At 56.7% G+C, this 57,671-nt stretch carries 49 protein-coding genes, 1 tRNA gene and 1 pseudogene (1 of these 51 running past the window's edge); 27 read left to right on the forward strand and 24 right to left on the reverse strand.

Going from position 1 to position 57,671, the window contains the following annotated elements; all coding sequences use genetic code 11:
• Positions 1-892, reverse strand: a pseudogene (locus GOW48_RS06140) (YfcC family protein); the annotation flags it as partial.
• A 187-nt stretch (positions 893-1,079) separates the two neighbouring features.
• On the opposite strand from GOW48_RS06140, the gene GOW48_RS06145 reads away from it, so the two are divergent.
• From GOW48_RS06145 to GOW48_RS06160, 4 genes are all read left to right on the forward strand, one after another.
• The gene (locus GOW48_RS06145) at positions 1,080-3,818 is read left to right on the forward strand and encodes a cation-translocating P-type ATPase (protein ID WP_170752263.1); all 2,739 of its coding nucleotides are present in this window, start codon (positions 1,080-1,082) and stop codon (positions 3,816-3,818) included.
• 432 nt (positions 3,819-4,250) lie between these two features.
• Positions 4,251-4,724 (forward strand): phosphate-starvation-inducible PsiE family protein, encoded by a 474-nt coding sequence (locus GOW48_RS06150; RefSeq protein WP_068340474.1) that lies wholly within the window; start codon positions 4,251-4,253, stop codon positions 4,722-4,724.
• Between the two features lie 103 nt (positions 4,725-4,827).
• Positions 4,828-6,960, forward strand: coding sequence for an adenylate/guanylate cyclase domain-containing protein (locus GOW48_RS06155; RefSeq protein ID WP_170752265.1), 2,133 nt, complete (start codon positions 4,828-4,830; stop codon positions 6,958-6,960).
• Between the two features lie 272 nt (positions 6,961-7,232).
• Positions 7,233-7,592, forward strand: coding sequence for a group I truncated hemoglobin (locus GOW48_RS06160; RefSeq protein ID WP_170752267.1), 360 nt, complete (start codon positions 7,233-7,235; stop codon positions 7,590-7,592).
• 114 nt (positions 7,593-7,706) lie between these two features.
• Here the strand turns inward: GOW48_RS06160 and GOW48_RS06165 are convergent, their stop codons facing one another.
• Complete coding sequence (locus GOW48_RS06165) at positions 7,707-8,633, reverse strand: DMT family transporter (protein ID WP_170752268.1); 927 nt, start codon at positions 8,631-8,633, stop codon at positions 7,707-7,709.
• A gap of 1,127 nt (positions 8,634-9,760) precedes the next feature.
• Here GOW48_RS06165 and GOW48_RS06170 point away from each other — a divergent pair.
• Positions 9,761-9,846, forward strand: a tRNA-Leu gene (locus tag GOW48_RS06170).
• A gap of 336 nt (positions 9,847-10,182) precedes the next feature.
• Here GOW48_RS06170 and GOW48_RS06175 read toward each other — a convergent pair.
• Both GOW48_RS06175 and GOW48_RS06180 read right to left on the reverse strand, forming a co-directional pair.
• Positions 10,183-10,680 (reverse strand): hypothetical protein, encoded by a 498-nt coding sequence (locus tag GOW48_RS06175; RefSeq protein ID WP_170752270.1) that lies wholly within the window; start codon positions 10,678-10,680, stop codon positions 10,183-10,185.
• Positions 10,673-11,413, reverse strand: coding sequence for a helix-turn-helix transcriptional regulator (locus GOW48_RS06180; RefSeq protein ID WP_170354736.1), 741 nt, complete (start codon positions 11,411-11,413; stop codon positions 10,673-10,675). Before GOW48_RS06180 ends, GOW48_RS06175 begins: the two co-directional genes overlap by 8 nt.
• Positions 11,414-12,012: 599 nt before the next feature.
• Here GOW48_RS06180 and GOW48_RS06185 point away from each other — a divergent pair.
• The 5 genes from GOW48_RS06185 (at position 12,013) to GOW48_RS06205 (ending at position 20,623) form a co-directional block, all read left to right on the forward strand.
• Positions 12,013-14,472 (forward strand): beta strand repeat-containing protein, encoded by a 2,460-nt coding sequence (locus tag GOW48_RS06185; RefSeq protein ID WP_170752272.1) that lies wholly within the window; start codon positions 12,013-12,015, stop codon positions 14,470-14,472.
• Positions 14,473-14,611: 139 nt separating this feature from the next.
• Positions 14,612-16,549 carry a type I secretion protein gene (locus tag GOW48_RS06190; RefSeq protein ID WP_170752274.1) on the forward strand — a complete coding sequence of 646 codons (1,938 nt, stop codon included), beginning with the start codon at positions 14,612-14,614 and terminating at the stop codon, positions 16,547-16,549.
• A gap of 179 nt (positions 16,550-16,728) precedes the next feature.
• The gene (locus GOW48_RS06195) at positions 16,729-18,813 is read left to right on the forward strand and encodes a type I secretion system permease/ATPase (protein WP_414478907.1); all 2,085 of its coding nucleotides are present in this window, start codon (positions 16,729-16,731) and stop codon (positions 18,811-18,813) included.
• On the forward strand, positions 18,813-20,165 hold the full coding sequence (locus GOW48_RS06200; RefSeq protein ID WP_170354729.1) for an HlyD family type I secretion periplasmic adaptor subunit: 1,353 nt from the start codon (positions 18,813-18,815) through the stop codon (positions 20,163-20,165). The genes GOW48_RS06195 and GOW48_RS06200 overlap by 1 nt, the downstream gene beginning before the upstream one ends.
• 80 nt (positions 20,166-20,245) lie before the next feature.
• Complete coding sequence (locus GOW48_RS06205; protein WP_170752278.1) at positions 20,246-20,623, forward strand: rhodanese-like domain-containing protein; 378 nt, start codon at positions 20,246-20,248, stop codon at positions 20,621-20,623.
• Between the two features lie 75 nt (positions 20,624-20,698).
• Here GOW48_RS06205 and GOW48_RS06210 read toward each other — a convergent pair whose 3' ends face one another.
• Positions 20,699-21,499, reverse strand: a complete 801-nt coding sequence (locus tag GOW48_RS06210; protein WP_234900846.1) for an alpha/beta fold hydrolase — start codon at positions 21,497-21,499, stop codon at positions 20,699-20,701.
• A gap of 49 nt (positions 21,500-21,548) precedes the next feature.
• Here GOW48_RS06210 and GOW48_RS06215 point away from each other — a divergent pair, with 49 nt between their 5' ends.
• The gene (locus GOW48_RS06215) at positions 21,549-21,923 is read left to right on the forward strand and encodes a hypothetical protein (RefSeq protein WP_170752281.1); all 375 of its coding nucleotides are present in this window, start codon (positions 21,549-21,551) and stop codon (positions 21,921-21,923) included.
• Between the two features lie 48 nt (positions 21,924-21,971).
• On the opposite strand, the gene glyA is transcribed toward GOW48_RS06215, so the two are convergent.
• Complete coding sequence (gene glyA, locus GOW48_RS06220; RefSeq protein WP_170752283.1) at positions 21,972-23,267, reverse strand: serine hydroxymethyltransferase; 1,296 nt, start codon at positions 23,265-23,267, stop codon at positions 21,972-21,974.
• 166 nt (positions 23,268-23,433) lie between these two features.
• Here glyA and GOW48_RS06225 point away from each other — a divergent pair, with 166 nt between their 5' ends.
• Entirely contained in the window at positions 23,434-24,195 is a 762-nt protein-coding gene (locus GOW48_RS06225) for an NAD kinase (protein ID WP_234899338.1), read from the forward strand.
• Between the two features lie 259 nt (positions 24,196-24,454).
• Here GOW48_RS06225 and GOW48_RS06230 read toward each other — a convergent pair whose 3' ends face one another.
• From GOW48_RS06230 to GOW48_RS06240, 3 genes are all read right to left on the reverse strand, one after another.
• Positions 24,455-25,894 carry an amidase family protein gene (locus tag GOW48_RS06230; RefSeq protein ID WP_170752285.1) on the reverse strand — a complete coding sequence of 480 codons (1,440 nt, stop codon included), beginning with the start codon at positions 25,892-25,894 and terminating at the stop codon, positions 24,455-24,457.
• A gap of 81 nt (positions 25,895-25,975) precedes the next feature.
• On the reverse strand, positions 25,976-27,868 hold the full coding sequence (gene prpE, locus GOW48_RS06235) for a propionate-CoA ligase PrpE (RefSeq protein ID WP_170752286.1): 1,893 nt from the start codon (positions 27,866-27,868) through the stop codon (positions 25,976-25,978).
• 280 nt (positions 27,869-28,148) lie between these two features.
• Positions 28,149-30,422, reverse strand: a complete 2,274-nt coding sequence (locus tag GOW48_RS06240) for an NADP-dependent malic enzyme (protein WP_170752288.1) — start codon at positions 30,420-30,422, stop codon at positions 28,149-28,151.
• A 185-nt stretch (positions 30,423-30,607) separates the two neighbouring features.
• On the opposite strand from GOW48_RS06240, the gene GOW48_RS06245 reads away from it, so the two are divergent.
• The 7 genes from GOW48_RS06245 (at position 30,608) to upp (ending at position 36,949) form a co-directional block, all read left to right on the forward strand.
• Positions 30,608-31,276 (forward strand): hypothetical protein, encoded by a 669-nt coding sequence (locus tag GOW48_RS06245; protein ID WP_170756356.1) that lies wholly within the window; start codon positions 30,608-30,610, stop codon positions 31,274-31,276.
• On the forward strand, positions 31,251-32,342 hold the full coding sequence (locus GOW48_RS06250) for a cupin domain-containing protein (protein ID WP_170752292.1): 1,092 nt from the start codon (positions 31,251-31,253) through the stop codon (positions 32,340-32,342). The genes GOW48_RS06245 and GOW48_RS06250 overlap by 26 nt, the downstream gene beginning before the upstream one ends.
• A gap of 89 nt (positions 32,343-32,431) precedes the next feature.
• The gene (locus tag GOW48_RS06255; protein ID WP_170752978.1) at positions 32,432-32,818 is read left to right on the forward strand and encodes a cytidine deaminase; all 387 of its coding nucleotides are present in this window, start codon (positions 32,432-32,434) and stop codon (positions 32,816-32,818) included.
• A 3-nt stretch (positions 32,819-32,821) separates the two neighbouring features.
• Positions 32,822-34,129, forward strand: coding sequence for a thymidine phosphorylase (locus GOW48_RS06260; protein WP_170752294.1), 1,308 nt, complete (start codon positions 32,822-32,824; stop codon positions 34,127-34,129).
• Complete coding sequence (locus tag GOW48_RS06265; RefSeq protein WP_170752296.1) at positions 34,126-35,337, forward strand: phosphopentomutase; 1,212 nt, start codon at positions 34,126-34,128, stop codon at positions 35,335-35,337. Before GOW48_RS06260 ends, GOW48_RS06265 begins: the two co-directional genes overlap by 4 nt.
• Positions 35,334-36,320, forward strand: a complete 987-nt coding sequence (locus tag GOW48_RS06270) for an adenosine deaminase (RefSeq protein ID WP_170752298.1) — start codon at positions 35,334-35,336, stop codon at positions 36,318-36,320. Before GOW48_RS06265 ends, GOW48_RS06270 begins: the two co-directional genes overlap by 4 nt.
• Positions 36,317-36,949, forward strand: coding sequence for a uracil phosphoribosyltransferase (gene upp, locus GOW48_RS06275; RefSeq protein WP_170354714.1), 633 nt, complete (start codon positions 36,317-36,319; stop codon positions 36,947-36,949). Before GOW48_RS06270 ends, upp begins: the two co-directional genes overlap by 4 nt.
• A gap of 6 nt (positions 36,950-36,955) precedes the next feature.
• Here the strand turns inward: upp and GOW48_RS06280 are convergent, their stop codons facing one another.
• Positions 36,956-37,969 (reverse strand): hypothetical protein, encoded by a 1,014-nt coding sequence (locus GOW48_RS06280; RefSeq protein WP_170752300.1) that lies wholly within the window; start codon positions 37,967-37,969, stop codon positions 36,956-36,958.
• A gap of 148 nt (positions 37,970-38,117) precedes the next feature.
• On the opposite strand from GOW48_RS06280, the gene GOW48_RS06285 reads away from it, so the two are divergent.
• On the forward strand, positions 38,118-39,053 hold the full coding sequence (locus GOW48_RS06285; RefSeq protein ID WP_170752302.1) for a DMT family transporter: 936 nt from the start codon (positions 38,118-38,120) through the stop codon (positions 39,051-39,053).
• Between the two features lie 23 nt (positions 39,054-39,076).
• Positions 39,077-39,709 carry a sulfotransferase family 2 domain-containing protein gene (locus GOW48_RS06290; RefSeq protein WP_331251868.1) on the forward strand — a complete coding sequence of 211 codons (633 nt, stop codon included), beginning with the start codon at positions 39,077-39,079 and terminating at the stop codon, positions 39,707-39,709.
• An 83-nt stretch (positions 39,710-39,792) separates the two neighbouring features.
• Here GOW48_RS06290 and GOW48_RS06295 read toward each other — a convergent pair whose 3' ends face one another.
• The 8 genes from GOW48_RS06295 to GOW48_RS06330 form a co-directional block, all read right to left on the reverse strand.
• The gene (locus tag GOW48_RS06295) at positions 39,793-41,994 is read right to left on the reverse strand and encodes a 3-hydroxyacyl-CoA dehydrogenase NAD-binding domain-containing protein (RefSeq protein WP_170752306.1); all 2,202 of its coding nucleotides are present in this window, start codon (positions 41,992-41,994) and stop codon (positions 39,793-39,795) included.
• Positions 41,991-42,476 carry a cupin domain-containing protein gene (locus GOW48_RS06300; RefSeq protein ID WP_170354709.1) on the reverse strand — a complete coding sequence of 162 codons (486 nt, stop codon included), beginning with the start codon at positions 42,474-42,476 and terminating at the stop codon, positions 41,991-41,993. Before GOW48_RS06300 ends, GOW48_RS06295 begins: the two co-directional genes overlap by 4 nt.
• Entirely contained in the window at positions 42,476-43,687 is a 1,212-nt protein-coding gene (locus tag GOW48_RS06305; RefSeq protein WP_170354708.1) for an acetyl-CoA C-acetyltransferase, read from the reverse strand. The genes GOW48_RS06300 and GOW48_RS06305 overlap by 1 nt, the downstream gene beginning before the upstream one ends.
• A 10-nt stretch (positions 43,688-43,697) precedes the next feature.
• On the reverse strand, positions 43,698-44,336 hold the full coding sequence (locus GOW48_RS06310; protein WP_170354707.1) for a glutathione S-transferase family protein: 639 nt from the start codon (positions 44,334-44,336) through the stop codon (positions 43,698-43,700).
• 79 nt (positions 44,337-44,415) lie between these two features.
• The gene (locus tag GOW48_RS06315; RefSeq protein ID WP_170354706.1) at positions 44,416-44,628 is read right to left on the reverse strand and encodes a hypothetical protein; all 213 of its coding nucleotides are present in this window, start codon (positions 44,626-44,628) and stop codon (positions 44,416-44,418) included.
• A gap of 53 nt (positions 44,629-44,681) precedes the next feature.
• Positions 44,682-46,463: an acyl-CoA dehydrogenase C-terminal domain-containing protein gene (locus GOW48_RS06320; RefSeq protein WP_170752307.1), complete on the reverse strand. Its 1,782-nt coding sequence runs from the start codon at positions 46,461-46,463 to the stop codon at positions 44,682-44,684.
• A 50-nt stretch (positions 46,464-46,513) separates the two neighbouring features.
• Positions 46,514-46,915: a MerR family transcriptional regulator gene (locus GOW48_RS06325; RefSeq protein ID WP_170354704.1), complete on the reverse strand. Its 402-nt coding sequence runs from the start codon at positions 46,913-46,915 to the stop codon at positions 46,514-46,516.
• Between the two features lie 296 nt (positions 46,916-47,211).
• Positions 47,212-47,580: a MerR family transcriptional regulator gene (locus GOW48_RS06330; protein ID WP_170354703.1), complete on the reverse strand. Its 369-nt coding sequence runs from the start codon at positions 47,578-47,580 to the stop codon at positions 47,212-47,214.
• Between the two features lie 113 nt (positions 47,581-47,693).
• Here GOW48_RS06330 and GOW48_RS06335 point away from each other — a divergent pair, with 113 nt between their 5' ends.
• Genes GOW48_RS06335 through GOW48_RS06345 form a run of 3 tightly spaced genes read left to right on the forward strand, consistent with a single transcriptional unit; the run spans position 47,694 to position 49,954 of the window.
• Entirely contained in the window at positions 47,694-48,113 is a 420-nt protein-coding gene (locus GOW48_RS06335; protein ID WP_170752309.1) for a PaaI family thioesterase, read from the forward strand.
• Positions 48,113-48,631, forward strand: a complete 519-nt coding sequence (locus GOW48_RS06340) for a PaaI family thioesterase (protein ID WP_170752311.1) — start codon at positions 48,113-48,115, stop codon at positions 48,629-48,631. Before GOW48_RS06335 ends, GOW48_RS06340 begins: the two co-directional genes overlap by 1 nt.
• 6 nt (positions 48,632-48,637) lie before the next feature.
• Positions 48,638-49,954, forward strand: a complete 1,317-nt coding sequence (locus GOW48_RS06345; RefSeq protein WP_170752313.1) for an MATE family efflux transporter — start codon at positions 48,638-48,640, stop codon at positions 49,952-49,954.
• Here the strand turns inward: GOW48_RS06345 and arsC are convergent.
• Genes arsC through GOW48_RS06365 form a run of 4 tightly spaced genes read right to left on the reverse strand, consistent with a single transcriptional unit; the run spans position 49,951 to position 52,110 of the window.
• Positions 49,951-50,292, reverse strand: a complete 342-nt coding sequence (gene arsC / locus GOW48_RS06350) for an arsenate reductase (glutaredoxin) (protein WP_170752315.1) — start codon at positions 50,290-50,292, stop codon at positions 49,951-49,953. The two genes, GOW48_RS06345 and arsC, sit on opposite strands and share 4 nt — an antisense overlap.
• Entirely contained in the window at positions 50,289-51,347 is a 1,059-nt protein-coding gene (locus GOW48_RS06355; RefSeq protein ID WP_170752318.1) for a quinone-dependent dihydroorotate dehydrogenase, read from the reverse strand. Before GOW48_RS06355 ends, arsC begins: the two co-directional genes overlap by 4 nt.
• Positions 51,344-51,775 carry a DUF1330 domain-containing protein gene (locus GOW48_RS06360; RefSeq protein WP_170752319.1) on the reverse strand — a complete coding sequence of 144 codons (432 nt, stop codon included), beginning with the start codon at positions 51,773-51,775 and terminating at the stop codon, positions 51,344-51,346. The genes GOW48_RS06355 and GOW48_RS06360 overlap by 4 nt, the downstream gene beginning before the upstream one ends.
• Positions 51,772-52,110: a DUF952 domain-containing protein gene (locus GOW48_RS06365; protein ID WP_170752321.1), complete on the reverse strand. Its 339-nt coding sequence runs from the start codon at positions 52,108-52,110 to the stop codon at positions 51,772-51,774. The genes GOW48_RS06360 and GOW48_RS06365 overlap by 4 nt, the downstream gene beginning before the upstream one ends.
• A 108-nt stretch (positions 52,111-52,218) precedes the next feature.
• On the opposite strand from GOW48_RS06365, the gene GOW48_RS06370 reads away from it, so the two are divergent.
• Positions 52,219-53,802: a bifunctional metallophosphatase/5'-nucleotidase gene (locus GOW48_RS06370; RefSeq protein WP_170752323.1), complete on the forward strand. Its 1,584-nt coding sequence runs from the start codon at positions 52,219-52,221 to the stop codon at positions 53,800-53,802.
• Positions 53,803-53,852: 50 nt separating this feature from the next.
• Here GOW48_RS06370 and GOW48_RS06375 read toward each other — a convergent pair whose 3' ends face one another.
• On the reverse strand, positions 53,853-55,505 hold the full coding sequence (locus GOW48_RS06375) for a tetratricopeptide repeat-containing sulfotransferase family protein (protein ID WP_170752325.1): 1,653 nt from the start codon (positions 55,503-55,505) through the stop codon (positions 53,853-53,855).
• A 55-nt stretch (positions 55,506-55,560) separates the two neighbouring features.
• Between GOW48_RS06375 and GOW48_RS06380 the strand changes: the two genes are divergently transcribed.
• Positions 55,561-56,226, forward strand: coding sequence for an SOS response-associated peptidase (locus tag GOW48_RS06380; RefSeq protein ID WP_170752980.1), 666 nt, complete (start codon positions 55,561-55,563; stop codon positions 56,224-56,226).
• Between the two features lie 44 nt (positions 56,227-56,270).
• Entirely contained in the window at positions 56,271-57,323 is a 1,053-nt protein-coding gene (mnmH, locus tag GOW48_RS06385) for a tRNA 2-selenouridine(34) synthase MnmH (protein ID WP_170752327.1), read from the forward strand.
• Here mnmH and selD read toward each other — a convergent pair.
• On the reverse strand, positions 57,318-57,671 hold the final stretch of the coding sequence (selD, locus tag GOW48_RS06390; protein ID WP_170752329.1) for a selenide, water dikinase SelD. 1,803 nt of this gene lie beyond the right edge of the window; 354 of the gene's 2,157 nt are visible here — the last part of the coding sequence; the start codon falls outside the window, past its right edge; its stop codon occupies positions 57,318-57,320. The two genes, mnmH and selD, sit on opposite strands and share 6 nt — an antisense overlap.

The raw sequence follows: 57,671 nt of genomic DNA on the forward strand, positions 1-57,671 counted from the left end.
AGAGACCGGACATTTCGGCCATCCACCACCCCAGTACCACAACACCATAGATCATGATGGCAAACGTAATCCCGAACAGGAGCAAGATGGTGGAACGGGTTCGAGTCAACTCTGGCAAAGCGTCATCGCCGGCCGACCCTTTGAGAAAATGTCTTCTGTTTTCCTCGGCTTGATCGGCAACCACAGATGCAGAAGGATCGGCCTTTACTCGCTTTGCGTATCTCATGACAAAAGCGATACCAGCTGCCAGACAGAGAATGAGGATAATGAACCTCAAAACGATGCCAGTCGTAAATGGAATACCAGCGCCTTGCGAAGCTACGACTGTTGCAAACGCGTTGAAGGTCGAGCCAAGAGTGCCGATTCCAGCACCTAGCATGATCACGGCAACACCGGTCAGTGAATCATATCCCGCGCGTATGAAAACCGGAATTATAAGAGCATAAAACGCCAGTGTTTCCTCAGCCATGCCGTAGCTTGTGCCGCCAAAGGCAAAGGCGATCATCAGAATCGGGATCATTAAAATCTCGCGGCCTTCAAGCCTATGCAGCAACCAACCAATGCCAGCATCGATAGCCCCTGTTTTGGTAACGACCATCAGGAAGCCACCGATAACCAAAACGAAGAGCGCAACGTCTATTGCTGCACTTGAAGAGCTTCCGAGAAGCCCAGGGTCATACATCCCAGCAATTGGTGCGAGAATTACCGAAGTTAGTCCCTGAGGGTTAGACTCGACTTCGTGATAGGTGCCCGGAACAGGAGCTTCGCTGCCCAGAGCTTCGTTCATCTGACGGTCATACTCACCGGCTGGAATAACCCAAGTTAGCACCGCGACAATAGCGATCAGAGCAAACAAGATTGTGAATGCAGTAGGAAACTTGAATTTGGACATAACTAACTCTCGCGTTGAAGGTACAGCGACGCAAAAAAACGAGCATGTATCTAGATTCGTTTCAATTTTTGGCGAGCCAAAATGGCTCAATGGAAAGTGAAAAATCGAGGGCAGGAAGTAGACTAGCAGTGATTCGCGCTGTGTTTGCGCGAAAATTTGCACCCACGTTGTAACGAAAGGGGCTTCTATGCAGCATGCTTTCCATGCCACGGATGACCGAAAAACACTTCCGACAGCTCCTTGGGTGATCGAGAAAACTGCGTTAACCGAAACACTAGCTGTAGATCCTAAACACGGTTTAAGCTCGGAAACCGCAAAGGAACGCCTCTCCCGGTACGGTCTGAACCGTCTATCCGAAACCGAGGCTGAACCGGCGTGGAAAATGCTGCTCGTTCAATTTAAGAGCCCACTCCTAATAATCCTTATGGTGGGTGCGGTTATTTCAGCTTTCACCGGACATTGGATCGACGCCGTGGCGATCTTCGTGATCGCGATCTTCAATGCCTTCATCTCGTTTTGGCAAGAGTTCAAGGCAGAACAATCACTCGCCGCACTTCGCGAGATGTCAGCACCTCAGGCTTTGGTAAGAAGGGATGGTGACCAGGTACAAATAGCCGCTTCTGATCTGGTCCCCGGCGACATATTGATAGTTAAAACAGGCGATATCCTTGCCGCTGACATTCGCTTTCTCCAAGCCAACAGAATGCAGGTTGATGAAGCTGCACTAACCGGAGAGTCCGAACCTGTGGACAAACATGATCGCAAGATCAACGACCAGGAGGTCGTTCTTGCCGACCGTCTCAACATGGGTTTCATGAGTACCCTTGTCACTGGTGGAACCGGCGAAGGCGTCGTGGTTGGAACTGGCATGAGAACCGAGGTTGGCCATATCGCGGATCTGATGTCAGCAGCTAAGGAACCAAAGACGCCGCTGCAGCTCAAAATCGAAGCACTTTCGAAGGTACTTATTATCGCGGCCCTTATCGTCGTGGCTATCGTCATTGGTATCGGCGTTATAAACGGCATGGACCTCGCTGAAATGCTAAATACCGCGATTTCTCTGTCAGTAGCAGCCATTCCAGAAGGCCTACCAACTGTCGTCACAATACTTTTGACGCTTGGGTCTCAGAACATGGCTTCGAATAACGCTCTAGCCCGAAAACTGTCTTCGGTGGAAACGTTGGGCGCCACTTCTGTTATCTGCTCGGACAAAACTGGAACTCTTACACAAAACCAAATGCAGGTGATGCGCATTTGGGCGGGGGGTGAAACCTGGGAGGTAAGTGGCGCTGGCTTTGATACGTCAGGAGAATTTCTAGACTCGAAAAACGAAGCCACAAAGGTCGAAGAGGGGACACCGCTATGGCCTGTGCTGATGATCTCAGCTTTTTGCAATGATGCCCGGCTGATTGGTGAAGGTGCTGAGACCTCAGTGCAAGGTAACCCGACTGAAGGTGCGCTTCTGGTCGCTGCGGCAAAGGCTGGAATTGATGTCGAAGAACTGAGGGCTCGTCGGAGCGAGGCTCTTCAATCCTTTCCATTTGATTCAACAAGAAAAATGATGTCCGTCTTCGCACAGCTTCCCGACGGGCGGACTGTTTTGGTCGCAAAAGGGGCGCCTGACGTGATTTTGTCGCGAGCGGTTAAGGTCCGTATCGGCGAGGAGGAGCGGCAAATAACGCCTGAACTACGAGCTGATATAGAAGATGTCATTGACAGCTTTGGTGAGCGGGCTCTCAGAACTTTGGCGGTGGCGTATCGCGAAGTTTCCCCAGACGAACTGGATCACGACAACCCCGAACAGGAAATCGTGCTCGCCGGTATCCATGGTATTATGGATCCCCCCCGGCAAGAAGTGCCGCATGCCGTAGCAGAAGCCACTGGTGCCGGAATCCGTACGGTTATGATTACTGGTGATCACGCCGTCACCGCCAAGGCTATAGCCGAGCAAATCGGTGTACTGTCGGGTTCACAGCAAGCCGTATTCACGGGTGCTGAGCTCGATCAAATGAAAGATGAAGATTTAAATAACGCTGTGAAGAACGCAGCTGTGTTTGCGCGCGTGACGCCTGAGCACAAACTTCGCATCGTCAAAGCACTTCAGACCAATGGTGAAGTGGCCGCGATGACTGGAGATGGCGTGAACGATGCGCCAGCGCTTCGCGCGGCTGACATCGGTGTCGCCATGGGGATTACCGGGACACAGGTTGCCAAGGACAGCGCCGCGTTGATTCTTCTGGATGATAACTTCACGACTATTGTCACGGCCGTTCGTGAGGGCCGTAGAATCTTTGACAACCTACTGAAATTCGTCCGGCAAGCTCTGACTGCCAACGTTGCGGAAGTTACCACTATACTTTTCGCTTTCCTGCTAATGGGCGCAGACCCCCTCCTTCCGATCACACCGCTTATGATCCTCTGGGTGAACTTGGTTTCAGATGGCTTACCCGCACTGGCGCTGGGATTTGAAAAAAGCGAGCCGGATCTAATGAGACGCCCGCCACGCCCGCGCGACGAGGACATGTTTGGCGGCGGAATGAAAGAGCGGATTCTGATTAGGGGCAGCGCATTGGGACTTCTGACCTACTACGTATTTCAAGAGTTTCTCGAACGCGGCGCCTCTCTGGAGCACGCGCAAACAGCAGCCTTCATGACCCTCATATTTGCCCAAATTTGGCATGTCTTTGACGCGCGAACTACAACGACGCTTTACCGTAAGTCGCCCCTTGGCAACACCATACTGCTGGGCGCAGTTGGCATTTCAATCGGTTTATCGTTGTTGGCAATTTATTCCGCTCCGGGCCATTTCGTTCTGGGCACGGTTCCGCTGCCTCTTTCACATCTGCTGGGAACGTTCTTTGTCGCGGCGCTTCCGACACTCGTGCTTTCTGGCTTAAAGGAAATGTTCAACCTTAAATTCGTTTAAGCGGAATGAGTGTGGTTAAAATGGCTAATCCAAAAATAGTGGTCACGTGTTTTACTTGGAAAGGAGGATCTTACTAAACTTGTAGACGGAGGGATTTAATCTTTTTGGCTTCTCGGATTAGTTTGCGGCGCGTTTTGAAGCGAACTCAGGAATAGTCATCGGCTTCTGCGGATTGCAAGTCGCGCCATAAACAGATCGAGGTTTCTTTTGTGGTTGGCCGTGTGGATTTCGGATTTTTTTCAACGGGGCTAGCGAGCCAGTCCTACGGGAAAAAAAGACATTTGGCGCTAGAGTGACGCTGAAAATCGTCGAGGTAAGCTCGGCTGAAATGAAACACTGATAGCATAGGATATTTCCGTTGGGGAGCAAGCGATGGTGGCGCAGAGAACGCCCGCTTGGCGTCCTGAAGTAGCAAAGAGGGGGAGGTGATAAATGGAACACAAGGATCCATTTGTAGAAAAACTTCAGGTCGTAATTCGGTTCGCCGTCCGTATTCTGGCCGTAATGATGGTTCTGGTTATACTACTTGGCGTCTTGGATGTGGCCTGGACCCTTTATCAGAAACTAATCAATCAGCCTGTCTTCATCCTGACAATCTCTGAAATATTAGCGACTTTTGGCGCCTTCATGGCGGTGCTAATCGCTATCGAAATATTCGTAAACATCACAATTTATCTTCGTGACGATGTAATCCATGTGAAGATAGTGGTTGCGACGGCGCTCATGGCCGTCGCGCGGAAGGTCATTATACTCGATACAGAAAAAACTAGCGGACTGGATTTGGTCGGCTTGGCTCTTCTAGTGATTGCTTGTTCACTCGCCTATTGGCTGGTTCACGATATGCCGTCCTTTAGCGTTCGGTTTGGGCGAACCAAAAGCGCTGAAGAAGCCAAGGAAGAACAATAGTGCCAGTACTTTTCTGTCCTCAGGGGGAAATTCACTCAAGATACTCATTTGTGTGGCGACGAGTGGGTGGACATCTATTACTACATTTTGACTAATTGAGGGTATGAAAGTACGTCTTCATATCGGCGTTGCGACGTTATTCACGTTCCTCACCTTAGCCGTAACAACATTGCTTGTTGCCATTCTCTATTTTGGCAACAAAGAACTCGCCATTCGTACCGCGAATGAGCGGATGACCGAGGCCAGAAATCAGTCAGTCGAAAAGATGCTAACCGTAATACGAGGAGCGGGAAATGTCGTATCTTCTGCGTCCGTCTTTCTTTCTAAGTTTACGGAGTATGCTGGCTCAAGTGCAGGTTTGGAAGTGCTCTATTCGCAGATGCAGGGTAATGAGCACTACTATGGTTTATATTTTGGAGAGGAAAAATCCGGCGACTTTTTCCAAAACATAAACTTGCCAAAATATTGGAAAACCTTTGGACCGAGCGCTTTGCCAGTGCCGAAAGGAGTAGACCGCGTCCAACGTATAATCGCCGATCAATCTGGCGAGCGTGTCGAAACTTACTTTTGGTCCAATGCCAGTTCGCTGCCCACACCATTTCTTAGTGGAACCACTGTCTACGATCCTCGAACGCGCCCTTGGTATCGCGGGGCGTTGGAGCAAAGCGATATTTATGTTTCACCGCTTTATCAGTTTGAGAGCACAGGACGTCTGGGTGCAACGTTCTCAAAAACCGTGGTCGACAACGAAGGTAAATTGCTTGGCGTCGTCGCGCTCGACATAACAATATCGGCACTTTCGCAAATCCTAGACGATATCAGGATTGGCGATCATGGTTTGGTTTTCATGCTAGATCGCGAAGGTCGCCTACTTTCGTACACCAGCACGCGATCCAAAGGTGGAGAGCCGCGCTTCGTGAGTTCCAATACGAATGGGTCAATTGAAGGCAGTAGCAAAATTATTGACAGTGTCATTGATGAATGGCGAGCAAACCAGCAGGATTTTTTTCGCATAGCTCCAGCATCCGATGGAAGAAGCTATATCGCATCTGTGATGCCAATCCCTGAAGTCTTCGGTGCCCAACCTACGCTCGGGCTTATAGTGCCGGAAGATGAGTTTATCGGAGACATAAAAAGAAATACGACCCGTGCTATGCAATTCGGCGTACTTGCTTTGACCCTGGCCGTCGCATTTACCTTTGTTGTCGCTCGTCTGTTGAGCAAAAATCTTGTGCGCGTGGCAGCTGAAGCAAGAAAAGTCAGTAACTTTGAACTAAGTGAGGACTTGAACCTGAAATCAAATATTCAGGAAGTTGCCGAACTCGAAACAGCGATTGCAAGTATGAAAGCTGGATTGTCGAGTTTCGGTGCGTTCGTACCAAAGGAGCTGGTGCGCTCTATCCTTTCAAAAGCAGAGAGAATTAGCGTTGGGGGAGAGTCGCGCGACGTTACCCTGATGTTCGCCGACCTTAAAGGGTTTACGCGCCAGACCGAGGGACTTGAACCAGAAGTTCTGATGCCTGCTTTGTCCGAGTATTTCGAAGCAATGGAAAAAGAGATATCTGGTAATCAGGGTACAGTGGATAAGTACATTGGAGATGCCATTATGGCTCTATGGAACGCTCCGCTCGATGATACTGATCACCCTGTTCACGCTTGCCGAGCAGCTTTGGCGTGTTTGCAGGCTGAGGCGAGTCTCAATTCTGATAATGGAGCGTTACCGTTGCGTCCGTTGCAAACACGTTTCGGCCTACACACAGGTCGCGTAGTTGTCGGCAACGTTGGGTCTCTTTCGAGATTGCAATACACAGCACTGGGTGCTGCCGTAAATTTTGCTTCCAGACTGGAGGGGTTGAACAAAGTTTACGGTACAAGGATTCTCGTGTCGTCAGATGTGGCCGTTCATGTCGAGAGCATGTTTTTGCTGCGCGAAGTTGACCATGTTGTGCCTGCCGGAACTAGTTTTCCTAGTCGTATCTTTGAACTAATCGCGGAAAAAGATGATGAGAGTGGCTTTCTGGCAAGCGTAGCCAAGAAACGCGAACTCGAAGAATGGCGTGTATGCTATGACTTGTATCAGTCTGGAAAATGGGCCGATGCATTAGAAGCCCTCCAGACGCATCGAGAAATTGCAACTAACAAGCTTGTTGTAGATGTCTTTATCGAACGTTGCAGCCGTTTCGCGTTTAAACCACCGGCCGCTTGGGATGGCGTTTACCGTTTCGAGAAGAAATGAATTTGCAGCGCATGAAACAACCATCCTGATGGGTCTCAGGCCAATGATGCGCTTACAATCAAAATGGGCCGGTCAAATCCGACTAACCAAAAAACGGACATTGCTTCAGGTAACGGCGTTCGTCGGTTGTGAGCTCAAAAAAGACATCGCATTTGGTGATGGATTCCGATGAAAAAAATCGCCTAAATGCTATAGATTTGGCGCCAATCAGTGCGGCATGCTAGCATTCGCAAGAGATCGAGGTTTGAGGTGAGCCAGACACGGGGGGCACCATGTCAAAGACGCTATATGAACGTCTGGGAGGAACGGATGGTATTCGGCGAATAGTCGACGTTCTGGTGGACAATCACTCTAAAAACCCAGTTGTCGCTGCACGATTTGCGGGAACTGATATGGAACACCTCAAACAAATGGCAGGAGACTTCTTCATAACTGGTTCTGGCGGGCCTGAGATATATACAGGCAAGGATATGGTTGCAGCGCATCAGCACATGAACATCAGCGGAGATGAATTTGTCGCTGTTCTGGACGACGCCATGAACGCCCTAAAGGCCAACAACGTCGGCCAACGGGAACAAGAAGAGGTCTTATACATTCTATATAGCTTCAAGGACCAAGTTGTAGGTATCTGAATTTCGCCACAACCGGGTAGAGTCGGCAATCTTCAAAATCTTCAATCAAAGCTTGTTTTCCCCGCATGGTGGTCGTTCGCGAAATTTAGACCAAAGTCTTCCTTGAGCCCAGTACTACCGCTTCGGTGATTTTGCGAGCACGGTAGATACGGTGCGCGTCTTTCTACTTCTTGTGATCGCGATCGCGCCCAGCACTAAGGCGCATGCCAAAGCTTGAGGTAAAGAGATGGCTTCGCCAAAAGCAAGATATCCCACGGCAAACATCGTGGGTAATTCGATGCTTCCGACGACCGCAGTTTGGGAAGCCCCAATAACAGGTGAGCATATTGTGTAGATAAGCTGGGGCACGAAAGCGGTAACCAGACCAATACCAACAATGAAAAGCCAATCGGACTGTTCCATTGGGAGAAGCTCTCCAACCTCAGCACCAAGGATGAGCGGTGCGAGGCCCAGTACAGACCCCAGAGAAACTGACGCGATACGTGCCAAGGGCGCGATACGTGACAACCTGTGTACCAGGATGCAAATTCCGAAACCAAACCCAAATGGGGCGGCAAGGGATAGCAGCAGCGTTGGTAGGTGTTCCGCAGCCACTGACGCAGGTGAGCCAGCAATGACAGCTGCTACCACAATCAGACCAGCGGCCAACATGGCGCGTCGCGTGGGTGCGTCGCCAAACACAGCCCAAGCAATAACTAAGGTGAACACCGGATAGGTCATGTAAAGCACACCCACTGTCGATGCGGGTAGCTTCTCCAGCGCCGTTACATATCCGATCCAACCAAGCCCCATTACGGCTCCGGCGGAGAGACCCCAAGTGATCTCTCGCCATTCTTTTCGGTGCACGATGAGAACGGGAAGCAGAAGAAGAGCCGCAACAATGTAGCGGTAGAATGCGACCGCATAGGGTGCTACACCCTGTTCGGTCAAGCTTCGGCTGAAGTAGGGAACCAGCCCGAAACAGATTGAAGCAAAAAGAACACCAACAACCGCAAAAGCGTAAGGGATGGGCGTTCGATTTCGCGCAGATGCTGTGGCCATAATCTGGAGCTATCACGCATTTGCATCTTCGTCTTTAGAGATTCTAAGAATGACTGCTTTGTTCGCACAGCGGTCACTAAAGCATGCATCTGCGATTGATCAGATTATATACTTCAATGTTCAAACCTATAAAGCTGGCTCGTTGCCTGATTGATCCCAAAGCTCGTGTCATACTAACGACTATTTTTTTTGAGGGCGTAGCTTTGTTCGAGGTCAAAATTGACTTCTAAATGGTGAATCGTCGTCGCAAGTACACTGCAAGTGCAGGCGAGGCAATTTTGCCACTGGGGGTACTATTCGGGGTATCGTATGGTATGTGTTTATGTTTTATACTTTAAAAATATATATTTACTTTGGTTTGTGTATTCCGTGTGGGGCACCACTTCCCTTGTCAACTCATTGATGCACATTGGCTTCTTAAGAAAGCTGTGCAGGCAACGGACATTTCAGTGCCCTTCTGTTTCAATAAGAACGGCACATACTATTCCGATCGAGGAGTGCCACAGGACCTCTCACACCACTGTGACTCACCGAAAACCACCTACTCTGTGGGAATCCGGTCGGCTTCAGTGGCAACCCAACGTGAAAGACGGGCTGCGGAACAACTGGACGAGTACGGGTCCCACTTGCGGGTTCAGAGTGAGGATCGGCCCAGGAAGCACCGTTTGAGGGTTGCCTTGGGCGGTTAAGCTGGGGAAAACCCACCGCCCGTGAGAGAGACTGTGAAGCTCTCGGGCACAGTGGGCATCTAAGGCTTGTTTTCAGTGCGTCGCCGACTGCGCCCTGATCAATGCCTCGTCTATGTTGCCATCCATGCATTGTGGGCGTGCTTAGTCCGTCGACCGAAGATCAGGTTTGTGGTCTTCGTAAGTCGAGTTTCATCTCTAAACCGAGATTCATTTGCCGAGATGGACAGCACAAAGGGCGTTAGCAAACGAAGAGAGCGGTCTATTCGAGTGCGCAACTTGAAATTCTTTGCCTAGTCAAATCGATTCAGATTGCGAGATGTTTGAAGCAATATTCTTGAGGTTGCGCCTTTTAACACTTCAGGTCGCCGAAAGCGCATTGTACTCATAGCCTTGTGGCCGTATTGAGATTTTCAGGACCGAGTTAGGCCCGACACGCTCGCCCGCGTGGTGGAATGGTAGACACAAGAGACTTAAAATCTCTGGGCCGGAAGGCCGTGCCGGTTCGAGTCCGGCCGCGGGTACCAACTTCTTAGGCGACAGTAAGATTTGCGCATGCCTCAGAATAGCCTGAGGCCTTTCGCCTCGCTGTCGTAAATCTGGGTGCCCGATGGATGGTCCTCGGCCAGCCGGTGCACTGTCGCCTGAGTGAGTTTCGTGGTCATCTTTGATCGCCGCTATAGGCCATGTTTCGATTGGATCCTGAGAGACCTCAGGACGTGCTATGAGGCGACCAGTTTTGTTTTCTTGACTGCGCAGACCATCAGCAGGTTCTATTAAGTCATAAAAGGTTCTAAAAACAGTGACTTAAAATACATTCCCCTAAGGCTTTCGGGCTCGATCCTAGCCATCCGCACCATTTGTCATACCGGAAAGCCAAGCTGCCCAATAAGTCGCCAGATATCGCGGTTGGCTTCGGATAATTGGGTGACAACTTTTTCAATTTCCCGCATAGCCTCGTCATCGACTGTGTCTTCACGTCCCAGTCTGATGTCGGTTTTTCGGTCAGCGATGCGCATAAGAATCGTTTTTGGATTCCCGCTGTCTGGATCGAAGGAATAGATGCAGTGATTATACCGATTCCGGATGCCAGACAGTTTAGACAGGCGGTGTGTGTGCTCGAGTATCGGGTCCCGTATTTCGGCAGGCCGCCCTTCCATTTTGGCCAGACGTTCTACAAGGTCGATGCGCGCCCTTGTTGTGTTCAAGGTTAAAAAAATGATGACGGCTGTGTCTTTGGGCGTGCCAGACAGGCCAGCGATCAAATGGATCAAAAGGCTTTCGGTGTTGGTCCACATATAATTCAGCCTGCCGACAAGCAGGATGAGACGATCGAAACGGGCTTCAAAATCTTCAGTCAATTGTCGTGTGCTGCGCCTCTTGCGGGGCGACCTCAAAAAAGAACTGTGCCGCCGCGGTTCGATTGCTTACACCGATTTTTCCCGCGACATTGTGTATATGCAACTTCACCGTATGTTCAGTGATCCCTAGATTTGATGCAATAATCTTGTTGCTTTGACCTTTTGAGACCAATCGCAACACCTGCTTTTCCCTTCGCGTCAGTTTGGAATAAAGCGGGTGCGGGTCTGTCGACTCAACCGAATGTTTCTGCGTTGGAGAGGTTGTGTTGCACACTGAGTTGGCGAGAAAACTGGGAAGATAAAGCTCTTCATGTAAGAGAAGGCGAAGGATCGACCGCCACGCGTCGGGTGCAATATTCATCGGAAGGTAACCTATGTCCCCATGTGCACCGGGATCCCAACGGTCAAATACAAACCGAGCCGCATCTTCCTTGCGATACGCAAATACGAGGCTACCTAGCCCTGCACTGTCCTTATAGTGTCGCGGGCGGGCTAGAAAATCTTCCGTCAACATCTGGTCAACAATCAGAATTCTTCCGGGACCATTGTTTTCCGCGCCGTAAATTGGCAGGGACGCAATCGATTCGAAGCGATGCGTAGAGACACCAAATTCAGATTGAACACTTTCGATGGTCTGCTCTGAATAAAACAGCTCCTTGCCGATGAAATTGATTGAGAACTCTTCCAATAAATATTGACTATTCAGGGTATTATCCTGAAGCGGAATGTTCATAACCTCCCCCTTATCACTACCACGCCACACAAGCGGCGAAATCATTAACTGAACATTAGATTAATATTAACTGAATATTAACGCACTTGAGTAGATGGCCATAGAAGAAAGTAGAATTTTTTTCCGTGTCCGGTCGTTCAATTGTGAAGAGTTCTAGAACTTTCGGATAGGCGTCATCGGTGCGATTTTCCAAATAAAATCTGGATAGTTGCGGGAAGTAACTTGCAGGTTTTAAACCAATTTTTTGTTTCGTCTCGACCACTCGCTAATGGCCGATCGAAATTTTTGCAATATAAAATATAGAGTTAACCGTTCTAGCGCTTACGGCTAGCTATCCAGATCACCTTACTGCTGCAACCATGATTGCACTCCAATTTGCGGAGTTGAAGTTCCTATTGCGTCTGCTCATCGCGCATTTTCGCGACGTTTTTCTTCAGACGTAGTTTCGGCTTGGCCGAGAAAGGAGGGTGGGAGAGGAATCACTGAAAAGACACGCACCCATGCGCGGTTTGCGCTTGCGTGCCTCATTGTTTCAACGCGCCAGTCACCGTTTTGGAGATGAATGACGGTCCGTGCGCTCAGTAAGTGGAATTATTGATATGAGTAAACGTCAACAACCGCATAACAGCATCACAGACATTGATGAAGTTAACATCGGTACGGCATATGTTCCCGTGGACGCAGATGTTCACGTTGATGACGCCTATATTGAAGCTGATCTGACTGATCAGGACACCAATGTCGAAAATGAACAGGGTCAAGGCCAGGATCAAATCCAGGGTCAGGCGACCGTGGTCGAGAATGGACAGGGTCAGGATCAGGGACAGGGCCAGGATCAGGGCCAAGGCCAAGACCAGGGTCAAGGTCAGGATCAGGGCCAGGGTCAAAGCCAGACCAATGGCAACAATGACAATTCGAACTGGGTCAACATCGACTTTGGCGATGCCGAGCCTTTGGGCCGTGACGACGACCTGGTCGACGTCGACGTATCCGGCGGGTCGTCGATTGATGATGTGATCACTGTTGGAAACGATTTCGACTACGATCCGGGCGACGATTTGAACCTGGATATTGACCTGAGTGGTGAGGGCAACGACATGTCCGCCATCAACCACCAGTACGCCAACCTCAGCGACGATGATCATCTGGGATCGGCTGCGGTAACCAATACCGGTAGCTTTGACCAGAACGGTAACGCGCGCGGCGGCTCAGCGACAGCCGATGAGGGCATCAGCACGCATTCCGACGGCGGCAATTCGGGCCAAGGTGGCAGCACCCATGCGGGGAATGCCTCGGGCAATACGACTGGCGGCGATGCATACGCACTGGGCGGTCACACCGGTGATGCCGATGGTACCGGTGTCGGTGGTGACGGTGGTAACGCGGGTGATGCGTCTAATGTCGGTTTGGGCGTGGGCTTGTCTGGTGCGGAGTCCAACGGCAGCAGCAGTGCAGGCGCAGGTGGTCAAGCTATCAGTGACTCGGCCGCGCATAACAGCGGCGCTTCGGTTTCCGATGGCACCAGCGTAGCCGGAGAAGGCGGTAATGCGGGATCCGTCGGCTTGGGCCTGGGCCTGGGTCTCTCGGGTGCCGAGAACGGCGGTCTGTCCAGCGGCGGAGATAACGTATCGCATGCTGGTGCGCTGGGTGCTGGTCAGGGGACCAATGACTCTGACGCAAACGGTGCAAATGGTGGCGACGGTTATGCCGACACCGATGGTGTCGCGATCAACGCCGGAAGCAGCGAGACCGAGGCCAATGACGCAGACGCCGGCAATCTGGGCCTTGGGCTTGCAGGAAGCCTGGCTGGCAGTGCGGCCGATGCGGATACCGGGAATGGCACAGGTGCAAGTGGCACCGGTGGCAACGGTAACGGCAGTGGCGGTACCGGCGGCAACGGCAACGGTGCAACCGGAACGGGCGGCAGCGGTAATGGTGCAGCTGGAACTGGCGGTGCCGGAACTGGCGGCGCGGGTACCGGTGGTGACTCGGGTCAGGTTGACGCAGCTCTGGCAGCTTTGAATCAGCAGAATGGTCTGATTGGACTGAATGCTGGTCATGCTGATGCCAGCAATGGTGGCGGAGACACAAATCACGGTAATCCGGGCACCGGTGGCGTTGGTTCGGGCGCAGTTGGCTCTGGCGGCGATGGCACAGGTGCCTTCGGTTCGGGTGGCGACGGAACTGGCGGTGGCGCTGGTGGCGGTGACGGGACCGGTGGCGTTGGTTCGGGCGGCGATGGCTCGGGCGGAATGGCAACCGGAGGTACCGCGGGTGCGACTTCTGGCGCGCAAGGCGTTGGCGATCAAACCACGACTGGCCCGAACGTCACCCAATCGCCCGGCGATGTGAACGGAACCGCGAGCCTGCCGCAGAACAACAGCGGTGATGGTGGCGCGGCCGGTAGCAACACCACCGACGGGTCGGCAACAGGTACCGGTACCGGAACCGCGACTGCCGATGGTTTCGGTGGCGGCGGCGGCGCGATCCAGCAGGATGCGATGTCCAGCGGCACAGGTGCGGGGTCTGCTGATGCAACCAACACCGCAGGCGAGGGCGGCGACTCTGGTCTGTTCTCGGTCGCGGATACGGACGGGTCTGCAGACAGTCTGGCAAGTGCCATTGCAGGGTATGGCGGTGACGCGATGTCCGACAATGACGCAACCTCGACGGGCGCGGGCAGCGCGACCGGGTCGGCCATGTCCGGCTTTGGTGGTGGCGGCGGCGCTGGTGCCGGTAACGGCGGAACCAGTGGCGACGCGATCGGCACTGCGACCTCGGGTGCGACGACCGGCGCAATGGTCAACGGCGGTGACGCTGCGGGTGCCTATTCGGGTGCTGGCGGGACCGGTGGCCATGCAGGCGAGTGGGGCTCTGGCAACGGCGGAGACGGCATTGTGAACGGCGAGTCCTATGCCTCGGCGGCTGCGGTGGTCGACACTTCGGCGTTCAACCAGTCGATTGTCATGGGCGCCAACGTTCTTGGCAACTCGGTCGACACAACCATGGTCGGTGGCTCGATGACCTCCAGCTTCGCCAGCGACGACGCCGACGCGTAACTTGCGTGGTGGCCGGGTCAGAGCTTGGGTTTCCAGGCTCTGACCACTTCTGAAAAACTGTCGGGGCCAAGGACAGATGGCCCCGACTCAACTTAACCCAAGGCAGTTGATTTTGAACGCCGCGGGAAAGGAAATTGAAATGTCGTTTGATAGTATCAGTGAGACGATTGCCCATTTCATCGGAACTTTTGATCTGACGACCGAGCAAGCTCGGTTGCGAGATCAATATCAGGAATTTACTGCTCTCAGGCGCAAGGCTGAGATGGAAGAGCTGGAAGAAGGTGCTGCCGTGAAAGTACGGGCAGACCTTAACCTTGACCCCGGAAAATACGACGCTTTGCCCTATGCGCCATCGGTTAGTCACACTGACATTCCGTTGGCTCCAAACCCTCAACCGTTGGGGCCGGTTCCCGATGGTCCATTGCAGACTGGCCCGGGTCCCGATCAAGTGCTTCCCGATGCGGCGATCGCGTCGACCTCGATACCGATCTTAGTCGCAAAACCGGTTTTGATCCCCGAACTGATCGGCTCGGCTGTCACCTATGCGATTCAGACATTGGACCTGAACGACAACGACACCATCGGTCAGGGGGATTTCCGCGATGTGGACTCATTGGTGCAGCAAGGTCAGGAACTGGCTGATGTTGCGCTTTCTCTACACGCGGTATCGTCCCCATCCTTTAGTATTTCCGATTATCAGTCGATCGAGCATCTCGAATCGATTGTTGCCGAGATGGAGGCCCCGTTCGAAGCCCCGTCTGAGGATGTGACTGTCCACCAGTTTCAAGGCGATGAAGCCATAGGAACGATTGTGAACGGTGAACATGTCGAGGAACTTCCGGATTTTCTGGAATTGGTGCCAAGTCACCATCTTCCTGATGAAGAAGATGACAGTGACCACCCTGATTTGTTGCCAACTGAGTGGGATCAGTCAGACGATGCAGATTTTGGCGATGGTCACACCGTTATCGCGGGGGGCAACCTAGCGATAAACGAGGTGGCCATTACCGTCGGTTGGGTCGATGCTCCGGTAATTGCGGTCGGTGGGCAGTCGGTCAACCTAACCGTTGTAAGCCAGGTGGCGATTGTCTCGGATGTCGACGAAGGGCCCGAGGATAGTCAAAGCGAAACCACGGTGGTTCAGTCGTCAAGTATTGCAGTGGAATCCGATGAGGCGTCCTGGCTTGATGATAATGTCTCGGAAGAGGGACAAGATCCTCTTGTCGCGATCACCTGGATTTCGGGTGATCTGTTCGTCACAAATTTCGTGAAACAAGAAATCAACGCCACTGATATCGACCATATTGAAACCCAGATCGACGCCACAACCAGCCTGTTTGTGTTGGGTGACAACGATCTGGTGAATGAGGTCAGCGTCGTTCAGCTCGGCAGCTATTACGATCTGGTTTTAATCGGCGGAGACATGGTTTCGGTGGATTTTGTCCATCAGACGATTGCGTTGGTCGATGACGATGTGGTCTCGGGGGTGGTCGCCGAGGAAGACAATGACAACCTTGTCATGAACCACGTGGAACTGACGACCATTGGGGAAGACACTCATGAAGAGTTGTCGGAAACGCTGGCCGAAGTTTTACCTCTGCAGGAGATGGATACTGACGCTTTGGAAGATGCACTGCTGAACGATCCTCAATTTGCGGGGATGGAGCAGGTGCGAGTTCTGAAAATCGAAGGTGATCTGGTGCAGGTCAACGCCATCGAACAGGTGACTACCCTGCAGGACCAGGATGATATTCACGTACAAGGAGGGAATGGTGCCATCGCTTCAGCGCTGGGTGCTGGAAATGCGGTGCTGAATGCGGCGAGTATCTCGACCATCGGAGTGGACTCGGTCGTTATGGCATCGGAAGGCGAATATTCGGACGTCGTTCTGCATCAGGCGAGCCTGATTGACACCCAAGACGAAGATCTGGGTACAGAGCTGGCCAATGAAGCCATAGCGATCCTGATGCAGGAAACATCTGGACCGGGGAAGTCAGACCTTGCCCCGGGGCACAACAAACTGACGCCCTCTGAAATGGCCAGCGTGGATGATGCGCTGTCCTCAATGTTAGCTTAATTTCCCAGTTTTTTTACGAGTGAACCGAAAGTCTGAGTATGTCGAGAACGTTTTCGTCGCGTCGCTCTCTCTTTGCCAGTCCTATGGACGGCGGGGGTGGGGCCAATCCAGTCAAATCAGTTGCCGCACGAACGGCGACGGCGTCCGGCATATTGCCCGAATTACGATTAAGCGAAGACATGCGTGTGCGGCCTTTGAAAAAAGGGCCCGAAAAACCGGAAGCAAACAAAATCAGATTGGACCCCGATCAAAGGTCCGAAACTGACGAAATTCAGAAACGCGCTGAATATTCCCTTCGGCGCGCTACGTCGCAGCCTGATCAAGGTCACGGTACTAAGGGCTGCGATGCTGGGGTGGCCGATGCTGAAGGGCTCGGTCCTGAAACCGCCAGAAAGGAGACCGCGCGGGTCCCCCCCCTGTCGCGCTCCAAAGGCGGTGCGAGTATTGGCACCACTATCGAGGCCAAGGCGAACCAACCTTTGCCGTTGAAGAAAAGCGGCGGCGGAGATGGTAATGGGCCACCCCAGACCTTTCACAAACGCACCCCGCCCGAGGATTTTCAGCGTACCCTGCAAGTCTCGCTGCGTGCTATTCTGCGCAACCTTGCCTTTGTGCTGGTCCTGACCTGTGCGACGAATATCCTTATTCTGGCGATCCCGATTTACCTGTTTCAGATCAGTGACCGCGTGCTTACCAGTCGATCGTTGGATACGTTGATCATGCTGACCGCGATCGTGGCTGGCGCTGTCATCTTTCAGTCGGCCTTCGATGCGGTGCGTCGCTTCATGCTGATGCGAACCGCGGTCGAGGTTAATGCACGGCTGGGTGCTCCGATCCTCAGCGCGGCCGCTCATGCTTCGTTGCATGGCACAGGGCGCGAATATCAGACATTGGGTGATCTTCAGCAGGTACGAGGTTTTCTAGTATCGGGGACTTTGATCTCGTTTCTGGACGTGCCATTTGCACCGTTGTTCATCCTTATGATCTTTCTGGTTCATCCCCAGCTGGGTATGATCGTGATCGTCACAGCGCTGTTGTTGATGGTCATTGCCCTTATCAACCAACGTATGACTGCCGGACCTTTTGCCGAGGCCAACCGGGCGCAATCCATGGCCAACCAGCATCTGGATTCGATGTCGCGCAACAGCCAGATTATAAATGCTCTGGCCATGATCCCCGAGGCCGTGCGTATTTGGGGCCGAGACACTGCGCAGTCACTGACGTGGCAAGTGCGGGCACAGGACCGGAACGTTATTTTCGCCGCTATTTCGCGAGCGGTGCGTTTGCTGACACAGATAGCCATTCTGGGGTGGGGGGCATTCCTGGCCCTGCAGGGCGAAATCACGGGCGGGATGGTGATCGCGGCGTCGATCATTGCCGGGCGGGCTTTTGCACCCATCGAAGGCTCCATCGAAGGGTGGAACGGTTTCCTGCTGACACGTGGGGCTTACGGGCGGATCAAGAACTTGCTGTCCAACTCGGCGCTTCAGTTCGAGAAACTGCGCTTGCCGCGGCCAGAAGGGCGGTTGGATGTGGAACGGCTGCTTTTTGTTCCCGGCGGCACCAAGCGCGTTGTATTGAATGGGATCAGCTTTGCGCTGAATCCGGGCGAGACTCTGGCGATCATTGGCAACTCCGGCGCGGGTAAGACCACGTTGGGCAAAACACTGGTCGGATCGATTTTGCCTACATCCGGCAGCGTGCGCCTGGACCTTATGGATATCCGCAACTGGGATCCGCGCCAATTCGGCGAAAGCATCGGCTATCTGCCGCAGGATGTGCAGCTGTTTCCGGGCACCATCAAGGACAACATTGGCCGTATGCGCGAAGATGCAACGGACGAACAGATCCACGATGCTGCCGTTCTAGCTGATGTCCACAACATGATCGCCACGTTGCCCCAAGGGTATGAGACTGTTGTGGCCGCCGATGGCTCGCCATTGTCCGGCGGGCAAAAGCAGCGGATTGCCCTTGCGCGTGCCTTCTTTGGAAATCCGCGGCTTGTGGTTCTGGATGAGCCGAACTCGAACCTTGATGTGGCCGGAGATCAGGCGCTGGCACGGGCCATCGCGCAGGCCAAGGAAAACAAGATTACGGTCGTGGTGATTACGCAGAAGCCAACGCTGTTGAACGTGGTCGACAAGATCATGCTGCTGACGGACGGACGTGTTGCTTTGTTCGGGCAGCGCGAACAGGTGTTGCAACAATTGAACGGCCCGCGCAAACAGGCTGGGATTGAAGGCCAGCAGAAAGGGGATGCGTAATGAATGATCTCGTGCCGGTCAATAATGACCCCAAAGACCCAACTGTCTGGTACGCTGAAGTACCGCGCTCGATCAACCGGTTGGTCGTAGTTGGTTTAGTTATGCTGGTCGTCTGCTTTGGCGGCTTTGGCGTCTGGTCTTTCAGCGCACCGCTAGCTGCTGCGGTGATTGCGCAGGGAAGTTTCGTGGCCACTGGTCGTAACAAGATCGTACAGCATCTTGAGGGCGGGATCATTGAAAACATCAAAGTGATTGAAGGTCAGTCGGTTCAGGCGGGGGAAGTGTTGATGACGCTGGACCAAACTTCGGCCGAGGCCAATGAACGAGAACTGTTCATTCGCAAAATCCGCTTGCAAGCCATGTCTGAACGTCTTGAGGCCGAACACAATGAGATGGATCAGTTGGAGTTTTCCGCCGAGTTGCTTTCGGCCACTGACGATGTCGAAGTCATGACCATTCTTGATGGCCAGAAGATCAGCTTCGAAGTATCCCGCAAAACCCTGCTGAATGATATCGCATTGTTGGAACGCAACATGGAGGCCCTCAGGATCCGGTCCAGCGGGTTCGAGGCGCAACTGGACAGTATGAAACGTCGCGCGGAAATCCTGCAGGAAGAATTTGAAACCAAAAAGGCATTGTTTGACAAAGGTTTGGTTCGAAAGGGAGATCTGAACACGATCCGTCGCGTGCAGGCTGAGGCGGAGGGACAGCAGGCGAGGCTGGCGGCTGAGACGGCGGAAATCAACCAGATGTTGCTGAAGTATGACGAACAGATCACGCGGACACGTTCGGCCTATCGCGAAGCCGCGTTGGATGAGTTGGGTGTGATTGCAGCCGATCTGGAAAGTGTCCGCGAAAAGGCGCGTCAGGCGCGCAGTGTTCTGGATCGTGCCGTTGTTCGCGCACCAGTCACGGGGACTGTAGTAAGGCTTCACTACCACACACCCGGGGGCGTGATCGAAACTGGCGAGCCTATTGCTGAAATCCTACCTGCCGATGCGCCCCTTATCATCGAGGCGCAAATTCCTCGAACCGAAATTGACAGTGTGGGCAAGGGCCAGAACGCTACAGTGCGTTTGGTGGCGCTGAACCAACGCACGACGCCAGTACTAAGCGGTGAGGTGTTCTATGTCTCGGCGGACGCTCTGGTCGAAGACTCGTCAGGAACGCCTCAAGAAGTATACTTGGCCCGGATTTCACTGGCCCCGGACGAGATTGACCGGGTACGGGGCTTTATCCCCACACCGGGTATGCCTGCCGAGATCATGATTCAAACCGAAGAACGCACTTTTGCGGCTTATATCGCCAAACCGGTGACGGACAGTATGTCGCGTGCCTTCCGCGAACATTGATCACGGGTGTAGGGTCTTCAACCTACACCTTCCAGTTTTCGCATGTTATCTTGTTGGGAACACCAACAGGAGAAACGCCTATGTCCTTAACCGTGAAAGAGATGATGGAAGCCGCGAACGCCGCTGTTGAACGGATAGATATGGCCCGCGCGGTCGAGGTTCTGGGGCAGGGTGGTTTACTACTGGACGTTCGTGATGGGGCTGAATTGCAGAAAACGGGTCGGGCTGCAGGCGCGCATCACATCTCAAGGGGGATGTTGGAGTTTCATGCCGACGATGAGTTGCAATCTCATGACCCCGAGCTGCGTAAGGATCGTCCCATTATTCTGTATTGCGCGGCCGGAGGGCGCGCGGCGCTGGCGGGCAAGTTGTTAAAGGATATGGGATACGCGCAGGTTTATAACCTGGGTGGATTCAAAGACTGGGTTGAAGGTGGCGGCGACGTCGCGGGCTCCTGAAGCGAATGACTTGAAGCTGAATGTCAAAGGATCGACGCGGTAACAGCCGCGCCGGTCGCTTTTGCGGACTTTCTCCTAGGCGTTCAGGAAGGCCCGAACCGAAGCCTCGAATTCACGCGGTTTTTCGGCGTGCAACCAATGTCCCGCACCGGGTATTTTGGCGAAGCGCGCAGTTGGAAACAGCGCCCGGATCGCGGGGCGGTATTCGGGCAGCACATAGTCAGATTCAGCCCCGGACAGAAACAGGGTCGGTTTGTCCCATGTGCCTGTCAACTCGGGAAAGCCCATGATTTTCGGCATCTCGGCAGACAGAGTATCCAGATTCAGCAACCACCGCTGACCCTTAATGTCCAGCGATTGGGTGAAAAAGCTCTGTAAGGCTTTCTCGACACCTTGTTCGGCCAGTTGCTGTTCGGCATCTGACCGACGCGTGACAGATGACAGGTCAACGGCGCGCATTGCCTCGATGAACTGGATCTGGCTATGCGTATAAGTAACGGGCGCGATGTCAGCGACCACCAGCTTGCGCAGCTTCTCGCCATGCAGCAAGGCCAGCGTCATGGCCGCCTTGCCGCCCATCGAATGACCGAGTACATCCGCCTGTCCACCAAAATGATCAATCACCTCTGCCAGGTCATCGGCCATGCTCGGGTAGTCATGTTGTGTCGTCCACTCACTGTCGGAGTGGTTTCTCATGTCGACGGCCACGACCTGTCGCTCATCAGACAGTCTGCGTGCAATTACACCCCAGTTTCGACCCGAGCCATATAGCCCATGGGCAATCAGCAAAGGCGGATTTGAAGTCGGTTCACCATGGATGATCGTGTTCAGCATGTCCGTGTGATACCTGTCGTGCCGACAAACAGCCAGCCCCATTGTGGCGCATGTCCGGCCCGGATACAGTGCCGCGGCAGGAGGCCCCGATATGGCGCAAAACCCCGACATCCAAACTCAAATCGCGCAGACCGTGCAGTTGTTGCGCGACAAGTTGGGTGTGCAGGACAAGACTCTGACGGCCTCGGTCAGAAAAGCCAAACGTCAATTGCCCCGGCGCATTTACAAACAGGCGCTGCTTTTGGCCGATGCCGAGCAGATGGCGGCCCATCCCAAGCTGAGGCTGGTGCTGGACACGCGCAAACTGGCCCGCGCGTCAGAAGAGGTGCAGGATCATCTGACCGGCATAAATCTGGCCGACCGCAGGCTGGGCTGGTTTCTGGGAATGCTGGGTGGGTTGGCTTTCAACTTGTTGGCCCTGTCGGTTCTGCTTCTTGTGTTTCTGCGGTGGCAGGGCTTCATATGAAAAACGGCGCCGCTGGGGCGCCGTTCAACTTTTTGATATCCTGACATTCTACAGGTTCGGATAGATCGGGAAGCGCGCGCACAGTTCGGCCACTTCGGCCTTGACCTTGGCTTCGACCGCGCCGTTACCTTCTTCGCCATTAGCGGCCAGACCGTCGACCACTTCGATGATCCAATCCGCGATCTGGCGGAACTCGACCTCACCAAACCCACGAGTGGTTCCTGCGGGCGAGCCCAGGCGAATGCCCGACGTGATGGTTGGCTTTTCGGGGTCGAACGGAACGCCGTTCTTGTTGCAGGTGATGTGCGCACGACCCAAGGCTTTCTCGGTCGCGTTGCCCTTAACGCCTTTGGGGCGCAGGTCGACCAGAACCACATGGGTGTCGGTGCCATGTGTAACCGTGTCCAGACCGCCTTTGATCAGCTGGTCCGACAGCGCCTGCGCGTTGGTCACGACCTGTTGGATGTAGGTTTTGAACTCGGGGCGCAGCGCCTCACCAAAGGCGACAGCTTTACCAGCGATGACGTGCATCAGCGGGCCGCCCTGAATGCCGGGGAAGATGGCCGAGTTCACTTTCTTGGCGATCGCCTCGTCATTGGTCAGGATCAGGCCACCGCGGGGACCGCGCAGGGTCTTGTGGGTGGTGGTGGTGGCCACATGCGCATGCGGGAAGGGACTCGGATGCTCGCCTGCTGCAACCAGACCGGCAAAGTGCGCCATATCCACGTGCAGGTAAGCGCCGACCATATCGGCAATCTCGCGCATGCGGGCAAAGTCGATCTGGCGCGGGATGGCCGAGCCACCTGCGATGATCAGCTTGGGCTGGTGCTCTTTCGCCAGCGCCTCGACCTGATCATAGTCCAGCATGTTGTCCTGCTGGCGCACGCCGTATTGAACAGCCTTGAACCACTTGCCGGACTGGTTGGGGGCTGCGCCATGGGTCAGGTGGCCACCTGCGTCCAGGCTCATGCCCAGAATGGTGTCGCCGGGCTGGATCAGCGCCTGGAACACACCCTGGTTGGCTTGGCTGCCCGAGTTCGGCTGAACGTTGGCAAATCCGCAGCCAAACAGTTCTTTGGCGCGATCGATGGCCAGATTTTCGGCGACATCAACGAACTGGCAACCGCCATAATAACGACGACCCGGATAGCCTTCGGCATATTTGTTGGTCATCACCGAACCCTGCGCTTCCATCACCGCGGCAGACACGATGTTCTCGGATGCGATCAGTTCGATCTCGTCGCGCTGACGTCCCAGCTCGGATGTAATCGAGCCGAACAGCTCGGGATCACGGTCAGCGAGGGATTGGGTGAAAAATCCGGTATCACGAAGATTGGCGTTCATGGGGGCTCCACATACTGGGGGGTAATTTGCGGATTTCCTATCGGAAACTGGCCAGCGGCAAAAGGCTTAAAGCGACGATTTGGCCAACTGCGGCGTCAAGACTGGCCTATCGGGGAAAGGTATGGTTGTTTCGGAACCAAATGTGCAGCACCGGAAACCGCAACAGATGATTCAGAGAATCGCTTTTCTTGCCAGCGACGCGAAAGTGGCGCAAACCGCGCGCGACACGCTGGTCAGGCGTTATGGTAACGCAGCGCCGCGTGATGCCGATGTGGTCGTTGCGCTGGGCGGCGATGGCTTCATGCTGCACACGCTGCACAACATGCAGCATCTGGATACACCTGTTTACGGCATGAACCGTGGCACCATCGGATTTCTGATGAACGAGTTCCATGAGACTGACCTGATGGAACGCCTTGATGTAGCGATAGAAGAGGTCATCAATCCACTGGCTATGCGCGCGATGGACCAGTCCGGCAAGATGCATGAGGCGCTTGCGATCAACGAGGTATCGCTGCTGCGGGCCGGTCCGCAGGCCGCACGCCTCAAGATCAGTGTGGACGGACGGGTTCGCATGGACGAGTTGGTCTGTGACGGGGCGCTGTTGTCCACGCCTGCGGGGTCCACGGCCTATAATTACTCGGCCCATGGTCCGATTCTGCCGATTGGGTCCGATGTTCTGGCCCTGACCGCGATCGCCGCGTTTCGCCCGCGCAGGTGGCGGGGCGCTTTGTTGCCCAAGATCGCCAAGGTTCGGTTTGATGTGCTGGACGCGGATAAACGCCCGGTCATGGCGGACGCCGATTCTATCTCGTTCCCGGATATCGACTGGGTCGAGATCAGGTCCGAGCCTTCGATCCAGCATCGCATCCTTTTCGACCCCGGTCATGGGCTGGAAGAGCGGCTGATCTCGGAGCAATTCACCTGATTTTGCGTGCTGTTGGCAATTTTCTCACTCTTGTGTGAACCAGTTCACAGGAGATTGATTAACCATGGATTAATGTGAACTTGCCCGGAGACACATCAACGGCGGGAGTGAGTGGCCGCCAACGGTGTTTTCGAAATGAACGCGCAGTTTTCGCGCTGGCAAGGGTAGGTGGTGCTACGCTTGTTATCGGATCTCCGGGCATATTTTAGAAAGTGGGCCCCGGGTACAAAACCCCGGGGTCAATTTCTTTTGGCAGGGGTCAGTTGACCTGATCCATCCTTTCCCACAGCGGTAGGCACATCTGTCCCACACGTGCCTCTATCGCGGCGGCGGCATCTACGGCCATATCCTCGCGCCAGCGCGCTGCAGCAATCTGGACGTTTATCGGTTGTGGCCCGTTTGGTAGATCGGCCAGACGCGCTGGAACACTGGCGGCGGGAAGGCCAAGGAAATTCATCGCGTAGGAATAGACCGCGCAGCCCAGAACTTCGTGGACGCCTTCGGGGCCTTCGGTGTCACGGTCGGGGCCGAAAAAGGGTTGCGGCAGGAACGGCGACAGAATCAGCGGATAATCCAGCATGAATAGTGCCCATTCACGCGCGTACTGTGTTCGCTTGGCCAACATACCGATCAACTCGGTTCCGGTGATGGGCGGAAATTCCTGGAAGTATACTTCAAAGATATCGCGGATGGTTTGCGATCCGGCGGCCTCGATATCTGTTTTCAACAAGGTCAGAACTTCACCCATCAACGCGCGATACCCACCGCGCCCGCATTCGAACACGTCGGGTGTGTTCACCTCTTGCACGTCATACCCCGCGTCCATCAGCGCGTCACGGGCGGTGTCCAGCGCTTTGTCGACCTCGGGGTGTAAATCATAGCCGTAGGTGTTCTTGGTAAAGGCAACCTTGATGGGCCCGTCGGTCTTATCCCCGCGCCACGACACGGCAACATGAAACGGATCGCGGGGATCAGCCGCGATCAGGCTGGGCATCGACAGGTGCAAATCCGCAGCCGAACGGGTGATCAGCCCTTGCACTGACATGGATTGCGCCAGCAAGCCACGCTCAACCTTTTGACTTGGGTTAAACGCGGGTACGCGGCCCAGACCTGGCTTCACGGTCACCGCGCCGTTGGCGGCCGCTGGAAACCGCAGGCTGCCGCCGATATCATTGCCATGCGCCAAGGCCCCGATCCCCGCCATCACCGCCGCACCGGCACCACCCGAAGATCCACCCGGCGAGATATGCCGCCCCCACGGGTTATACGTGCGGCCGTGCAGGTCGTTATCCGTGTCGGCACGAAACGAGAATTCGGGTGTATTGGTACGGCCGATCACAATAGCACCTGCGTTTTGCAGATTTCTGACGACCGGGGCATCATCGGGTGCAATCACATCCTTTAAAGCAACGACGCCGTTCGTGGTTGCATGCCCTCTTTGATCGACGTTGATCTTTATGGTGACAGGCACGCCGTGCAGTGGGCCGGGTTCCGCGCCCCCGGCGACTGCATTGTCCAGTTCACGCGCATGGCTGACGGCCTCGGTACTAAGGTCTTCGACGACGGCATTGAGGTCGGGATTGACCTGATGCAACCTGTCGATCGAGGATTTTATAGCGTCTTCCGCGCTGATCTCGCCCTTGCGGGTCAGGTTCGTCAGGTCGGTGGCGTTCAGACGCCAAAAGTCACGTATTGTCATGGGGCCTCACTGTCTTAGTCAGACTGTAGAGGCCCCAAGGCGGGTTGCAAGGGCAGGGGTGCAGCAGCGCTGCACTGTGCTCTATTTCTGGGCGTAGCCGAGTGTTTTCAGGGCGTCTGTGATCTCGTCCAGAATGGCCGGATCGTCGATGGTTGCGGGCGTTTTGTAGTCCTTGCTGTCGGCAATCGACACCATCGTCCCGCGCAAGATCTTGCCCGACCGCGTCTTGGGCAGGCGATCCACCACAACAGCCTGTTTGAAGGCTGCGACTGGGCCGATCTTGTCGCGTACCAGCTTAACCACATCCTGCACGACCTCACCGTGGTCACGATCACAACCTGCATTCAGGCAAAGGAAGCCAACCGGCATCTGGCCCTTCAACTGATCGGTTACGCCGATCACGGCGCATTCCGCTACGTCGGGGTGAGAGGCCAGAACCTCTTCCATACCGCCAGTAGACAGGCGGTGACCCGCGACGTTGATCACGTCATCGGTGCGGGCCATGATGTATAGGTACCCGTCCTCATCGATCATGCCCGCGTCGCCGGTTTCATAGTAGCCGGGGAAATGCTCAAGATATGCGCTTTTGAACCGTTCTTCAGCATTCCACAGTGTTGGCAAAGTGCCGGGGGGAAGGGGAAGCTTTACTGCGATGGCGCCCAACTCTCCGGCTTTCATGGGGTGGCCGCCTTCGTCCAGGATCTGCACGTCATAACCAGGCATCGGCTTGGCGGGTGACCCAAGTTTGATCGGCAGTTCCTCGATCCCAAGCGGGTTTCCTGCGATGGGCCAGCCGGTTTCAGTTTGCCACCAATGATCGATCACCGGTACTTTCAGTGCATCCTGCGCCCAGACGATCGTGTCCGGGTCAGCCCGCTCACCGGCAAGGTAAAGCGCGCCCAAATGGGACATGTCGTAGTTGTTGATCAGTTCACCTTGCGGGTCCTCGCGTTTGACCGCACGGATCGCTGTTGGCGCGGTGAAAAAGCTTTTGACCTTGTGTTCGGAAATAACGCGCCAGAACGTACCGGCGTCGGGTGTGCCCACCGGCTTGCCTTCGAACACGATCGTGGTGTTTCCGTGGATCAACGGCGCGTAACAAATGTAAGAGTGACCCACGACCCACCCCACGTCGGATGCTGCCCAGAACACGTCACCGGGGTCCACATTGTAGATATTCTTCATCGTCCAGTTCAGCGCCACCAAATGGCCTGCGGTGGGGCGAACGACACCTTTGGGCGCACCTGTCGTACCCGAGGTGTAGAGGATATAGGCCGGGTCGTTGCCGGCGACCGGAACACACTCGGCCGGTTCGACACCGTATTGGAAGCCATGCCAGTTGAAGTCGCGACCTTCAATCAGTTGTGCAACCTCTTGCTCGCGTTGGAAAATAACGCAGAAATCGGGTTTGTGCTCGGCCAAATCGATGGCCCCGTCCAATAGGGGTTTGTAGTGGACAACGCGCCCGGGCTCCATCCCGCACGAGGCGGCGATGATTGCTTTGGGTTTCGCATCGTCGATCCGAACAGCCAACTCGTTGCTGGCAAAGCCTCCAAAGACCACCGAATGTACGGCCCCAAGACGGGCGCAGGCTAGCATGGCCTCCAACGCTTCGGGGATCATGGGCATGTAGATAATGACCCGGTCGCCTTTTTCCACGCCCTTGGCCCGCAATGCACCGGCCAGCATCGCGACGCGATTGCGCAGCTCGACATACGAGATCTCGCGCTTGGTGTGAGTGATAGGACTGTCGTAGATAATCGCGGTCTGCTCGGCGCGTCCGTTTTCCACGTGGCGATCCACTGCGTTCCAGCATGTGTTGACTTGGGCGTCCGAGAACCATTCGTAGAGCGGAGCATTGTCGTCGAACAGGGCTTTGGTCGGTGGACGCACCCAGTCGATGCTTTTGGCGGCCTCCATCCAAAATTCCTCTGGGTTGGATTTCCAGCTGTCGAAAACGTCCTGGTAAGCCACGATAATCTCCTCCGATAGTTCAGTGCGCTTTGTGTAAAGTGGCCGAAGGGTAACGGACAAGCGACGCTTAAGTCGGAGCGTCACTTTATCGCAAAATATTTGCATATCTTTGGAAGTAGAGGTGCAAATTTTTGCAAATGCACTTTTTGGGCGCAGTAAGGTGGGTATCGTGGGGAATTTTTGCAAAGTTGCAAAGAGGGCTGAGCAAACAAGTCTCAGAATCATACCGGGCGCCTTAGCTGGCGCCCGGTTCGAATTATTGACAGATCAGGTTACACGACTACCCGTAGTGGGTAACGGGCGTACCCGCTATTGCGGCCATGTTCAGCAACCCACGCGCGGTGATTGATGGCGTCACGATATGGGCCTTGTTGCCCATCCCCATCAGGATCGGCCCAACCTCCAGCCCGTCCGCTTTCATTTTCAGAATGTTTCGCACGCCGCTGGCCGCGTCGGAATGCGCGAAGATCAACACATTCGCGGCACCATCCATGCGGGAATTCGGGAAGATGCGCGAGCGCAGCTCGGGGTCTAGCGCAAGGTCAAGATTCATCTCGCCCTCATAGGTAAAGTCACGCGGTTCCGAGTCCAGAATATCCAGCGCTGCCCGCAGACGTTTGCCTGACCCTTCCGCCTGATTGCCAAACTGGGATTGCGAGCAAAAGGCGATTTTGGGTTCAAGCCCAAAGCGGCGCACGTGACGCGCTGCCCCGATTGTGCTTTCGGCCAGTTCCTCGGGTGAGGGCAGTTGCCGAACATGAGTGTCAGCAATAAACAACGGCCCGTCTTCCAGGATCATCAGCGACAGCGCGCCGTGGGGACGTAAGTCTCCGTCGCTCAAGATTTGTTGCACATAATTCAAGTGCCAGCGGTACTCCCCAAAGGTTCCGCAGATCATACTGTCTGCATCGCCCCGATGCACGGCAATCGAGGCAATCGCAGTGTTGTTGGTCCGCATGATCGCCTTGGCCAGATCAGGCGTAACGCCACGGCGCTGCATCAGTCCGTGATATGTATTCCAATAATCATAATAGCGCGGGTCGTCTTGCGGGTTTACGATCTGGAAATCCTCACCCGGCCGGACGGTCAGACCCAGCCTTTCGCATCGGGCATCGATTACATCGGGACGACCGATCAGAATCGGGGTCTCGGTAGTTTCTTCCAAAATAGCTTGGGCTGCGCGCAGGACGCGCTCGTCTTCGCCCTCGGCAAAGACGATCTTGCGGGACGCGGCCGAGGCGGCCTCGAACACCGGTCGCATGATCAGCGCCGATTTGAAAACGGTTTGGTTGAGCTGTTCTTTATACGCTTCGATATCGGCAATCGGGCGTTTGCCCACACCGCTCGCCATAGCGGCCTTGGCCACCGAGGATGACACCACGCCCACAAGGCGCGGGTCAAAGGGTTTGGGGATCAGATAGTCGGGACCGAAGGTCAGTTGTTCGCCCTTATAGGCGGCCGCGGCCTCGGCGCTGGTGGTGGCGCGGGCCATTTCGGCGATACCGTCGACACAGGCGATCTGCATCTCATCATTGATCTCGGTTGCGCCAACATCCAGCGCGCCGCGGAAGATGAAGGGAAAGCACAGGACGTTGTTCACCTGATTGGGAAAGTCGCTGCGGCCCGTGGCGATGATTGCATCCGGCGCAACTTCGCGCGCGGCATCGGGCAGAATTTCCGGGTTCGGGTTGGCCAGCGCAAAGATGATCGGGCGGCTGGCCATTTTCGCGACCATCTCGGGCTTGAGCACATTCGGCCCGCTTAGGCCAAGGAACAGGTCCGCATCCCCGATCACGTCATCCAGCGTGCGCAGATCGGATTTCTGTGCGAACTGGTCCTTGTGCGGATTCATATCCTCGGCGCGGCCTTCGTAGACCAGACCGTGAATATCGCACAGCCAGATATTCTCGCGCTTGACGCCTAGCTTGACCAACATGGACAGGCAGGCAATCCCCGCCGCCCCGCCGCCGGTCGAGACGACTTTGATGTCTTCGAACGATTTGCCGGCAACGTGCAGCGCGTTCTTGGCGGCCGCCCCCACAACGATGGCAGTGCCGTGCTGGTCGTCGTGAAAAACGGGGATATTCATCCGCTCGCGGCAGATTTTCTCGACGACGAAGCAGTCGGGGGCTTTGATGTCTTCTAGGTTGATCGCACCAAAAGTGGGCTCTAACGCGCAGACGATATCAGCCAGCTTTTCGGGATCGGGCTGATCGACCTCGATATCGAAACAGTCGATACCCGCGAATTTCTTGAACAGAACGGCCTTGCCTTCCATCACTGGTTTTGAGGCCAGCGCACCGATGTTGCCCAGTCCCAAAACCGCCGTCCCGTTTGAGACCACCGCCACAAGGTTGCCGCGCGCCGTATAAAGCTCGGCATTTTGGGGGTCGGCCTTAATTTCAAGGCTCGCTTCGGCCACGCCGGGTGAGTAGGCGCGCGCCAAGTCGCGACCGTTGGCCATCGGCTTAGTGGCTTTGATCTCTAGCTTTCCGGGCTTTGGGTGGGCGTGGTAGTCAAGCGCGGCCTGCCGCAGGCTGGGGGTGTCAGACATTGGCGATTTATCTCCGTTCCGAAATTTGATTGACCGTTAAACCATTTTTTCCGGCTTGGCTACGTTACGTCATTTTGCAGCATGTTTTCGGCGACATGAGCGCGTGAGTTGCATTTCAATTCAAAGTAACTAGTTTCGAGCATCTTCGAAAACCTGTCTTTCAGACGCAAGAACAAAGGCCAGACATGAGCTTTAATGAGGATCTCCGGACTGGTTCCAAAGGGCATATTTACTTTGGGCTTCCTGCTGCTCTGGCCGCAATGGCGCTTGTGTTGGTCGTTATCTCTATCTGGCCGGAACAGGCATCGCGTTTCAACCAAGAGGGCGGCTTGATCGAGACTGGCTCGGCTTTTGCTTTGCTGGCGGCGGGCTTTGCAGCGTTTTACCGCTTTCCCGGCGTCAAGCGCCTGTACATCGGCGTCGTGTGTCTTCTGTTGGCCGAGCGCGAGCTTGAAGCGGATGTCTACTCGGTTGGAACCTTTCCTCATACGATCCTCAGTGGTTTGGACGTGATGCTGGACATGACTGCCGTGCGCATAGTGCTGGCGGTGATCGTGTTGGGTGGGTTGATCTGGCACGGTGTCCCGACGGGTTGGCGTGCTTTGAAGACACGCGCGCCGTTTTTGCTGGTGTTTTTCCTTGCGGGCATGTCGGCAGTGGTCGCCCAACTGCTGGAAGAGGTGTCCGGGATGTTGGGCGCGGATATTTCGCAAACCATGATACTGCGCCTGTTTGTGCTGGAAGAAACGCTTGAGATGTTCTTTTCGGTTGGCATTCTGGCCGCTGTTCTGATCGGATGGCCGAAAGCCAAGACCGAAGAGACAGTGAATGACCAACAACCAGACCAAAGCTGAGATTCGTCTGCCCACGCAGGAGCTGCGCGACGATATCCCCTTTTTTACCAAGGTGCTGGGGATGCGGATGGATATGATCTATCCCGCCGATGACCCTCGGGTGGCGGTGTTTTCCGGCCATGGGCTGCGGTTGCGTGTCGAAAAGGACGCGCCGGAAAGTCCCGGAACTCTGCGCATACTGACCGATGACCCCGACAGCTTTGCCGACGGTCAGCGCAGCCTAGTGGCCCCGAACGGAACAAAGGTCGAGATTGATGAGCTGAATCCGCCCATGGTCATGCCCGAGACCGTTCATTCCTTCGTTGTGCGCAGGCTCAAGGATCAGGCCCCGTGGATCATTGGTCGCGCCGGCATGCACTATCGTGATCTGGTGCCTGACCGGCTGGGCGGATCGATCATCGCCAGCCATATCCGCATTCCTGATGGCGGGCCTGTGCCGGACATGGTGCATTTCCACAAGGTCGGGTTCCAACTGATCTTCTGCATCCACGGCTGGGTGGATGTGGTCTATGAAGATCAGGGCGACAAGATGCGCCTGACTGCTGGCGATTGCTTTATCCAACCGCCCGAAATCCGTCACCGCGTGCTTGAGGCCTCGGACAATGTGCAGGTGATCGAGATCGGCGTGCCTGCCGAGCACGTCACCGAGATTGATCACGATATGGACCTACCCACCCCGCACTACCGCCCGGATCGGGAATGGCAGGGGCAGAAGTTCGTCTTCAATCAGGCCGAGGGCTCGGATTGGGTGCCGTTCCGCCTGCCGGGCTATATCTGCCGCGACACCACGATTGCGGAAAACACCAAGGGCGTGGCCGGGGTGCAGGTGGTGCGCAAAGGGCAGGGTGATCCGCAATGGGCTGCCCATGACACAGATATCCATTTCACCTTTGTAATGAACGGCGCGGTCACGTTAGAGGGTGGAGGGCGCGAGCCATACCCGCTGGAACAGGGCGACGCGTTTGTGATCCCTCCGGGGATGCGGACGCGCCTGTCGGACCCGTCGGATGATGTGGAACTGCTTGAAGTAACGCTGCCCGGCACGTTCAACACACGGCTGGAGTAAGAATTGCGGCGCGCGGGGCTTCACCTTGGTGCCTCGTTTCACTAGAACAGTATTTTTCTGACCAGATGATCAAAAATTGGGGAATCGCCATGAGCCTGAAAGACGCAGCCCTCTTAGTCCGCGAAAACGCCTATGCACCCTATTCCAATTTCAAGGTCGGAGCGGCGATCCGATCTGCCTCGGGCGAGATTTATTCCGGATGCAATGTCGAAAACGTGGCCTATCCCGAAGGCACCTGCGCTGAAGCAGGGGCGATTGCCGCCATGGTTGCCGCAGGTGAGCAGGAACTGACCGAGGTTTATGTGGTTGCCTCATCGCCTCAGCCCGTACCGCCCTGTGGGGGGTGCCGTCAGAAACTGGTTGAGTTTGGCAAGCGCGAGGTCAAGGTGACGCTGGCCTCGGTCGAAGGGTCTGAGACGGAAACCACCATCGGCGATCTGCTGCCGGGGGCCTTTGGCGCCTCGCATATGGAGTGAGCTATGGACGCCCGTTCGATCAACGCCAAGCTGCGCCGCGGTCAGGTGCCCACGGCCGAGGAACTGCGCTGGTTCGCGCAAGGTCTGGCTGATGGTGGCGTCAGTGATGCGCAGGCTGGGGCTTTTGCGATGGCCGTCTGTATGGGCGGTCTGGGCGCGCAGGGCCGCGCTGACCTGACGGTTGCAATGCGCGACAGCGGCGACGTTCTGACATGGGACGTGGATGGCCCGGTGATCGACAAACACTCGACCGGAGGGGTGGGAGATAGTGTCAGTCTGGTGCTTGCGCCTGCACTGGCTGAGATGGGGGCCTATGTCCCGATGATCTCGGGTCGTGGGTTGGGCCATACCGGTGGGACGCTGGACAAGCTTGAGTCGATTCCGGGCGTGACCACTCAGATCAGCGAAGATCGTCTTGCGCAGATTTTGCGCGAAACCGGCGCGGCCATAGTTGGTGCAACGGGGCAGATCGCCCCTGCGGACAAGCGGCTCTATGCGATCCGCGATGTGACGGCGACCGTGGAAAGCCTGGACCTGATCACCGCTTCGATCCTGTCCAAGAAGCTGGCCGCCAGCCCTGATGCTCTGGTGCTGGATGTCAAGGTGGGCAGCGGCGCGTTTATGAAAACCCACGAAGATGCGCGCAATCTGGCACAGGCCCTGACCCAGACGGCGAATGCTGCAGGCTGCCGGACCTCGGCGGTGATCACGGATATGAACCAACCTCTGGCCCCGGCGCTGGGCAACGCGTTAGAGATCTGCGAGGTCATGAAAGCCATGACCGGCGGGCGCAATACGCCCTTGGCCGAAATCTCGGCCGAGTTGGGCGGCGTGCTGCTGGTGGATGCCGGGATGTGCGCAACCTTGGATGAGGGGCGCGAGAAACTGGCCGAAATTATCCGCTCTGGCCGCGCGGCCGAAAGGTTCGGGCGCATGATGGCCGCCGTCGGCGCGCCACTGCATTTCGTCGACAACTGGTCGCGGTACTTGCCCGAAGCCAGCGTGATTCTTGAAGTTCCTGCGCCAAGCACGGGCTATGTCACTGCGATGGATGGCGAAGCGTTGGGACTGGCCGTCGTTGCGCTGGGCGGCGGGCGGCAAGTTGAAAGCGACGTGATCGACCCCGCCGTGGGGATTTCCAATATCGTCCGACTGGGCGACAAGCTGGACAAAGGTACGCCGTTGGCCGTGATCCACGCCGCGCGCGAGGACGCGGCGCAACAGGCGGCGCAAGCCGTCTTGCAAGCAATCAGTCTCGGGCCGGACAGCCCCTCGCTGCCGGGGATCGTGCATGAAAGGATCACCGCATGACCCGCGCGTTTCTGGTCGTGATGGACTCGGTCGGTATCGGTGGCGCGCCGGATGCGGATCACTTTTTCAACGGCGATCGGCCCGATACCGGGGCCAACACGCTGGCACACATCGCGCAGGCCTGCGCCGAGGGGCGGGCCGAGGATGGGCGCTCGGGCCCGCTGCATTTGCCTCATCTGGATGCGTTGGGGCTGGGGGCGGCGACCCGTTTGGCCTCGGGCGCAGACACGCCGGGGCTGCGGGCGGAACCGACCGGCCTGTGGGGCTGCGCGCGGGAACATTCGCCGGGTAAGGACACGCCCTCGGGCCATTGGGAACTGGCCGGGCTGCCGGTGCCTTGGGACTGGCACTATTTCCCGGATACGCAGCCAGCCTTTCCCGCCGACCTCAGCCGGGCCGCCGCCGAGGCTGCAGGAACCGACGGCATATTGGGCAATTGCCACGCCTCGGGTACGGCTATCATTGCAGACCTGGGCGCCGAACATCTGCGCACCGGCTGGCCGATCTGCTATACCTCGGCTGACAGCGTGTTCCAGATCGCCGCGCATGAGGAGCATTTCGGCCTAGACCGATTGCTGGAAATGTGCCGAACTCTGGCCCCGCGCTTGCACGAGATGAAAGTGGGCCGGGTCATCGCGCGACCATTCGTGGGAACGCCGGAACAGGGCTTCACCCGCACCACCAACCGCAAGGATTTCGCCATCCTGCCGCCTGCGCCGGTTCTGACCAACTGGGCGCAGGATTCCGGGCGGCGCGTGCATGCGGTCGGCAAGATCGGTGATATCTTCTCGATGCAGGGGATCGACACGCTGCGCAAAGGCTCGGACGCCGAGCTAATGCGTCACCTCTCCGATCTGGTCGATGAGGCGGAAGAGGGCAGCCTGATCTTCGCCAATTTCGTGGAGTTCGACAGCCTGTACGGCCACCGCCGCGACATCAGCGGCTATGCCCGCGCGTTGGAATGGTTTGACCGTGAAATCGGCGCAATCATCGCCCGTCTGCGGCCTGGAGACTTGATGCTGCTGACCGCCGACCACGGCAATGACCCCAGCTGGATCGGCACCGACCATACGCGCGAACAGGTGCCCGTTCTGATCGCCGGGCGAGGCGCGGGCCAGGTCGGCGCAGTGAATTTCACCGATATTGCGGCTAGCATCGCACACCACCTGAACATCCCGGCGCAGGGGCCGGGGCGGAGTTTTCTATGAGCGTCGCAGACCTTCCCAAAATCGAATTGCACCTGCACCACGAAGGCGCGGCCCCGCCCGCCTTTATCCGGCAGTTGGCCCATGAAAAGCGCATCGACCTGAGCGGGATTTTCAAACCCGACGGCAGCTATGATTTCCGCGATTTCGCCCATTTCCTCAGCGTGTATGAGGCCGCCTGCGAAGTGCTGAAATCGCCCGAGGATTTCCGCCGCCTGACACTGGCCATCCTCGAAGAAAGCGCGGCGAACGGAGTGGTTTATTCGGAAACCTTCCTCAGCCCCGATTTCTGCGGCGGCGGAGACCTGCACGCCTGGCGCGACTACCTGACCGCCATTCAGGACGCGGCGGATGAGGCCGAGCGCAAATACGACATCACCCTGCGTGGGGTCGTGACCTGTGTGCGCCATTTCGGTCCTGAAAAAGCAAAGCTCAGCGCCCATTGTGCAGCGGAAACCGCTGGTGATTGGATCACCGGCTTTGGCATGGGCGGGAACGAGGCTATGGGAGCTCAGGGGGACTATAAGTGGTCCTTTGACTGCGCCCGCGAGGCTGGTCTGCGCCTGACCACGCATGCCGGAGAGTTTGGTGGCCCCGAAAGCGTGCGTGATGCTATTCGAGACTTGCGTGTGGAACGTGTGGGCCACGGCGTGCGCGCCGCCGAAGACCCAGACCTGATCCGCGAGATTGTGGACCGCGACATCACGCTTGAGGTCTGCCCCGGCTCGAACGTGGTGCTGGGGCTATACCCGGATTTCGCGGCGCATCCGATTGCCAAATTGCGCGATGCGGGTGTGAAGGTCACAATTTCCACGGACGATCCGCCGTTTTTCCACACCACAATGCGGCGTGAATATGAGATGTTGAGCAAGGCGTTCGGCTGGGATGTTGAAGTTTTTGCCGCGCTGAACGAAACCGCACTGAACGCGGCTTTTTGCGATGAAGAGACCCGCGCGCGGGTCAAGACAAGACTGGAGAGAACATGAGCGAACACCTGACCGTCGTTGACCACCCGCTGGTGCAGCACAAACTAACGCTCATGCGGGACAAGGGCACCTCGACCGCCAGCTTCAGGCAGTTGCTGCGCGAGATCACTCAGCTGCTTGCCTATGAGGTCACGCGTGAGATGCCGCTGACCACCCGCCATATCGAAACTCCGATGGAGGAGATGGACGCCCCCATCCTGGCTGGTAAGAAGCTGGCGCTGGTGTCGATCCTGCGGGCCGGAAACGGGATGCTGGATGGGGTGCTGGAGCTGGTGCCCTCGGCCCGCGTGGGTTTTGTCGGCCTCTACCGCGATGAGGAAACGCTGAAACCCGTTCAGTACTATTTCAAAGCGCCCGAGGGGCTGAAAGACCGTCTGGTCATCGCGGTTGATCCGATGCTGGCCACCGGTAACAGTTCGGCCGCGGCGATTGATCTGCTGAAAGAGGCGGGTGCCACCGATATCCGATTCCTGTGCCTGCTGGCTGCCCCCGAAGGCGTTGCGCGGATGAAAGAGGCGCATCCGGACGTGCACATCGTAACGGCGTCACTGGACCGAGAGCTGAATTCAAAAGGCTATATCATGCCCGGCCTCGGCGACGCGGGCGACCGTATGTTCGGCACCAAGTAAGTCGGATCATCCGCCGCAGATATTCTGCAGCCGGACCCAATCGCGGTCCGGCAGGACCTGCTGTTGGGGACGGCCTGCCATTGGGTCAGCCTCGATCAGGCCCAACACCGTCTCACCGGTTACATCCTTGGCATAGGCAAAAGGTGTCGAGGGCAGAGCGGCTTGGGCAAAGACCTCCAGCAGGTCATCATCCGGCAGGGAAGGGCGGGGCTCTGACAGGACCTCTTCGGTATAGGCATCCACGATGTCGGGCGTCAGTTCGCCGGTTGTCAGCAGTCTAAAGGCAGTGCCCGCTCCGGTGCGGTTCAGCAGATCCTCAAGCGGATCCTGTGCCTGCATTCGTGCGCGTTCTGCAATGATGTACCCGGCGGCAACCGAGGGGTCCTCGTGATCTTCGACTAGCGCCCGGTTTAACAACACGATCCCGCCCGGCAGGCTGAGACTGCTTTGCACGCCCGCCGGAAGGATGACGACTTCGCGTACACCTGTGCGTGCGGCCAGTTGATCTAACGCCTCTTGCGCATCTTCGGACGCGCAGGCCCGCCCGGATACGCGCTCGATCCGGTCAAGGATTGCACCACCGATATCTTGCCGTTTGATCTCGGGAACAACCGAGACCACGTGGTTCTGAAGCGCAAACGGAACCCAAAGCAAAAGCAAGGCCAGAACAGCGACAATGACACCCGCAACGCTGAGCCACCGCAAACGCCCGGGATGCGGGCGCGCGCGGTCGATGGCGCGTTGCAAACGGTCTATCGCCTCGATCATTGTGGTTTCGGTTTCTTCCAGCTCCAGCGTCTCGTCCGGGTCGCCATCGGGGTTGAAGACCGCCGGATAACCACCCGGATTCTGCCGTTCCAGCGCCGCCAGGGACCAATGTGTCAGCGCCTTGTCATTGAAATCCGAGATCGTCAGTGTGGCTTCGCCGATGGAAACCACGACCTCGCGCCGTTGAACGTCGGGCGAAGGACGCCACAGACCGGTGGCCTCGATCCGTTGGTACTGTTTCAGGGCCGTCATCACGGTGAGAACTGCTCATTATTGATTGAGGTCAGTTTAGCACGCAAAAATCCAGTGGCGCAAACCTGTTGCGCCTGGTTCTGTAAATGTGCTGGATGGTGCAGGGCCTTGGGGGCAAGGCTTTATTGGTTTAACAACAAGGCATACCATGTCGCCCGACACGCAGACCTCACCGATCTTGGCCTCGATCCTGATGATAAGCTCGATGGCGATCATTGGGGTGGTGGATAATGTTGTGATCTTGTTGGCCGAGACGATCGGCCTTTGGCAGTTCCACCTAAGCCGCGCCGCGTTGATGCTGCCGTTGATCGTAGGATTGTCGCTATTGGGTTTCGGGAAGTTGCGCCCAAATCGTCTGGGGCCTGTGATGTTGCGCAGTGTGCTGATCACGTTGGCGATGTTGTTCTATTTTGGCGCGTTGGCCCTGATGCCCATTGCACAGGCCTTGGCGGGGCTGTTTACCTCGCCGATCTTTGTGCTTCTGATATCGACGCTGGCGCTGGGGCAAAAGATCGGGCCCTGGCGTATTTTCGCTGTTTTTCTGGGGTTCACCGGCATTCTATGCGTGCTGCAACCGAACCCGTATGAGTTCGATGTAAAGACGCTGCTACCTGTCGCCGGGGGGCTGTTCTATGCGCTGAGCGCTGTCATCACGCGCAGTCACTGCGCAGGGGAAAGCACGGTCGCTCTTTTAGCGGCCATGGTCGTCACTTTGGGGTTGGCGGGGGCAACGGGTGTGATCGCCTTGACGGTGTTTCCGCTGGCATCGCCCGAGGGGCCGGATGGGTTCGTCACACGCGGATGGGTTTGGCAGATTCAACCGGCAATCCCCTGGATCGTCGTTCAGGCCGTTGGATCGACAATCGCCGTTTTCATGCTGATCAAAGCCTATCAGATCGGAGAGCCGTCCTATGTCGCGGTATTCGAATACTCGGTCATGATTTTTGGCCCCCTGTTCGCCTGGCTTGCCTTCGGCCAGTCGGTCGGCGTCATGCAGATCGCAGGGATTGTCCTGATCGCGACGGCGGGCGCCGTATTGGGCTGGAGAGCCGGGCGCACATCCCCCGAGAACGCCATCGCATGATCATTTCCAGGGGTCGGCGATACGTGTTTGTTCATATCCCCAAAAGCGGAGGGACATCGCTGTCTTTGGCTTTGGAAGACCGGGCTATGAAAGATGACATCCTTGTGGGCGATACACCCAAGGCGCTGCGACGCCGCAAGCGGTTAAAGGCGATGACGGGCGCAGAACGTCTCAGGAAACACGGCGTTTTGTCTGATATCGACGGGATAGTATCTGCGGACGAACTTCGGTCGATGTTCACCTTCACTCTGGTTCGGAATCCTTGGGACCGGATGGTCAGCTACTATCACTGGTTAAGGGATCAAACCTTCGAACACCCGGCAGTCGGCCTGGCCCGCAAACTGCCGTTCACAGAGTTCGTTCTGCACGCTGATACAGCGCAGTCTTGCGCAGCCAACCCGGCACGACGCTATATGACTCTGGCGAACGGCGTCGAGCACTGCAGCGCGTATATCCGTTTGGAACAGTTCGAGAAAGACGCCGAGCCTTTGTTCGAACATCTCGGGTTTAGGCTGTCGCTGCCACAATCGAACCGTTCAGACCGTGTGGCAGATTACCGAGGTTATTTCACGCCAAAGACGCGCGCCGCTGTTGCTGCGACGTGTGCCGAAGATATCGAAAGGTTCGGCTACGGCTTTGATGATTTCGGGATATGATCACGGGTTGATTTGACGTCAACATTGCGCCAACCCGCAGACAGGAAAACTGGCGCATGCAGAACATGCGCCAGTTTTTTAGTTCAGGCTGCTTTCGCTTCGGGGTCGAAGCGGCCGTAGAAGGTCTGGCCTTTCTCGGCCATCTCGCGCAGCAGCGGCGGGCAGGCGAACCGATCGCCATATTTCGCCGTCAGTTGGTCGCAACGCTCGGCCGCATAAGGTGCGCCGATGATGTCGACCCAGCTGAGCGGACCACCGGACCAGGGCGCAAAGCCCCAAGCCAGGATCGCGCCAACATCGGCCTCGCGGATGTCTTCCACTACGCCTTCTTCCAGCGCACGGACGGCTTCCAGAACCTGAGCGAACATCAGGCGTTCCTGAACTTCGATCAGATCGGGCTGGTCCTCGGCCAGCGGGAATTTGTCCTGCAGACCTTTCCAGTATCCCTGACGCTTGCCCTTTTCGTCATAGTCAAAGAAACCGGCCTTGGACTTGCGGCCCAGACGCCCCTGTTCTTCCATCCAGAAGATCAGATCGTCGGCGCTGCTTGCCGGATAGGCATTGCCCATCGCGGCCTTGGTGGCGCGGGCGATCTTGGCGCCCAGATCGATCGAGGTTTCATCGGTCAGGGTAATTGGTCCCACCGGGAAGCCCAGCTGACGTGCGGCGTTGTCGACCAGCACGGGGCTGACACCTTCGGTCACCATACGGGCGCCTTCGTTCAGGTAGGGGATGATGCAACGGTTGCAGTAGAAGAACCGCGCGTCGTTGACCACGATGGGCGTTTTGCGGATCTGGCGCACATAATCCAGCGCTTTGGCAACCGCACGATCACCAGTTTCCTTGCCCTTAATGATCTCGACCAGCAGCATCTTCTCGACCGGCGAAAAGAAGTGGATACCAATGAACTGATCAGGGCGCACGCTGGCCTTGGCCAGATCGGTGATCGGCAGGGTCGATGTGTTCGAGGCAAAGATGCAGTCGTCCGAGATAATCGCCTCGACCTTTTTGGTCATGTCGGCTTTGACGGCGGGGTCTTCGAACACGGCTTCGATGATCAGGTCACAGCCTTTCAACTTTTCCAGATCAGGTGTTGGAGTGATCAGGCCCAGCATGACGTCTTTCTTGTCTTCTGAGATCTTCCCCCGCTTGACCGACTTGTCCAGATAGGTCTCGGAATATGCTTTCCCTTTGTCCGCGGCGGCCTGATCGCGGTCAATCAGGACAACCTCCATACCGGCTTGGATCGAGACCAGCGCGATACCGGCCCCCATCATGCCTGCACCCAGAACACCGACTTTCCTAACCGACTGATCGGGGATTCCGGCAGGGCGCACGGCGCCTTTGTCCAGCGCCTCTTTGTTCAGGAACAGCGAGCGGATCATTGCACCTGATGACGGGTTCATCAGCACAGTGGTGAACCAGCGAGCCTCGATCCGCAGGGCGGTGTCGAAATCGACCAGCGCGCCTTCATAAACCGCGCTCAGCAAAGCCTTGGCTGCCGGGTAAGCACCCTGAGTTTTGCCGTGCACCATCGCAGATGCACCGACGAAGTTCATGAAACCGGCTGGGTGGTAGGGGGCACCACCGGGCATCTTGTACCCTTTGGCGTCCCAAGGTTTGACCAGATCAGTCTCCTTGGCGTTCAAAACCCACTCTTTCGCGGCGGCCATGGGGTCGGCGGCGATCTCGTCAATATAGCCAGCACCTTTGGCTTTTTTGACGTCCAGCATCTTGCCTTCCAGCAACAGCGGAGCTGCAGCAATCGTACCCATCTTGCGGATCATGCGCGTGGTGCCGCCCGCACCGGGGAAGATGCCGACCATGATTTCCGGCAGGCCGTATTTGGCTTTGGGATCTTCACCAGCAAAGATGCGGTGAGTCGACAGGGGCAGTTCCATGCCGATCCCGGCGGCGGTGCCGGGCAGAACGGCTGCAATCGGCTTGCCTCCCTTCTTGGTTTTGAAGTCCATGCCCGCCAATTCAATCTTACGCAGCAGGGCGTGAATTTTCATCGTGCCTTCGAACAGGCCCTTGGCGGGATCGTCACCGGCCTCTTCCTTCATGACGGCCAACAGGTTCAGGTCCATGCCGCCGGCAAAGGAACCCTTCTTGCCCGAGGTGATGATGATGCCTTTGATCTCGTCATCGGCCAGCGCCTGATCGATGCAGGCGTCCAGTTGCGTCAGTCCGTCAAAGGACATCACGTTCATTGATTTGCCGGGAACATCCCAGGTAATCGTGCCGACGCCGTCGGCGTCTTTGGTCAGGGTAAACTCGGTCATCCGTCGTCTCCAATCTGGTCAGCCGTCAGCGGGCTGCCGTCTTTCCGGGTGAAGGATTCGCCATCTGCGTCGTCCTTCACCATCATGTCGATATCGCTATAAAAGCCGGTCTCGGTCGGGGTCCGCGTGCCCACCACCAGAAAGGTCGCGGGCGCATCGGTTTTGTTTACAAGGTGGTGGCCGTTGGGCTCACCTGCGGGCCAGGCCGCACAATCACCGGGCTGCATCTCATGCTCACCATCGTCGTCGATCAGGGTGCAGATGCCGGAAAGCACAATGGCGAACTCGTCCTGCTCCATGTGGTAGTGCCGCAGCGAGGACATCCCCGCAGGCTCCAACCGCACGATGTTGACCCCATATTGGGTCAGACCGCCCGCATCCCCCAGCCGCTGAACGAAACGACCTGCGGTCGCCTCGGCCAGCTTGCCAGGATAGGACGATCCCCCAATAAACGGGATCTGAGAGAGATCCAGCTTGGGCATCAGACCCGCTCGATGATGGTCGCGGCACCCATGCCCGACGCAATGCAGAGCGTGGCCAGACCGGTTTCTTTGTCCTGCCGCTCCAGCTCGTCCAACAGAGTACCGATGATCATCGCGCCAGTTGCACCCAGCGGGTGACCCATCGCAATCGAGCCGCCATTGACGTTAACCAGCTCTGGGTCCACATCAAATGCTTGCTGGAACCGCAACACGACCGAAGCGAAGGCTTCGTTCACTTCGAACAGGTCTAAATCCGAAATCTGCATGCCGTTGTCGGCCAAGATTTTCTGGGTCACCGGAACCGGGCCAGTCAGCATGATGGTCGGGTCCAAACCGATCTTGGCAGTGGCCTTGATCCGTGCGCGCGGTTTGATGCCGTGCTTTTCACCGAATTCCTTGTTGCCGATCAGAACGGCCGCAGCCCCGTCCACGATGCCCGAGCTGTTGCCCGCGTGGTGGATGTGGTTGATCTTTTCCAGGTGCGGGTATTTCAGCAGGGCGACTTTGTCGAAGCCCGGCATCTGCTCGCCCATCATCTGGAAGGCGGGGTTCAGGCCGCCGAGGCTCTGCATGTCGGTGCCGGGGCGCATGTATTCGTCATGGTCCAGAATGGTCAGGCCGTTGCGGTCTTTGACGGGGACAATCGACTTGGCAAAGCGGCCTTCTTCCCACGCCTGCGCGGCGCGGCGCTGCGACTCCATCGCCAGCTGGTCTGCCTGATCGCGGCTGAAGCCGTATTCGGTCGCGATGATGTCCGAGGAAATCCCCTGCGGCACGAAATACGTGTCCATCGCCAGCGACGGATCAACGGCAATCGCCGCACCGTCCGACCCCATGGCCACGCGGCCCATCATCTCGACGCCGCCGGCGATGTAGCCGTCACCGGCACCGCCTTTGATCTGGTTGGCGGCCAGGTTCACAGCTTCCATGCCCGAGGCGCAGAAGCGGTTGATGGCCAGACCGGGGATCGATTCATCCAAATCCGATGCCAGAACTGCAGAACGGGCCAGACAGCCGCCCTGTTCCATCACCTGCGTGACGTTGCCCCAGATCACGTCTTCAACGGCGTGGCCTTCCAGGTTGTTACGCTCTTTCATTGCGTTAAGGGCGACGGCGGACAGTCGCACCGAGGTTACCTCGTGCAGGCTGCCATCCTTGCGGCCCTTTCCGCGCGGTGTGCGCAGGGCGTCATAGATGTAAGCTTCGGTCATGATGCTCTCCTTAAGCTCGATCCGGCACTTGGCCGGGCATCAGGTCGTAGGGGTGTTGCCAACCCGGCTGTTCAGACAGCCGCGTCAGCCATTTGTCGATATTGGGCCATTCGGAACGGTCAAAACCGAAGGGCTCGGGGTAATACAGGTATCCGCAGCAGCTGAGATCGGCGTTAGTCACGCCGTCGCCCACGATCCAGTCGCGGCCATCCAGATGTGCGTTCAGAATTTGATAGGCCGACTTCAAACGGCCCTGATTAAAGGCAATGACGTCAGCATTCCGATGCTCTGCGGGAAGGAAATTCATCAAAAATCGTGTCATTCCAGCTCCTGAGCTGAGCTTGTGATTGTCCCACAAAACCCAGCGCAGAACTTCGTACCGCTCAGCGTGAGAATTACCACCAAACTTTCCGGTCTTTTCGGTCACATACGCTTGAATGGCACCAGACTGGCTGGTGCTGAAATCACCGTCCACCAAGACGGGCGCTTCGCCCATCGCGTTGACATTCGCCCTGTATTCCGGTGTGCGGGTCTGGCCGTTAAAGAAATCAACTTCGATTGGCTCCCAGTCCAACCCGGACATCTCCAAAGCCAGCGCAGCCTTGTAAGAGTTTCCGCTGACGCTGAAACAGTGCAGTTTGATGGTCATCCTTAGCCTCCCTTGACGTATGCCCGACCGAGTGGTGCCGTTGGCTTTCGCCCGCCCTTTGTCGGGCGGTCGCGGTTCTTTAACGTTTGCGCGCTTCGAGTTCCGAATTGAAGATACGCAAGCGGTGCGTCAGGTTCTCCTCGTGAATGACGCTGTTGAAGTTTTCAAACAGGAAAGACAGTGCTTCGCCTTCGTCCAGACCGGCCTCGCGGGAAAAGGCCCTGAGGCGGCGATATCCATCTTCGGTCATGGCAACCGGGAAACGGCGGGTCAGTCGAAAACGTTTCGGCATGTCTATCCTTTCGAAAACCCGGCTGCGGGAACAGCCCCGCAGCCGGTTTCAGATCAGAAGCTTGCCGCCTCGAGCGCCATGACGGTGTCGGCACCGGTCTGAATGCGTGCAAGGTGCAGCGCAGTAGCCGGCAGGCGACGGGCCATGTAGAACTGACCGGTGGCAATCTTGGTCTCGTAGAACTCGGTATCCGAGGTGCCGCCGTCAAGGGCTGCATAAGCCGCTTTTGCCATTTGTGCCCACATCAGGCCCAGGCAGACATGGCCGAACATGTGCATGAAGTCGTTCGAACCGGCCAGCGCGTGGTTGGGGTTCTTGGCGCCGTTCTGCATGAAGTACATGCCAGCTGCCTGCAGATCCTTCGAGGCCGCCTTGAGCGGTTCGATGAACGCCTTGTCCAGCGCTTCGTTCTGGCCACCGTTTTCCTTGCAGAAATTCTTGACCATCTCGAAGAAGGCCATCACGTGCTTGCCGCCATCCGTGGCCAGCTTACGACCCACAAGGTCCAGCGCCTGAACGCCGTTTGCACCCTCATAGATCATCGCGATGCGGGCGTCGCGGGTATACTGCGACATGCCCCATTCCTCGATATAACCGTGGCCGCCGTAGACCTGCTGTGCCTTGACGGTCATGTCATAGCCTTCATCGGTCAGGAAACCCTTGATGACCGGCGTCAGCAGCGAGATCAGGCCGTCCGCATCCTTGTCATGCGAGCGATGCGCCTTGTCGATCATCGTGGCCCCCCACAGGGCAAACGCACGCGCGCCTTCGGTAAAGCTTTTCTGATCCATCAGGCTGCGACGGATGTCGGGGTGGACGATCAGCGGATCGGCCGGACCATCGGGGTTCTTGGCGCCGGTTACATCACGACCCTGCAGACGGTCCTTGGCATATTCTACCGCGTTCTGATAGGCAGCCTCGGCCTGTGCCAGGCCCTGCATACCTACACCCAGACGCGCTTCGTTCATCATTGTGAACATGGCACGCATACCTTTGTGCAGATCGCCCAGCAGGAAGCCGGTGGCTTCGTCATAGTTCATCACACAGGTCGAGTTGCCGTGGATGCCCATTTTCTCTTCGACCTTGCCGACCGAAACGCCGTTGCGTTCGCCCAGCGAGCCGTCTTCGTTGACGATGAACTTGGGCACGATGAACAGCGATACGCCCTTGATGCCCTCGGGGCCGCCGGGGATCTTGGCCAGAACCAGATGGATGATGTTGTCGGCCATGTCGTGGTCACCGGCCGAGATAAAGATCTTCTGACCCGACACCTTATAGCTGCCATCGTCCTGCGGTTCGGCCTTGGTGCGCATCAGGCCCAGATCGGTGCCGCAATGCGGCTCGGTCAGGTTCATGGTGCCGGTCCACTCGCAGCTGACCATGTTGGGCAGGTAGGTGGCTTTTTGCTCGTCGGTGCCGTGGGCCAGAATGGCCGAGGCCGCGCCATGGGTCAGGCCCTGATACATGGTGAACGCCTGGTTCGAGGATGAGAACATCTCACCCACCGCGCTGCCGATCACGTAGGGCATGTTCTGGCCGCCGAACTCTTCGGGCATGTCCAGACCGGTCCAGCCACCTTCTTTGACTTGCTCGAAAGCGTCTTTGAACCCTGTAGGGGTGTAAACGACACCATTTTCGTGGCGAACGCCTTCAGTATCGCCAACCACGTTCAGCGGATGCAGAACGTTTGATGAAATCTTGCCTGCTTCTTCCAGCACGGCAGCGGTGAAATCCGCGTCCAGTTCGTCGTAACCGGGAATGTCCGATCCCGATACGTTCAGCACTTCGTGCAGGATGAATTGCATGTCTTTGGTTGGCGCGTTGTAGACGGGCATTTGAAGCTCCCTTTAAAATTCGAATGTCCGGTGATTGGAACCGCCGGGAGTTACTCGGCGGCCTTTTTGTCGTTTTTCATCGAGGCGATCACTTTCTCGCCCCAACGCAACTGTTCTTTCAGATCGTCGATCGCCTGGGTCAGTTCTTCCCTGCGTGCTTCCATGTCGGCTAAGCGTTCACGGGCGATCTCAAATGTGCGGGTCATCTGGGTCATCTGCTGATCACCCACATGATAAAGGTCCAGCAACTGCCGGATTTCCTCGAGGCTGAACCCAAAACGCTTACCGCGCAGGATCAGTTTCAGACGGGCGCGGTCACGTTTGGTGAACAGACGTTTCTGTCCTTCACGGATCGGGAACAGCAGTTCCTTGGCCTCGTAAAACCGCAAAGTTCGCGGCGTGACATCATAAGTCTCGCACATTTCACGAATGGTCATCAGATCTTCGGTCATGGCTTCAGCACTCTTGTTCACTGGCGTTGATGTGGTTCAGTTGCGCAGTTTGTGCGCCACTTACAACACGGAGATGGCGTTCGCGTAATCCAAACGCTACGTCACAAATAAGTTGACGTAACTTCCGTTTGCGTCAAGTTGATTTGAGGTTGGACGGTCGTTACGTCACGTCACGAATAGTGTCGGAAACAACCAGATTGGGGCGTGGAGGCGCAACAAAAATAGCCCTGCCAGTCAACAGCGCGACAGCAGGGTCGAAAGGAATAGCACTATATCGAAGGGCTGGGTAGCCGCGATCAGTTCAGGGATTTCGCGGTCTGATCGCGCATCTGTTTCAGGGCGTCGATCGCATCGTCAAGCTGTTGTTTCTGTGAATTCAGCTCGATCAGTTGAAGGTCAGCCATCTCGACAAACGTCTTCATCTGCGCCTGATTCCCCTGATCTTCGTAGATCAGCAACCACTGCCGGATGTCTTCCAGAGGGAACCCGTATTTGCGCCCCCGCATGATCAACGTCATACGCGCACATTCGCGCGGACCGTAAAACCGCGAGCGGCCTTCACGATCGGGCTGCAAAAGCTCGATATATTCATAGTAACGCAGGGTGCGCGGGGTCACATCGAACTCGGCACACATCTCTTTGAATGACAAACGGTCGTCGGACATTCCTGATCTCCTCTGCGGCAGCCTATGACCTGTCGGCTTCAAGCGCAACAGGCGGGCTTGCTCTTTTGCGGGTCACACGCTCATAAAGGGATAAATCAAGAGGACACAAGCAGATGGTCGACAAAGCCGCTATCGCACGCCAGTTCATCGAAGCGATTCCGCATGCTCGCGCGTTGGGTATGAAGCTGAACAAAATCGGGAATGGCGAGGCTGAAATAACGATGCCGTATAATGCCGAACTGGTCGGCGATCCGCGCACTGGCGTCATTCACGGAGGTGCGGTTTTTGCAGTACTAGATACGTGCTGCGGAGCCGCCGTCATGAGCCATCCTGCCGCCCCCGGCGGTACGGCTACGATTGACCTGAGAATAGACTATATGAGGGCTGCGACGCCGGGTCAGAGCATCACGACCCACGCTATGTGCTACCACTTGACCCGCAATGTCGCCTTTGTGCGCGCGACCGCGATGGACGAGGATCAGGAGTTGCCTGTTGCCACAGCCTCGGGGTCTTTCACGGTGGAGGGTTTGTGATGGCGCGGCAACGTCCCGAACCCATGCAGGTGGTCAAGCACAGGCGCGATGCGGCACTGAACGCGATCGTCGATGGTGTCCCCTTTATTCGGTTCCTCAATATTGCCTTCGACCGGCGCGGGGACGAGCTGACCGGAGTGCTGAATTTTGACGAAAAGTTGATCGGAAATCCCCTGCTTCCAGCCCTGCACGGCGGGGTCACTGCCGCTTTTCTCGAAGTGACGGCCGTCATCACGCTGAGTTGGGAGTACTTCCTGCCCAGTATCGAAAGCGGTGAATTGGACGCCGATGCAATCGTCAAGGACGAGTCGATCCGGTTTCCAAAAACGGTCGACTTCACGGTCGACTATTTGCGATCGGGTTTGCCACGCGACGCCTATGCCCGTGCTTTTGTCAGCCGATCGGGGCGGCGTTATGCATCGGTTAGGGTCGAAGCGTGGCAGGACAACCACGCGCGTCCCTATGCGCAGGCATCGGGGCATTTCCTGATGCCGCAACCTAAGGCCAAGGATAGCTAGAACACCATGCAGGACGCTTCGGCACCTATAACGCATGGACGGGTGCTGAAGATTGCCCTTCCTATCGTGTTGTCAAACGCAACCGTTCCGATTTTGGGCGCGGTCGATACCGGCGTTGTGGGTCAGATGGGGCAGGCGGCACCCATCGGAGCCGTCGGCATGGGTGCTGTCATCCTGTCTGCGATCTATTGGATCTTCGGGTTTTTGCGCATGGGCACCACCGGTCTTGCAGCGCAGGCGCGCGGGGCGGGCGACACGGCCGAGACCGGAGCGCTGTTGATGCGCGGCCTGCTTCTGGGCGGTGCGGCGGGTCTTGTCTTTATCGTTACGCAAGTGTGGGTGTTCTGGGGGGCCTTCGCGCTGTCCCCGGCCAGTCCCGAGGTCGAGTCCCTGACTCGCGCATACCTTGAAATTCGGATCTGGGGGGCGCCGGCGACAATAGCGCTTTATGCCGTGACCGGCTGGTTGATTGCAATCGAACGCACGCGCGGCGTGTTCCTGCTTCAGATCTGGATGAACGGGTTGAACATCCTGTTGGACCTATGGTTCGTTCTGGGGTTGGGCTGGGGTGTCGAAGGTGTCGCCATCGCCACTTTGATCGCCGAGTGGACTGGTCTGGCGTTGGGTCTGTGGCTGTGTCGCACCGCGTTCGGTGGCAATCAGTGGCGCGACTGGCCCCGCATATTCAACGCCGCGCGTTTGCGTCGGATGGTGCAGGTGAATACCGATATCATGATCCGATCGGTCCTGTTGACGGGTTCTTTCACCACCTTTCTGTTCGTGGGCTCGGATCTGGGCGACGTCAATCTGGCGGCCAATCAGGTCCTTCTGCAGTTTCTTGAGATCACCGCCTTTGCGCTGGACGGATTCGCCTTTTCAGCCGAGGCGTTGGTGGGTGGCGCAGTGGGTGCGCGGGACCGGTATCAGGTGCGGCGGGCTTCGGTCATGGCGTCTCAGTGGGGGGTAGGGGGTGCTTTCGCGCTGGGCGCGGTATTCTACCTTGCCGGGCCTGCGCTGATCGACCTTATGTCTACCTCTCCCGAGGTCCGTCTGGCCGCGCGAGAATACCTGATCTGGGCGGCGCTGGCCCCGGTGATCGGAGTGGCTAGCTGGATGTTCGACGGCATCTATATCGGGGCAACCTGGACGCGGGATATGCGCAACGCGATGATCCAGTCGGTTGCAATCTACGTGGTTGCCCTGTTCGTACTGGTGCCGACTCTGGGCAATCACGGCCTTTGGGCCGCGTTGATGGTTCTGAACATCGCGCGGGGATTGACCTTGGGCTGGCGCTATCCCCGGCTTGAGGCGCAGATCGCTTAAAGCAGGTCCAGCAGGTTCTCGGGCGGGCGGCCGATGGCGGCCTTGTCGCCATTGATCGCCAGAGGACGCTCGATCAGGATCGGGTGTTTCGCCATGGCCGCGATCAATGCGTCCTCTGACGTGGTTTTGGTCAGCCCGAGTTCCTTGAACTGTTTCTCGCCCGTCCGCATCATGTCGATGGCGGGTACGTTCAAAAGGGCCAGTGTTGCGCGCAACTCATCCGCCGAGGGCGCGTCTTCAAGGTATTTCCGCACCTCGACCTGCGCGCCTTTTTCCTCAAGCAACGCCAGCCCTGCGCGGGATTTGGAACAGCGGGGGTTGTGCCAATATTCGATCATAGCCAGTTCTCACGTTTGCTGCCCATAGCCTGTGCGACCGTGTCGAACCCGTCGCGCGCCAGAAGTTTGTCCAACCCTTGCGCGATCTCAGCGGCCAGTGAAATGCCGCCATAAACCATCGCCGTGTAGAACTGCACGGCAGAGGCTCCGGCGCAAATCTTGGCATAGGCCTGTTCCGCCGTACTGATCCCGCCAACACCGATCAGGGGGATCTGGCCGTCGGTCAACTGGTTCAATCTCGCCAATACGCGGGTGGATTTGTCGAACAGAGGTGCTCCGGACAGACCTCCGGCTTGATCCTTGTGAACACTGCGCAGACCGTCGCGGGACAGGGTGGTATTGGTGGCGATCAACGCATCCACGCCGGTTTCGCGAGCGACCTCGGCGATATCCTGCAGCTCGTCTTCGGTCAGATCGGGGGCGATCTTCAGGAACACAGGCAGGATGCGCGGTAGAGCATCGCGGGTCTCGATCACTCCCGCCAGCAACGCGCTTAGCGCGGCCTTGCCCTGCAGGTCGCGCAGTTTCTCGGTATTGGGGGACGAAACATTGACCGTCGCGAAATCCAGATGCGCTGCGCAATGGGCCAGCACCTTGGCAAAATCGCCGGGGCGGTCGTCGCTGTCCTTGTTCGCACCCAGGTTCAGGCCGATCACCGCGTCTTTGGGACGATCCGCCAGACGTTGGGCCATGACCTCCATGCCTTCGTTGTTGAAGCCAAAGCGGTTGATGGCGGCCTTGTCTTCGCTCAGGCGAAACAGGCGGGGTTTGGGGTTGCCGGGCTGCGGGCGAGGGGTCACGGCGCCGACCTCGATAAACCCGAAGCCCACGCGAGACAGGGGTGTCAGAACCTCGCCGTTCTTGTCGAACCCAGCGGCCAGCCCGACCGGGTTGGGCAGGTCAAGCCCAGCCACCTGCGTGCGCAATCGGGACGAGGTCACAGGACCGGGCGCAGGGGCAAGGCCCGCTTTCAACGCCTTTATCGACATCCCATGCGCGGCTTCCGGATCCATCCGGTGCAGGGCGGCAAGGCCCAGTTTCTCGGTCAGTTTCATCCGAAGCTCTCTCTGCTTTGGGTCGGAGCGCAACGGATCAGGCGCGACGTGTCCACCGCCGCCTGACGATGCACGACCGCTTTTTGGTAGTCCGGGTCTGTGACCATTTCCATGAACGCATGGGCGGTGGGATAGCGGGCGATAAAGACTGCGTCCCAAACCTCGTCCTGCGGGCCGATCAGAGTTGTTTGAAACGCGCCGCTCCATAAAATATGCGCGCCGATTCGAGCGATGATCGGGGCCGTCTCGGCCCCGTAGTTGCGATAGGCCTGCGCGCCGGTCAGACCGGCATCGGCCAGATCATGGTCATCCGGGTACGCGGCCTTGAAGCGGAATTTCACCAGATTGAGCATCTCGATCGGATGATCACGGTCCAGATTCTTGAACGCCTCGAACTGAGCGCGCTCGGGGTCGATGTAGCGGGTCATTCCATCTCCTCGGGGAACTGGTGGGCCTGCCCGTCATAGGGCAAAGGTTCAGCCCAAAGCACATCTGTCATCCTGATCTGTCGGTAGAGATGCGGGAACAGCGCGCCCCCGCGCGAGACCTCCCACTTCAAGTCGTCCCCCAACGCCTCGGCGTCACAAGCCAGCAATGTCAAACCGTCGACCCCAGCGAAGTGCTTGGCGGCCGTCTCGGCCGCCTGTTCCGCTGTCGAGAAATGGACATACCCGTCGGAAACATCAATCGGAGCGCCATCTGTCGCCCCGTTGAATTGCAACGCGGCCCATTCGTCGGACCGGAAAATCTTGTAAATCAGCATAGGGCCGTGATGCCCCGCGCGGCAGGTAGAATCAAGCCGGATTTCCCCCTTTGACTCTTCCCGCAACACGGCGCACCATCACGGCAAATAACAATAGGGAGTTTGAATATGTTCACCCGTTTGCTGACATCGGCCGCCGTTCTGGGCCTGACCGCAGGCATGGCCGCGGCCGAGTACAAGCTGACCATTCTTCACACCAATGATATCCACAGTCGTATCGAATCGATCAACAAATACGATTCAACCTGTGACGCCGAGGACGAAGCCGAGGGTAAGTGCTTTGGTGGTATGGCGCGGTTGAAGACGGCAATTGACGGGCGCCGCGATGCGTTGAACGGACAAAACGTTCTGGTGCTGGATGCAGGCGATCCGTTTCAAGGCTCGCTTTTCTATACCACCTATAAAGGTGCGGCCGAGGCAGAGTTCATGGAGGCCATCGGTTACGACGCGATGGCGGTCGGCAACCACGAATTCGACGATGGCCCCGAAGGTCTGGCGGCTTTCATTGACGCGGTGAGTTTTCCCGTAATTTCCGGCAACCTTGATCTGTCATCTTCGGCAGATTTGAAAGATCGCGTACAACAGCATCTGGTTCTGGATGTCGGCGGGCAAAAGGTTGGTATCGTATCCGCTTTGGCAACCGATACCGTAGATACATCCAGCCCCGGCAAGGACGTTCTGTTCCAAGATGAAATCGATAGCCTGACAGCAGATGTAGAGGCGTTGCAGGCCGAAGGTGTCGACATTGTCATTGCACTGAACCATGTCGGTCTGGCCAAGGACATCGAAATTGCCGAGAAGGTCCCGGGGCTTGATTTGGTCATCGGCGGGCACTCGCATACGTTGCTGTCGAATACGCAAGAAGGGGCCGCCGGATCTTATCCTCTGATGGTAGGCGATGTGCCCGTGGTTCAGGCTTACGCTTATTCCAAGTATCTGGGTGAGGTCACTCTGACTTTTGACGATGATGGAAACCTGGTTTCGGCAGAAGGCGAACCGATCCTGTTGGATGCGTCTGTGACGCCGGATCCGGACATCGCTGCACAAGTCGCCGAGATGGGCGCACCGATTGAAGAGATGAAGAAACGAGTCGTCGCCAGCTCGGCTGCGTCGATCGAAGGCAATCGCGATGTATGCCGGGTTCAGGAATGTGAAATGGGCAACCTCGTTGCAGATGCAATGCTGGCGCGCGTCGCGGATCAGGGTGCCCAGATTGCGATTGCAAACTCAGGCGGCCTGCGCGCGTCAATCGACGAGGGTGAAGTGACCATGGGCGAAGTCCTGACTGTTCTTCCATTCCAGAACACTCTTTCGACTTTCGAGATCAGCGGTCAGGGTGTCATCGATGCGCTGGAAAATGGTGTGAGCCAGGTCGAAGAGGTCAAAGGTCGTTTCCCTCAGGTGGCCGGCATGACCTTTACGTGGGACCCATCGGTTGCGCCTAACGAGGGACGTATCACCGAAGTTATGGTGGCCAAGGATGGCGGCTATGTGCCGATTGATCCGGAAGCGACTTACCTTGTGGTGACCAACAACTATGTTCGCAATGGCGGCGACGGATACAAAATGTTCGAGGGTGACGACAAGAACGCCTATGATTTTGGCCCGGATCTGGCGGATGTAACTGCTGAATATCTTGCGGAAAACGCGCCTTACACGCCGTACGTGGACGGGCGCATCAAGCAGAAGTAACCCGTTATACTATTGGAAAAGGCCGCGCCATGCTGCGCGGCCTTTTTTGGTCAGTCAAAATCGTATTCTGGCCAAAGCTCGGGATCGAGGCCTTGCAACATCGGCTGAAGGTGGTCGGATACACTGCGCCAGCCGCCGATCGACTTAGTTGAAATCTTCTTACGCACCTGATCGATGCTAGCCGTCCTGACCTGCTTGGTGTTTTCCTCCGGATGCATCATCGTCTCGGTCCACTCGAGGTCACAGAACGCAGCAACCTGTTGGCTGTAAGTCTTTGGGTCTTCAACCAGTTTTTCGTATTGGACTGTCAGTATTCGGTCGCCAAACACCGTGTTCCAATGCGTCATGTAGCGTCGATACATATTCGCGGTATGCGCGATCGCCTTTTGGTTCGAGGCATACCGCATTCCACCCGCTGGAAAGCGCCTGATCCATTTTGACAAGCCGACGTCCCGCGGATCCCGAAGCATGTTAATGATCTTTGCGTTCGGAAAAGCTGCCAGCAAGAATCCAATTCGCTGGAAATTGTGTGGCATCTTGTCGACAAACGCGACCGATCCTTCTGGGATTGGGGGCATCAGGGCGCGAAAGTCGTGTGCGAACTCGCTTGCATTCTGCGAGCTGAAAGCATGAGACGCCTGCTCAAAATCACGCGAGAGATCGGCGGCCACTGTCAGCTCGCCACATCCTGCAACCCCGGGGGCAGAACTGAGCATCATCTCCATCAAGGTCGTACCCGAACGGGGCTGTCCCAGAACGAAGATTGGTACAGGGCTTTCGCTTATATCAGAGGATGGAAGATCGGTGTTTTCACGGAACTGCCCGGTGATCACTTCGAACTTTTGCTCTTCTGCCGCGAAATCGTACGGGATTGTTTCGTGTTGAATTGCGTTCGCGCGCTCGAATTGAGGCAGCGCAGCGCTAAGCCCCTGAGTTTTGGACAGCAAATGTGCCTTCGCAAATTCAAGCTCGGACAGCTTGTGTTCGCTATTTGCAATGGCTGTCTCAACCTTCTCGATTAAGTCGGGCGCACTGTCCTTGTTGGCCATTGTCGACAACTGAAGAAGTGAAAAAACGTGCTCGGGGTTTTGTGCCGTAATCTTACGCAGGATTTCACCGGCGGTTTCCTTGTCGCCGCTCTGGTGCAAATTGATTGCCTTTTGGAACGCGATGCTCTCGTTGTCCGGAGCAAGCTCGAAAGCTCGGGCAATGTCGCGCGTATTTTCTTCAACAAAGCCAATGCGCCCATAAGCTCTGGCGCGAGACGACAACAGGCTGGCATTGTCCGGGTCGCTCTCTAGCTTTTTGGTCGCGTTGTCGATGATGGCACGCCAGTTGCTACCCTTAAGCTCAATTTCGTCAATAACCCGGCTCAGCTCTTTGTTATTGGGAAATTTCTGCAGTTTTTGCTCGGCATACTCCAATGCTTTTGGAATTTGCCCGGTCTGCATCAAAGCGTTTGCAAGGTTTTCCGCAAACTGGGGATCGTTTGGCTTTCGTTTGGATGCCTCAACAAAATGTGGAATGGATTTTCGATACTGTTTCAACTCGGTCAGGACAAACCCGGAAATGGCGTGAAAATCCGTGTCAGCTGGAAATTTCTTCAGGCCCAACTGCGCCTTTTTCAGTGCCTGTTGAAGCTTGCCAGCCTCTAAAGCGGCCACAGCCTTGCCTTTTATGGTTTTCGCTGTTTGATTTTGCATGAGACCCCGTGAGAACCTTTGCCCGAACGAAACGAATATTGATGGTTCATCTCCTATGTGCGGACGGTTTGCAATAACTCTTCCAAACGACGCTATGGCGCAGCTGTTTTCAGCGCGGCCCGCGAATACGTTGCCCGCAGTGCCCAACTTTAACGTTTGCCCGACAAATCAAGTGCATGTGGTCCGCTCGGATCAGGACGGGCGCACCCTTGATCCCTTGCGCTGGGGTTTTATCCCGCACTGGTACAAAACTGAAACGGCCGGGCCGTTGCTAATCAATGCCCGGTCAGAAACCCTGGCTGAAAAACCTGCCTATCGCGCAGCCTGCCGTGAGAGGCGGTGTCTGATTGTAGCGACAGGGTTTTACGAATGGACGAAAACTCCAAACGGTGACCGCCTGCCATGGTATATCCATCGTCAGGATCAAGCGCCGATTGCTTTTGCGGGGGTCTGGCAGAATTGGGGCTCTGACGAGAACCGACAAGGGACATGCGCCATCGTGACCACGCCCGCCAACACGCGTCTTGGGGCCATTCATCACCGTATGCCATTGATCCTTGAACAACAGGACTGGCCAATGTGGCTGGGTGAGACCGGGAAAGGGGCCGCGCGACTTATGACGCCGGGTGCCGAAGATGTCCTGACATACCACCGCGTTGACCCGGTCGTGAATTCGAACCGGGCCAGCGGGTCGTCACTGATCGAGCCTCTGGTCGAATGACGGCCGTCCTTTTCAAGCCCGCTTGCGCAAGATAGATCGTTGGCATGGCTTTGACATTTAACAGTTTGCCCGATCTCTACGCGCACGAATTCGACACTGTGATTGACGTGCGCAGCCCCGCTGAATTCGCCGAGGATCACCTGCCGGGCGCCATCAGCCTTCCCGTTCTGGACAATGATGAGCGCGCGCGGGTCGGTACAATTTACGTGCAGCAAAGCCCATTTCTGGCGCGTAAACTGGGAGCTGCGCTGGTCTTCCGAAATGCCGCAAATCATATCGAAAACAGCCTGTCGCATCACGAAGGCGGTTGGAAGCCGCTGGTCTATTGCTGGCGCGGCGGTCAACGATCCGGGTCGTTTACTTGGATGTTGCAACAGATCGGTTGGCGGGCTGAGGTGGTTGAGGGCGGCTATCGGACATATCGCAGGCTGGTGAAGCGGTACCTCTATGATGATCCGTTGCCCCACTGCCTATATGCGTTGGATGGCTATACCGGAACTGCCAAGACGGAGCTACTTACGCTTCTCAAGGCCCAGGGCGTTCAAGTGCTGGACCTTGAAGGCTTGGCCAATCATCGAGGATCTTTGCTGGGCGAGATGCCCGGAGGACAACCCAGTCAAAAGGCCTTCGAATCCGCGCTGGCCTGTGCTCTGTGCAATCTGGATCCAAGCCGCCCGGTCGTTGTTGAGGCGGAATCGTCTAAAATCGGAACTCTGATCCTGCCGCCCTCGGTCTGGTCTGCTTTGCGCAACGCATCGCGCATACTTGTGCGGGCATCGATCGCGGCCCGGTCGGATTATCTTGTGTCCGCCTATGAGGATGTCCTGGCAGATACCGAACGGCTCAAGGATCGTCTGTCGCCATTGCGGTTCCACCGGGGCCATGACGTGGTCGATGGTTGGATCAAACTGATCGAGGCCGGAGACAAGCGTGCTTTGACCAGCGCTTTGATGCAGCAGCACTATGACCCGGCCTATACCAAGTCCAGCCGTACTCGGGTGTCGAACGTGATCGCAAGTATCGATGCTGCGTCATTGGACGCTGTAGGTCTGAGCGATGCAGCGGATCAGATCAAAGCGGTTTTGGACCAGCTATGAAAGCTGTAAGCCGGCCGTTTCCGTAATCTGTCCGATCACCACAGCTGGATACCCTGCCGCGCGCAGGCGCTCGCAAATTCCATGGGCGTGCTCGGCGCGGACGGCGGCCAATAAGCCTCCGGCGGTTTGCGGATCAAAAAGTAGGTCGGCCTTGCCGCCTTCGGGCAAATCCGGAGCCGTGACTCGGTTATCTGCAAACAGGGTCGAGCGCACTCCGGTCCGGGTCAGTTCCAGCGCGCCTTTCATCAAGGGAATTGCGTCCAAATCCAGTGTCGCGCCACACTCCGAGGCCTCGCACATACCTAGCAGATGCCCGGCCAGCCCAAACCCCGTCACATCGGTCATTGC

Source organism: Ruegeria lacuscaerulensis (assembly GCF_013033355.1).
Taxonomy (GTDB): Bacteria; Pseudomonadota; Alphaproteobacteria; order Rhodobacterales; family Rhodobacteraceae; genus Ruegeria; species Ruegeria lacuscaerulensis_A.

Excerpts from the sequence above, each read along its gene's own strand:
- GOW48_RS06360 (WP_170752319.1), bottom strand. The coding sequence starts at position 51,775 with ATGACCCGCTACATCGACCCCGAGCGCGCTCAGTTCGAGGCGTTCAAG.
- GOW48_RS06150 (WP_068340474.1), top strand. The coding sequence starts at position 4,251 with ATGGAACACAAGGATCCATTTGTAGAAAAACTTCAGGTCGTAATTCGG.
- GOW48_RS06365 (WP_170752321.1), bottom strand. The coding sequence starts at position 52,110 with ATGCTGATTTACAAGATTTTCCGGTCCGACGAATGGGCCGCGTTGCAA.
- GOW48_RS06260 (WP_170752294.1), top strand. The coding sequence starts at position 32,822 with ATGGACGCCCGTTCGATCAACGCCAAGCTGCGCCGCGGTCAGGTGCCC.
- GOW48_RS06200 (WP_170354729.1), top strand. The coding sequence starts at position 18,813 with ATGAATGATCTCGTGCCGGTCAATAATGACCCCAAAGACCCAACTGTC.
- GOW48_RS06330 (WP_170354703.1), bottom strand. The coding sequence starts at position 47,580 with ATGTCCGACGACCGTTTGTCATTCAAAGAGATGTGTGCCGAGTTCGAT.
- GOW48_RS06250 (WP_170752292.1), top strand. The coding sequence starts at position 31,251 with ATGACCAACAACCAGACCAAAGCTGAGATTCGTCTGCCCACGCAGGAG.
- GOW48_RS06185 (WP_170752272.1), top strand. The coding sequence starts at position 12,013 with ATGAGTAAACGTCAACAACCGCATAACAGCATCACAGACATTGATGAA.
- GOW48_RS06280 (WP_170752300.1), bottom strand. The coding sequence starts at position 37,969 with ATGACGGCCCTGAAACAGTACCAACGGATCGAGGCCACCGGTCTGTGG.
- GOW48_RS06210 (WP_234900846.1), bottom strand. The coding sequence starts at position 21,499 with ATGGGGCTGGCTGTTTGTCGGCACGACAGGTATCACACGGACATGCTG.
- GOW48_RS06180 (WP_170354736.1), bottom strand. The coding sequence starts at position 11,413 with ATGAACATTCCGCTTCAGGATAATACCCTGAATAGTCAATATTTATTG.
- GOW48_RS06165 (WP_170752268.1), bottom strand. The coding sequence starts at position 8,633 with ATGGCCACAGCATCTGCGCGAAATCGAACGCCCATCCCTTACGCTTTT.
- GOW48_RS06340 (WP_170752311.1), top strand. The coding sequence starts at position 48,113 with ATGGCGCGGCAACGTCCCGAACCCATGCAGGTGGTCAAGCACAGGCGC.
- GOW48_RS06270 (WP_170752298.1), top strand. The coding sequence starts at position 35,334 with ATGAGCGTCGCAGACCTTCCCAAAATCGAATTGCACCTGCACCACGAA.
- GOW48_RS06325 (WP_170354704.1), bottom strand. The coding sequence starts at position 46,915 with ATGACCGAAGATCTGATGACCATTCGTGAAATGTGCGAGACTTATGAT.
- GOW48_RS06230 (WP_170752285.1), bottom strand. The coding sequence starts at position 25,894 with ATGACAATACGTGACTTTTGGCGTCTGAACGCCACCGACCTGACGAAC.
- GOW48_RS06320 (WP_170752307.1), bottom strand. The coding sequence starts at position 46,463 with ATGCCCGTCTACAACGCGCCAACCAAAGACATGCAATTCATCCTGCAC.
- mnmH (WP_170752327.1), top strand. The coding sequence starts at position 56,271 with ATGGCTTTGACATTTAACAGTTTGCCCGATCTCTACGCGCACGAATTC.
- GOW48_RS06285 (WP_170752302.1), top strand. The coding sequence starts at position 38,118 with ATGTCGCCCGACACGCAGACCTCACCGATCTTGGCCTCGATCCTGATG.
- GOW48_RS06335 (WP_170752309.1), top strand. The coding sequence starts at position 47,694 with ATGGTCGACAAAGCCGCTATCGCACGCCAGTTCATCGAAGCGATTCCG.
- GOW48_RS06240 (WP_170752288.1), bottom strand. The coding sequence starts at position 30,422 with ATGTCTGACACCCCCAGCCTGCGGCAGGCCGCGCTTGACTACCACGCC.
- GOW48_RS06195 (WP_414478907.1), top strand. The coding sequence starts at position 16,729 with ATGCGTGTGCGGCCTTTGAAAAAAGGGCCCGAAAAACCGGAAGCAAAC.
- GOW48_RS06305 (WP_170354708.1), bottom strand. The coding sequence starts at position 43,687 with ATGACCGAAGCTTACATCTATGACGCCCTGCGCACACCGCGCGGAAAG.
- GOW48_RS06155 (WP_170752265.1), top strand. The coding sequence starts at position 4,828 with ATGAAAGTACGTCTTCATATCGGCGTTGCGACGTTATTCACGTTCCTC.
- GOW48_RS06315 (WP_170354706.1), bottom strand. The coding sequence starts at position 44,628 with ATGCCGAAACGTTTTCGACTGACCCGCCGTTTCCCGGTTGCCATGACC.
- GOW48_RS06255 (WP_170752978.1), top strand. The coding sequence starts at position 32,432 with ATGAGCCTGAAAGACGCAGCCCTCTTAGTCCGCGAAAACGCCTATGCA.
- arsC (WP_170752315.1), bottom strand. The coding sequence starts at position 50,292 with ATGATCGAATATTGGCACAACCCCCGCTGTTCCAAATCCCGCGCAGGG.
- GOW48_RS06225 (WP_234899338.1), top strand. The coding sequence starts at position 23,434 with ATGATTCAGAGAATCGCTTTTCTTGCCAGCGACGCGAAAGTGGCGCAA.
- GOW48_RS06300 (WP_170354709.1), bottom strand. The coding sequence starts at position 42,476 with ATGCCCAAGCTGGATCTCTCTCAGATCCCGTTTATTGGGGGATCGTCC.
- GOW48_RS06205 (WP_170752278.1), top strand. The coding sequence starts at position 20,246 with ATGTCCTTAACCGTGAAAGAGATGATGGAAGCCGCGAACGCCGCTGTT.
- GOW48_RS06245 (WP_170756356.1), top strand. The coding sequence starts at position 30,608 with ATGAGCTTTAATGAGGATCTCCGGACTGGTTCCAAAGGGCATATTTAC.
- upp (WP_170354714.1), top strand. The coding sequence starts at position 36,317 with ATGAGCGAACACCTGACCGTCGTTGACCACCCGCTGGTGCAGCACAAA.
- GOW48_RS06190 (WP_170752274.1), top strand. The coding sequence starts at position 14,612 with ATGTCGTTTGATAGTATCAGTGAGACGATTGCCCATTTCATCGGAACT.
- glyA (WP_170752283.1), bottom strand. The coding sequence starts at position 23,267 with ATGAACGCCAATCTTCGTGATACCGGATTTTTCACCCAATCCCTCGCT.
- GOW48_RS06355 (WP_170752318.1), bottom strand. The coding sequence starts at position 51,347 with ATGAAACTGACCGAGAAACTGGGCCTTGCCGCCCTGCACCGGATGGAT.
- GOW48_RS06310 (WP_170354707.1), bottom strand. The coding sequence starts at position 44,336 with ATGACCATCAAACTGCACTGTTTCAGCGTCAGCGGAAACTCTTACAAG.
- GOW48_RS06145 (WP_170752263.1), top strand. The coding sequence starts at position 1,080 with ATGCAGCATGCTTTCCATGCCACGGATGACCGAAAAACACTTCCGACA.
- GOW48_RS06370 (WP_170752323.1), top strand. The coding sequence starts at position 52,219 with ATGTTCACCCGTTTGCTGACATCGGCCGCCGTTCTGGGCCTGACCGCA.
- GOW48_RS06215 (WP_170752281.1), top strand. The coding sequence starts at position 21,549 with ATGGCGCAAAACCCCGACATCCAAACTCAAATCGCGCAGACCGTGCAG.
- GOW48_RS06265 (WP_170752296.1), top strand. The coding sequence starts at position 34,126 with ATGACCCGCGCGTTTCTGGTCGTGATGGACTCGGTCGGTATCGGTGGC.
- GOW48_RS06380 (WP_170752980.1), top strand. The coding sequence starts at position 55,561 with ATGTGCGGACGGTTTGCAATAACTCTTCCAAACGACGCTATGGCGCAG.
- GOW48_RS06375 (WP_170752325.1), bottom strand. The coding sequence starts at position 55,505 with ATGCAAAATCAAACAGCGAAAACCATAAAAGGCAAGGCTGTGGCCGCT.
- GOW48_RS06345 (WP_170752313.1), top strand. The coding sequence starts at position 48,638 with ATGCAGGACGCTTCGGCACCTATAACGCATGGACGGGTGCTGAAGATT.
- GOW48_RS06295 (WP_170752306.1), bottom strand. The coding sequence starts at position 41,994 with ATGACCGAGTTTACCCTGACCAAAGACGCCGACGGCGTCGGCACGATT.
- GOW48_RS06160 (WP_170752267.1), top strand. The coding sequence starts at position 7,233 with ATGTCAAAGACGCTATATGAACGTCTGGGAGGAACGGATGGTATTCGG.